Source organism: Pseudomonas sp. BT-42-2 (assembly GCF_025847435.2).
GTDB classification, from domain to species: Bacteria; Pseudomonadota; Gammaproteobacteria; order Pseudomonadales; family Pseudomonadaceae; genus Aquipseudomonas; species Aquipseudomonas urmiensis.
Window position 1 is genome coordinate 1 of record NZ_JAOYTM010000017.1, and the last position, 55,869, is coordinate 55,869.

60 protein-coding genes and 5 tRNA genes (1 of these 65 only partly in view) are annotated in these 55,869 nt (G+C 59.1%); 60 read left to right on the forward strand and 5 right to left on the reverse strand.

The window, feature by feature from the left end; all coding sequences use genetic code 11:
- Positions 1–353 precede the first annotated feature (353 nt).
- From birA to bfr, 50 genes are all read left to right on the forward strand, one after another.
- Complete coding sequence (birA, locus tag OIU19_RS20455) at positions 354–1,313, forward strand: bifunctional biotin--[acetyl-CoA-carboxylase] ligase/biotin operon repressor BirA (RefSeq protein ID WP_264236555.1); 960 nt, start codon at positions 354–356, stop codon at positions 1,311–1,313.
- Positions 1,303–2,052, forward strand: a complete 750-nt coding sequence (locus OIU19_RS20460; protein ID WP_264236556.1) for a pantothenate kinase — start codon at positions 1,303–1,305, stop codon at positions 2,050–2,052. Before birA ends, OIU19_RS20460 begins: the two co-directional genes overlap by 11 nt.
- 7 nt (positions 2,053–2,059) lie before the next feature.
- Positions 2,060–2,485, forward strand: coding sequence for a hypothetical protein (locus OIU19_RS20465; protein WP_264236557.1), 426 nt, complete (start codon positions 2,060–2,062; stop codon positions 2,483–2,485).
- A gap of 144 nt (positions 2,486–2,629) precedes the next feature.
- Positions 2,630–2,714, forward strand: a tRNA-Tyr gene (locus OIU19_RS20470).
- Between the two features lie 24 nt (positions 2,715–2,738).
- Positions 2,739–2,812 (forward strand) — tRNA-Gly (locus OIU19_RS20475).
- Between the two features lie 28 nt (positions 2,813–2,840).
- Positions 2,841–2,916: transfer RNA gene (locus OIU19_RS20480), tRNA-Thr, on the forward strand.
- Positions 2,917–2,996: 80 nt separating this feature from the next.
- Entirely contained in the window at positions 2,997–4,190 is a 1,194-nt protein-coding gene (tuf, locus tag OIU19_RS20485) for an elongation factor Tu (RefSeq protein WP_105642145.1), read from the forward strand.
- A gap of 55 nt (positions 4,191–4,245) precedes the next feature.
- A tRNA-Trp gene (locus tag OIU19_RS20490) sits at positions 4,246–4,321 on the forward strand.
- 44 nt (positions 4,322–4,365) lie between these two features.
- Positions 4,366–4,734: a preprotein translocase subunit SecE gene (gene secE, locus OIU19_RS20495; RefSeq protein ID WP_186557305.1), complete on the forward strand. Its 369-nt coding sequence runs from the start codon at positions 4,366–4,368 to the stop codon at positions 4,732–4,734.
- 9 nt (positions 4,735–4,743) lie between these two features.
- Positions 4,744–5,277 carry a transcription termination/antitermination protein NusG gene (nusG, locus tag OIU19_RS20500; RefSeq protein WP_186557306.1) on the forward strand — a complete coding sequence of 178 codons (534 nt, stop codon included), beginning with the start codon at positions 4,744–4,746 and terminating at the stop codon, positions 5,275–5,277.
- A gap of 119 nt (positions 5,278–5,396) precedes the next feature.
- Positions 5,397–5,828: a 50S ribosomal protein L11 gene (rplK, locus tag OIU19_RS20505; protein WP_115085065.1), complete on the forward strand. Its 432-nt coding sequence runs from the start codon at positions 5,397–5,399 to the stop codon at positions 5,826–5,828.
- The gene (gene rplA, locus OIU19_RS20510) at positions 5,828–6,523 is read left to right on the forward strand and encodes a 50S ribosomal protein L1 (RefSeq protein ID WP_186557307.1); all 696 of its coding nucleotides are present in this window, start codon (positions 5,828–5,830) and stop codon (positions 6,521–6,523) included. The genes rplK and rplA overlap by 1 nt, the downstream gene beginning before the upstream one ends.
- A gap of 197 nt (positions 6,524–6,720) precedes the next feature.
- The gene (gene rplJ, locus OIU19_RS20515; RefSeq protein ID WP_186557308.1) at positions 6,721–7,221 is read left to right on the forward strand and encodes a 50S ribosomal protein L10; all 501 of its coding nucleotides are present in this window, start codon (positions 6,721–6,723) and stop codon (positions 7,219–7,221) included.
- 77 nt (positions 7,222–7,298) lie between these two features.
- A complete protein-coding gene (rplL, locus tag OIU19_RS20520; protein ID WP_007957596.1) occupies positions 7,299–7,664 on the forward strand; it encodes a 50S ribosomal protein L7/L12 in 366 nt (121 codons plus the stop codon).
- Positions 7,665–7,883: 219 nt separating this feature from the next.
- On the forward strand, positions 7,884–11,957 hold the full coding sequence (rpoB, locus tag OIU19_RS20525; protein WP_186557309.1) for a DNA-directed RNA polymerase subunit beta: 4,074 nt from the start codon (positions 7,884–7,886) through the stop codon (positions 11,955–11,957).
- 64 nt (positions 11,958–12,021) lie between these two features.
- Positions 12,022–16,221 (forward strand): DNA-directed RNA polymerase subunit beta', encoded by a 4,200-nt coding sequence (rpoC, locus tag OIU19_RS20530; protein WP_264236558.1) that lies wholly within the window; start codon positions 12,022–12,024, stop codon positions 16,219–16,221.
- A 210-nt stretch (positions 16,222–16,431) separates the two neighbouring features.
- Positions 16,432–16,803 carry a 30S ribosomal protein S12 gene (gene rpsL, locus OIU19_RS20535; RefSeq protein WP_003257088.1) on the forward strand — a complete coding sequence of 124 codons (372 nt, stop codon included), beginning with the start codon at positions 16,432–16,434 and terminating at the stop codon, positions 16,801–16,803.
- A 106-nt stretch (positions 16,804–16,909) separates the two neighbouring features.
- The gene (rpsG, locus tag OIU19_RS20540) at positions 16,910–17,380 is read left to right on the forward strand and encodes a 30S ribosomal protein S7 (RefSeq protein WP_008089143.1); all 471 of its coding nucleotides are present in this window, start codon (positions 16,910–16,912) and stop codon (positions 17,378–17,380) included.
- A gap of 30 nt (positions 17,381–17,410) precedes the next feature.
- Positions 17,411–19,558 carry an elongation factor G gene (fusA, locus tag OIU19_RS20545; protein WP_264236559.1) on the forward strand — a complete coding sequence of 716 codons (2,148 nt, stop codon included), beginning with the start codon at positions 17,411–17,413 and terminating at the stop codon, positions 19,556–19,558.
- 31 nt (positions 19,559–19,589) lie between these two features.
- Positions 19,590–20,783: an elongation factor Tu gene (tuf, locus tag OIU19_RS20550; protein WP_105642145.1), complete on the forward strand. Its 1,194-nt coding sequence runs from the start codon at positions 19,590–19,592 to the stop codon at positions 20,781–20,783.
- Between the two features lie 141 nt (positions 20,784–20,924).
- Complete coding sequence (gene rpsJ, locus OIU19_RS20555; RefSeq protein ID WP_003186070.1) at positions 20,925–21,236, forward strand: 30S ribosomal protein S10; 312 nt, start codon at positions 20,925–20,927, stop codon at positions 21,234–21,236.
- A gap of 80 nt (positions 21,237–21,316) precedes the next feature.
- The gene (rplC, locus tag OIU19_RS20560; RefSeq protein WP_054893562.1) at positions 21,317–21,952 is read left to right on the forward strand and encodes a 50S ribosomal protein L3; all 636 of its coding nucleotides are present in this window, start codon (positions 21,317–21,319) and stop codon (positions 21,950–21,952) included.
- Positions 21,953–21,964: 12 nt separating this feature from the next.
- Positions 21,965–22,567 carry a 50S ribosomal protein L4 gene (gene rplD, locus OIU19_RS20565; RefSeq protein WP_186557312.1) on the forward strand — a complete coding sequence of 201 codons (603 nt, stop codon included), beginning with the start codon at positions 21,965–21,967 and terminating at the stop codon, positions 22,565–22,567.
- Positions 22,564–22,863, forward strand: coding sequence for a 50S ribosomal protein L23 (rplW, locus tag OIU19_RS20570; protein ID WP_010220306.1), 300 nt, complete (start codon positions 22,564–22,566; stop codon positions 22,861–22,863). The genes rplD and rplW overlap by 4 nt, the downstream gene beginning before the upstream one ends.
- A gap of 14 nt (positions 22,864–22,877) precedes the next feature.
- The gene (gene rplB, locus OIU19_RS20575) at positions 22,878–23,702 is read left to right on the forward strand and encodes a 50S ribosomal protein L2 (RefSeq protein ID WP_027915105.1); all 825 of its coding nucleotides are present in this window, start codon (positions 22,878–22,880) and stop codon (positions 23,700–23,702) included.
- A gap of 16 nt (positions 23,703–23,718) precedes the next feature.
- Complete coding sequence (gene rpsS, locus OIU19_RS20580; protein ID WP_119138201.1) at positions 23,719–23,994, forward strand: 30S ribosomal protein S19; 276 nt, start codon at positions 23,719–23,721, stop codon at positions 23,992–23,994.
- A gap of 11 nt (positions 23,995–24,005) precedes the next feature.
- On the forward strand, positions 24,006–24,338 hold the full coding sequence (gene rplV, locus OIU19_RS20585; protein WP_003103908.1) for a 50S ribosomal protein L22: 333 nt from the start codon (positions 24,006–24,008) through the stop codon (positions 24,336–24,338).
- 13 nt (positions 24,339–24,351) lie between these two features.
- A complete protein-coding gene (rpsC, locus tag OIU19_RS20590) occupies positions 24,352–25,038 on the forward strand; it encodes a 30S ribosomal protein S3 (protein ID WP_003255481.1) in 687 nt (228 codons plus the stop codon).
- 12 nt (positions 25,039–25,050) lie between these two features.
- A complete protein-coding gene (gene rplP / locus OIU19_RS20595; protein WP_009397508.1) occupies positions 25,051–25,464 on the forward strand; it encodes a 50S ribosomal protein L16 in 414 nt (137 codons plus the stop codon).
- Positions 25,464–25,655 carry a 50S ribosomal protein L29 gene (gene rpmC, locus OIU19_RS20600; protein WP_002555481.1) on the forward strand — a complete coding sequence of 64 codons (192 nt, stop codon included), beginning with the start codon at positions 25,464–25,466 and terminating at the stop codon, positions 25,653–25,655. The genes rplP and rpmC overlap by 1 nt, the downstream gene beginning before the upstream one ends.
- Before the next feature lie 2 nt (positions 25,656–25,657).
- A complete protein-coding gene (gene rpsQ, locus OIU19_RS20605; protein ID WP_003255478.1) occupies positions 25,658–25,924 on the forward strand; it encodes a 30S ribosomal protein S17 in 267 nt (88 codons plus the stop codon).
- Positions 25,925–25,947: 23 nt separating this feature from the next.
- Entirely contained in the window at positions 25,948–26,316 is a 369-nt protein-coding gene (gene rplN / locus OIU19_RS20610; RefSeq protein ID WP_008089810.1) for a 50S ribosomal protein L14, read from the forward strand.
- 11 nt (positions 26,317–26,327) lie between these two features.
- A complete protein-coding gene (gene rplX / locus OIU19_RS20615; protein WP_003255476.1) occupies positions 26,328–26,642 on the forward strand; it encodes a 50S ribosomal protein L24 in 315 nt (104 codons plus the stop codon).
- A gap of 20 nt (positions 26,643–26,662) precedes the next feature.
- Positions 26,663–27,202, forward strand: a complete 540-nt coding sequence (gene rplE / locus OIU19_RS20620) for a 50S ribosomal protein L5 (protein WP_186557313.1) — start codon at positions 26,663–26,665, stop codon at positions 27,200–27,202.
- A 13-nt stretch (positions 27,203–27,215) separates the two neighbouring features.
- Positions 27,216–27,521 (forward strand): 30S ribosomal protein S14, encoded by a 306-nt coding sequence (gene rpsN, locus OIU19_RS20625; RefSeq protein ID WP_009397499.1) that lies wholly within the window; start codon positions 27,216–27,218, stop codon positions 27,519–27,521.
- Positions 27,522–27,730: 209 nt separating this feature from the next.
- Entirely contained in the window at positions 27,731–28,123 is a 393-nt protein-coding gene (gene rpsH, locus OIU19_RS20630) for a 30S ribosomal protein S8 (protein WP_119138195.1), read from the forward strand.
- Positions 28,124–28,135: 12 nt separating this feature from the next.
- Positions 28,136–28,669: a 50S ribosomal protein L6 gene (gene rplF, locus OIU19_RS20635; protein WP_003255469.1), complete on the forward strand. Its 534-nt coding sequence runs from the start codon at positions 28,136–28,138 to the stop codon at positions 28,667–28,669.
- Positions 28,670–28,679: 10 nt separating this feature from the next.
- Positions 28,680–29,030 (forward strand): 50S ribosomal protein L18, encoded by a 351-nt coding sequence (gene rplR, locus OIU19_RS20640; protein WP_011531893.1) that lies wholly within the window; start codon positions 28,680–28,682, stop codon positions 29,028–29,030.
- A 3-nt stretch (positions 29,031–29,033) separates the two neighbouring features.
- Positions 29,034–29,534 (forward strand): 30S ribosomal protein S5, encoded by a 501-nt coding sequence (gene rpsE / locus OIU19_RS20645; RefSeq protein ID WP_003255465.1) that lies wholly within the window; start codon positions 29,034–29,036, stop codon positions 29,532–29,534.
- Positions 29,535–29,536: 2 nt separating this feature from the next.
- Complete coding sequence (gene rpmD / locus OIU19_RS20650) at positions 29,537–29,713, forward strand: 50S ribosomal protein L30 (RefSeq protein ID WP_264236560.1); 177 nt, start codon at positions 29,537–29,539, stop codon at positions 29,711–29,713.
- A 3-nt stretch (positions 29,714–29,716) separates the two neighbouring features.
- Entirely contained in the window at positions 29,717–30,151 is a 435-nt protein-coding gene (gene rplO, locus OIU19_RS20655) for a 50S ribosomal protein L15 (protein ID WP_010220318.1), read from the forward strand.
- Positions 30,152–31,483, forward strand: coding sequence for a preprotein translocase subunit SecY (secY, locus tag OIU19_RS20660; protein WP_186557314.1), 1,332 nt, complete (start codon positions 30,152–30,154; stop codon positions 31,481–31,483). It abuts the gene before it with no gap.
- 28 nt (positions 31,484–31,511) lie between these two features.
- Entirely contained in the window at positions 31,512–31,628 is a 117-nt protein-coding gene (gene rpmJ, locus OIU19_RS20665; RefSeq protein WP_011531897.1) for a 50S ribosomal protein L36, read from the forward strand.
- Positions 31,629–31,759: 131 nt separating this feature from the next.
- Positions 31,760–32,116, forward strand: coding sequence for a 30S ribosomal protein S13 (gene rpsM / locus OIU19_RS20670; protein WP_012316515.1), 357 nt, complete (start codon positions 31,760–31,762; stop codon positions 32,114–32,116).
- 18 nt (positions 32,117–32,134) lie between these two features.
- Positions 32,135–32,524, forward strand: coding sequence for a 30S ribosomal protein S11 (rpsK, locus tag OIU19_RS20675; protein ID WP_003255454.1), 390 nt, complete (start codon positions 32,135–32,137; stop codon positions 32,522–32,524).
- Positions 32,525–32,539: 15 nt separating this feature from the next.
- Complete coding sequence (rpsD, locus tag OIU19_RS20680) at positions 32,540–33,160, forward strand: 30S ribosomal protein S4 (RefSeq protein WP_101322335.1); 621 nt, start codon at positions 32,540–32,542, stop codon at positions 33,158–33,160.
- A gap of 22 nt (positions 33,161–33,182) precedes the next feature.
- The gene (gene rpoA / locus OIU19_RS20685) at positions 33,183–34,184 is read left to right on the forward strand and encodes a DNA-directed RNA polymerase subunit alpha (RefSeq protein ID WP_003255452.1); all 1,002 of its coding nucleotides are present in this window, start codon (positions 33,183–33,185) and stop codon (positions 34,182–34,184) included.
- Between the two features lie 42 nt (positions 34,185–34,226).
- Positions 34,227–34,613, forward strand: a complete 387-nt coding sequence (gene rplQ / locus OIU19_RS20690; protein WP_003255451.1) for a 50S ribosomal protein L17 — start codon at positions 34,227–34,229, stop codon at positions 34,611–34,613.
- Between the two features lie 172 nt (positions 34,614–34,785).
- Positions 34,786–36,225 (forward strand): catalase, encoded by a 1,440-nt coding sequence (locus OIU19_RS20695; RefSeq protein ID WP_264236561.1) that lies wholly within the window; start codon positions 34,786–34,788, stop codon positions 36,223–36,225.
- 163 nt (positions 36,226–36,388) lie between these two features.
- Positions 36,389–36,853: a bacterioferritin gene (gene bfr, locus OIU19_RS20700; RefSeq protein ID WP_264236562.1), complete on the forward strand. Its 465-nt coding sequence runs from the start codon at positions 36,389–36,391 to the stop codon at positions 36,851–36,853.
- A 61-nt stretch (positions 36,854–36,914) separates the two neighbouring features.
- On the opposite strand, the gene uvrA is transcribed toward bfr, so the two are convergent.
- Entirely contained in the window at positions 36,915–39,749 is a 2,835-nt protein-coding gene (gene uvrA / locus OIU19_RS20705) for an excinuclease ABC subunit UvrA (RefSeq protein ID WP_264236563.1), read from the reverse strand.
- Between the two features lie 129 nt (positions 39,750–39,878).
- Between uvrA and OIU19_RS20710 the strand changes: the two genes are divergently transcribed.
- From OIU19_RS20710 to OIU19_RS20750, 9 genes are all read left to right on the forward strand, one after another.
- Entirely contained in the window at positions 39,879–41,273 is a 1,395-nt protein-coding gene (locus OIU19_RS20710; RefSeq protein ID WP_264236564.1) for an MFS transporter, read from the forward strand.
- Positions 41,274–41,282: 9 nt separating this feature from the next.
- Positions 41,283–41,837 (forward strand): single-stranded DNA-binding protein, encoded by a 555-nt coding sequence (locus OIU19_RS20715; protein WP_264236565.1) that lies wholly within the window; start codon positions 41,283–41,285, stop codon positions 41,835–41,837.
- A 208-nt stretch (positions 41,838–42,045) separates the two neighbouring features.
- Positions 42,046–45,114, forward strand: coding sequence for a formate dehydrogenase-N subunit alpha (gene fdnG, locus OIU19_RS20720; protein WP_264236566.1), 3,069 nt, complete (start codon positions 42,046–42,048; stop codon positions 45,112–45,114).
- Positions 45,114–46,064, forward strand: a complete 951-nt coding sequence (gene fdxH / locus OIU19_RS20725) for a formate dehydrogenase subunit beta (protein ID WP_264236567.1) — start codon at positions 45,114–45,116, stop codon at positions 46,062–46,064. The genes fdnG and fdxH overlap by 1 nt, the downstream gene beginning before the upstream one ends.
- Entirely contained in the window at positions 46,061–46,723 is a 663-nt protein-coding gene (locus tag OIU19_RS20730; RefSeq protein ID WP_264236568.1) for a formate dehydrogenase subunit gamma, read from the forward strand. Before fdxH ends, OIU19_RS20730 begins: the two co-directional genes overlap by 4 nt.
- 4 nt (positions 46,724–46,727) lie before the next feature.
- Positions 46,728–47,654 (forward strand): formate dehydrogenase accessory protein FdhE, encoded by a 927-nt coding sequence (gene fdhE, locus OIU19_RS20735; RefSeq protein ID WP_264236569.1) that lies wholly within the window; start codon positions 46,728–46,730, stop codon positions 47,652–47,654.
- A gap of 189 nt (positions 47,655–47,843) precedes the next feature.
- Positions 47,844–49,271, forward strand: coding sequence for an L-seryl-tRNA(Sec) selenium transferase (gene selA, locus OIU19_RS20740; RefSeq protein ID WP_264236570.1), 1,428 nt, complete (start codon positions 47,844–47,846; stop codon positions 49,269–49,271).
- On the forward strand, positions 49,268–51,190 hold the full coding sequence (selB, locus tag OIU19_RS20745) for a selenocysteine-specific translation elongation factor (protein WP_264236669.1): 1,923 nt from the start codon (positions 49,268–49,270) through the stop codon (positions 51,188–51,190). Before selA ends, selB begins: the two co-directional genes overlap by 4 nt.
- 6 nt (positions 51,191–51,196) lie before the next feature.
- Positions 51,197–51,292, forward strand: a tRNA-Sec gene (locus OIU19_RS20750).
- 195 nt (positions 51,293–51,487) lie between these two features.
- Here the strand turns inward: OIU19_RS20750 and OIU19_RS20755 are convergent.
- Both OIU19_RS20755 and OIU19_RS20760 read right to left on the reverse strand, forming a co-directional pair.
- Positions 51,488–52,477 (reverse strand): asparaginase, encoded by a 990-nt coding sequence (locus tag OIU19_RS20755; protein ID WP_264236571.1) that lies wholly within the window; start codon positions 52,475–52,477, stop codon positions 51,488–51,490.
- Between the two features lie 71 nt (positions 52,478–52,548).
- Positions 52,549–53,991, reverse strand: coding sequence for a sodium:alanine symporter family protein (locus OIU19_RS20760; protein ID WP_264236572.1), 1,443 nt, complete (start codon positions 53,989–53,991; stop codon positions 52,549–52,551).
- A gap of 179 nt (positions 53,992–54,170) precedes the next feature.
- On the opposite strand from OIU19_RS20760, the gene OIU19_RS20765 reads away from it, so the two are divergent.
- Positions 54,171–54,980: a helix-turn-helix transcriptional regulator gene (locus tag OIU19_RS20765; protein ID WP_264236573.1), complete on the forward strand. Its 810-nt coding sequence runs from the start codon at positions 54,171–54,173 to the stop codon at positions 54,978–54,980.
- A gap of 6 nt (positions 54,981–54,986) precedes the next feature.
- Here the strand turns inward: OIU19_RS20765 and OIU19_RS20770 are convergent, their stop codons facing one another.
- Both OIU19_RS20770 and OIU19_RS20775 read right to left on the reverse strand, forming a co-directional pair.
- Complete coding sequence (locus OIU19_RS20770; RefSeq protein ID WP_264236574.1) at positions 54,987–55,826, reverse strand: alpha/beta hydrolase; 840 nt, start codon at positions 55,824–55,826, stop codon at positions 54,987–54,989.
- A gap of 18 nt (positions 55,827–55,844) precedes the next feature.
- A protein-coding gene (locus OIU19_RS20775) for a hypothetical protein (RefSeq protein ID WP_264236575.1) crosses the window boundary here: on the reverse strand, positions 55,845–55,869 show its end. The gene runs 1,022 nt beyond the window's last position; the window shows 25 of its 1,047 coding nt (coding positions 1,023–1,047); the start codon falls outside the window, past its right edge — the gene reads right to left on this strand; its stop codon occupies positions 55,845–55,847.

A 55,869-nucleotide genomic window follows, 5' to 3' on the forward strand; every position in this document is an offset into this window, starting at 1 on the left:
AGTAGTGAAACGATGCATCGCCGATGGTAGTGTGGGGTTTCCCCATGTGAGAGTAGGTCATCGTCAAGATTCATTTCGCAAAACCCCTATCTGCGCGAGCAGGTAGGGGTTTTGTCTTTTCCAGTCTGCTATATTGCCGCGCCCGATACCTGGCCTTGCCGCACCCCTTGAGGAGCGGGCTTGCCCGCGAAGAGGCCGCAACTGACAGCTCGCTCAACCCCTGGCACCCCCTCTCCCGCCTTTATCCCTCGAGCATCTCAGTTAGCCCCGGCCGAGTTCGGAATGCGCCCTTTTCCTATGCAAGCCTTCGGGCCATGGCTATCATTCCAGCCTTATTCCAAGTCGAGACTGGCATGCTGAAGTTGTTGAACCTCCTCAAGGATGGCCGGTTTCATTCCGGGCAGGCGCTCGGGGAAGCTCTCGGGGTGAGCCGCAGCGCCGTTTGGAAGCAGCTGCAGCACCTGGAAGCCGAATTGAACCTGACCATTCATAAGGTCCGAGGTCGTGGCTATCAATTAGCCGCGCCGCTGGCATTGCTTGAGTCGCAAGCGATTAGCGATCTCTGCGAAGGCGAGCAGTGGCCGTTGTTTATTCACGATGCGATCGATTCGACCAATGCCGAAGCTTTGCGTGGTATTGCGCAGGGTAGGGCGGCGCCATTTCTAGTATTGGCCGAACGCCAAAGTGCTGGGCGCGGTCGGCGGGGGCGACAATGGGTCAGCCCCTTCGCTGAGAATCTCTACTACAGCTTGGTGCTGCGTGTTGAGGGCGGCATGCGCCAGCTCGAGGGTTTAAGCCTGGTGGTTGGGCTGGCAGTCATGCGTACCCTGCAGACATTTGGCGTCAAGCAGGCGGGCCTTAAATGGCCAAATGATGTTCTGGTCGGTGATCAGAAGATCGCCGGGATCTTGCTGGAGCTTGTCGGTGATCCGGCTGACGTTTGCCATGTGGTGCTGGGGATTGGTATCAACGTAAACATGCAGCTCAACGACCAGGTCGACCAGCAATGGACCTCGATGAGACTGGAGGCGGGCGCCTCTATTGATCGTAATCTGCTGGTCGCCAGGCTCAATCAGCAACTGCAGCATGAGCTGGCCCGGCACCGTCGTTATGGCTTCGCCGCCTTCCAGGACGAATGGGAGCAAGCGCATCTGTGGCAGGGTCGCAAGGTATCGCTGATCGCCGGCAGCAGCCACACCGATGGCGTTGTTCTTGGCGTGGATGGACAGGGCGGATTGCGTCTTGAGGTTGAAGGTGTGGAAAAGAGCTTTAGTGGTGGTGAGCTCAGTTTGAGGTTGCGTGATGATTCTTGAGCTCGACTGCGGTAACAGCTTCATCAAGTGGCGGGTGATTCATGCTGCCGACGCGACAATTGTCGGTGGCGGCATTGTCGACTCGGATCAGGCGCTATTGGAGGCGGTCTCGGCCTTGCCGTCAGTACGCTTGAAGGGCTGTAGGATAGTCAGTGTCCGTAGCGAAGAAGAAACGGACGCACTGCGTGCCCTGTTGCATGCTGGCTTCGCTATCCAGGCGCAAGTCGCTCTGCCTGTGCAGGAAATGGCTGGAGTGCGTAATGGATATGATGACTATCAGCGCCTGGGCATGGATCGCTGGCTAGCTGCCTTGGGTGCCTACCACCTGGCAAAAGGTGCGTGCCTGGTAATCGACTTGGGTACTGCGGCCAAGGCTGACTTCGTCGCCGCCGATGGTGAGCACCTGGGTGGTTATATTTGTCCGGGTATGCCGCTGATGCGCAGTCAATTGCGTACCCATACCCGGCGAATTCGCTACGACGATGCATCGGCTGAGCGCGCTGTGAGCACGCTTGCGCCTGGTCGCTCGACAGTCGAGGCGGTGGAGCGCGGTTGTGTGCTGATGCTGCAAGGGTTTGCCCGCACACAGATCGAGCAGGCTCGAGCTTTGTGGGGTGAAAGTTTCACTGTGTTCCTGACTGGTGGCGATGCGCCGCTGGTGCGCGAAGCTGCGCCTCAGGCCCGCGTTGTGCCTGACCTGGTCTTCGTTGGCTTGGCGATGGCTTGTCCATTGGATTGAGGTGCCTATGCGTTGGTTGTTTCTGTTGTTGCTGGTGCTCAATGTCGTCTACTACGTCTGGCACCAGCAAGAGGCGCCGTTGAGGGTCAAAGAGGTCGCGCCGCTTTCTCTCTATAAAGGTAACCAGCAGGAGATCCGCCTGCTGCGTGAGACGGGAGCTGCAGCGCCGGCGCGACGTCGTGATGAGTGCCTGGTAATTGGTGGTCTGCCAGCTCGGGATCAGCTCGATGCGCTACGCCAGCGCCTACTTAGCCTGGATATCACCACCCTGGTAGTGTCCGGTCAGCTACCGGGCGCAGATGGTATGTGGCTGAAGGTAGCCCCAGAAAGCGAGCGTTTACTGGACCAAACCGTGCTAGCCACTCTTTCCAAGGATTTCAAAGACTTAAAACACAAAATTATTTTCTGCGGGGGTATTGCAACTGGCGAATAGCTTGATAGAATGGCGCCCGCTTCGCAGGGAACACCACTGAGGTGGTAGGATCGGAAGTTGTTGTCAAAGTAGCTAACTTCAAGATTTAATTGAAAAAAAGCTTGACAACGGGTCGGCAAGAGTTGAAAATGCCGCCCACGCTCAGGAGGGGTTCCCGAGCGGCCAAAGGGAGCAGACTGTAAATCTGCCGTCTTCGACTTCGAAGGTTCGAATCCTTCCCCCTCCACCATTTTTAGCGAGAGCTGCAAGCCTCGCGGGTATAGTTTAGTGGTAGAACCTCAGCCTTCCAAGCTGATGATGCGGGTTCGATTCCCGCTACCCGCTCCAAGTTTGCTGTTTTTGCACAATGTGTTTCGCTCTTGTAGCTCAGTTGGTAGAGCACACCCTTGGTAAGGGTGAGGTCAGCGGTTCAAGTCCGCTCAAGAGCTCCATATAACAAGGCAGATATGAAAATATCTGCCTTTGTTTTATCGGTAGTAGTGACTATTTTCTTCTGCGGAGGACTGTATCGATGGCTAAGGAAAAGTTTGATCGTTCCCTACCTCACGTTAACGTTGGCACTATCGGCCACGTTGACCATGGTAAAACCACTCTGACCGCAGCTCTGACTCGCGTCTGCTCCGAAGTTTTCGGTTCGGCAGTCGTTGAGTTCGACAAGATCGACTCGGCTCCAGAAGAGAAAGCGCGCGGTATCACCATCAACACCGCTCACGTCGAGTACAACTCGAACATTCGTCACTACGCTCACGTCGACTGCCCAGGTCACGCTGACTACGTGAAGAACATGATCACCGGTGCTGCCCAGATGGACGGCGCGATCCTGGTTTGCTCGGCCGCCGATGGTCCGATGCCACAAACCCGTGAGCACATCCTGCTGTCCCGTCAGGTTGGCGTTCCGTACATCGTGGTCTTCCTGAACAAGGCTGACCTGGTAGACGACGCTGAGCTGCTGGAACTGGTCGAGATGGAAGTTCGCGACCTGCTGTCCACCTACGACTTCCCAGGCGACGACACCCCGATCATCATCGGTTCGGCTCGTATGGCGCTGGAAGGCAAAGACGACAACGAAATGGGCACCACCGCTGTCAAGCGTCTGGTTGAAACTCTGGACAGCTACATCCCAGAGCCAGAGCGTGCTATCGACAAGCCGTTCCTGATGCCAATCGAAGACGTATTCTCGATCTCGGGTCGTGGTACCGTTGTTACCGGTCGTATCGAGCGTGGTATTGTCCGCGTTCAAGACGCCCTGGAAATCGTTGGTCTGCGTGACACCACCACCACCACCTGCACCGGTGTTGAGATGTTCCGCAAGCTGCTGGACGAAGGCCGTGCTGGCGAGAACTGCGGCGTTCTGCTGCGTGGTACCAAGCGTGACGACGTTGAGCGTGGCCAGGTTCTGGTCAAGCCAGGTTCGGTCAAGCCGCACACCAAGTTCACCGCAGAAGTCTACGTTCTGTCGAAAGAAGAAGGCGGTCGTCACACTCCGTTCTTCAAAGGCTACCGTCCTCAGTTCTACTTCCGTACCACTGACGTGACCGGTAACTGCGAACTGCCGGAAGGCGTTGAAATGGTAATGCCAGGTGACAACATTCAGATGACTGTTACCCTGATCAAGACCATCGCAATGGAAGACGGTCTGCGCTTCGCTATCCGTGAAGGCGGTCGTACCGTCGGCGCCGGCGTCGTAGCAAAAATTATTGAATAAGTAGTTGATTTCATAAGACCGGGCCGGCATAATGGCCGGCCTGGTACAGTGTTAAAGGTCAGTAGCTCAATTGGCAGAGCGACGGTCTCCAAAACCGTAGGTTGGGGGTTCGATTCCCTCCTGACCTGCCATTCACCTCGGTGTGATTGGCTTTCTTCTCACAGGATCCTCCTCGATGACTCCCAAAACTGAAGCCCAAGATTCGCGTTTTGATCTTTTCAAGTGGCTCGCTGTTGTTGCTCTGGTAGTCGTTGGCGTCGTAGGTAATCAATACTACTCCGCTTCTCCGATTCTGTACCGCGTGCTCGCTCTCCTTGCTCTGGCTGCTGTTGCAGGCTTCGTTGCCCTGCAGACCGCGAAGGGTAAGTCGTTCTTTGCGCTGGCGAAGGAAGCTCGTACCGAGATCCGTAAAGTCGTGTGGCCGACCCGCCAAGAAACCATGCAAACCACGCTTATCGTTGTGGTTGTCGTGCTGGTTATGGCGTTGCTGCTGTGGGGTCTTGATTCCCTGCTCGGCTGGGCGGTCTCCTTGATTGTTGGCTAAGGGTGTCCCGTGGCTAAGCGTTGGTACGTTGTGCATGCTTACTCGGGTTACGAGAAGCATGTAATGCGCTCTTTGATCGAGCGCGTGAAGCTGGCTGGCATGGAAGACGAATTCGGCGAGATCCTGGTCCCGACCGAAGAAGTCGTAGAAATGCGCAATGGCCAGAAGCGCAAAAGCGAGCGTAAGTTCTTCCCTGGCTATGTATTGGTCCAGATGGATATGAACGAAGGGACTTGGCACCTTGTCAAGGATACCCCTCGCGTAATGGGTTTCATTGGTGGTACAGCAGACAAGCCTGCGCCTATCACCGATAAAGAAGCCGAGGCTATTCTGCGTCGTGTTGCCGATGGTAGCGACAAGCCGAAGCCGAAAACGCTCTTTGAGCCGGGTGAAGTGGTTCGTGTCGTTGACGGTCCCTTTGCTGATTTCAACGGTACCGTTGAAGAAGTTAACTACGAAAAGAGCCGGCTCCAAGTGGCGGTGCTCATTTTCGGTCGCTCTACTCCGGTAGAGCTCGAGTTCGGCCAGGTCGAGAAGGTCTAGGCGAACGACGCATCCCATACCCCGCAGCCCTATGTGCTGCGGGGTTTTGTCGTCACTGGGATAAAACGCAAGTCATCCGGGGAGCCATTTGGCGTTCGTACCCGATATTGGAGTAGCTCATGGCTAAGAAGATTCAGGCTTACATCAAGCTGCAAGTAAAGGCCGGCCAGGCCAACCCAAGCCCACCCGTTGGTCCAGCACTGGGTCAACACGGTGTGAACATCATGGAATTCTGCAAGGCCTTCAACGCCCGTACTCAGGGTCAAGAAGCCGGTCTGCCGACTCCTGTGATCATCACTGTTTACAGTGACCGTAGCTTCACCTTCGAAACCAAAAGCACCCCAGCTTCGGTTCTGCTGAAGAAAGCTGCTGGCCTGACCAGCGGTTCTGCACGTCCGAATACCGTTAAAGTCGGTACCGTGACCCGTGCTCAGCTGGAAGAGATCGCCAAAACCAAACAGGCTGATCTGACTGCCGCTGACATGGATGCAGCCGTGCGTACCATCGCCGGTTCTGCTCGCAGCATGGGCCTCAACGTGGAGGGTGTGTAATGGCTAAGCTGACCAAGCGCCAAAAGGCCATTGCTTCGAAACTCGAAGCTGGCAAAGTTTACAACTTCGAAGAAGCAGCCGCGCTGCTGGCCGAACTGTCCACCGTGAAGTTCAGCGAATCCTTCGACGTTGCCGTTAACCTCGGCGTTGACCCACGTAAATCCGATCAGGTCGTTCGTAGCGCTACTGTGCTGCCACACGGCACTGGCAAGACCGTACGTGTTGCCGTCTTCACCCAGGGTCCAGCTGCTGAGGCCGCTCTGGCTGCCGGCGCTGACCGCGTTGGTATGGACGACCTGGCTGCCGAGATGAAAGCTGGCGACCTGAACTACGACGTAGTCATCGCATCCCCGGATGCCATGCGCGTTGTTGGTCAGCTGGGTCAGGTTCTGGGTCCTCGCGGCCTGATGCCTAACCCGAAAGTCGGTACCGTAACTCCAGACGTAGCCACCGCGGTTAAAAACGCCAAGGCTGGTCAAGTTCGCTACCGTACCGACAAAAACGGTATCATCCACACCTCCGTTGGCAAGGTCGGCTTCGAAGCCGGCAAGCTGAAGGAAAACGTTGAAGCCCTGATCGCTGATCTGAAGCGTATCAAGCCAGCTTCCTCGAAAGGTATCTACGTCAAGCGCGTTACCCTGAGCACCACTATGGGTCCAGGTCTGGTCATCGATCAGAGCTCGCTGAGCGCGTAAGACCTTGCCGGCGCGTGAAAGCGCGTCGGCAACAAAATTGGGGTCCCTGCCTGGCGGGGGCTATCCAAGACCGTAGGCGGCGCAAGCCTTAAACAACCAGCCTACGCAGATGGTGCTCCCGGTTCCTTACCGAATCAGACACCAAAACGACATCGGGCTTCGGCCAGATGAAACGGTAACAAGCAGGAGTTTTACCCGTGGCAATTAAACTCGAAGACAAGAAGGCCATCGTCGCTGAAGTCAACGAGGCTGCCAAAGTCGCTCTGTCCGCTGTCGTGGCTGATGCCCGTGGTGTGACTGTAGGCGCAATGACCGGACTCCGTAAAGAGGCTCGTGAAGCTGGCGTATACGTACGTGTCGTACGTAACACCCTGCTCAAGCGCGCTGTTGCTGACACTGAATTCAGTGTCCTCAACGACGCCTTCACTGGCCCGACCCTGATCGCGTTCTCCAACGAACACCCGGGCGCTGCTGCTCGCCTGTTCAAGGAATTCGCCAAGGGTCAGGACAAGTTCGAGATCAAGGCAGCTGCGTTTGACGGCAAGTTCATTGCAGCGAACCAGATCGACGTGTTGGCTACCCTGCCGACCCGCGACGAAGCCATCGCAAGGCTGATGAGCGTCATCCAAGGCGCTACCAGCAAGCTGGCTCGTACCCTGGCAGCCATTCGCGACCAGAAAGAAGCTACCGCAGCCTAAGGCCGCGAAGCACTTTCAAAATCATACGTTTAATTTGATGGCTGCGTAGGCCTTCACCCCAATACAGGATTTAAGTCATGTCCCTGACTAACGAGCAAATCATCGAAGCAATCGGCCAGAAAACCGTTCTGGAAGTTGTTGAGCTGATCAAAGCAATGGAAGAAACCTTCGGCGTTACCGCTGCTGTTGCCGCTGCTGGCCCAGCTGCTGCTGCTGCCGTTGTTGAAGAGCAAACCGAGTTCAACGTTGTTCTGGTTGAAGCCGGCGAGAAGAAAGTCAACGTGATCAAGGCCGTTCGTGAACTGACCGGTCTGGGCCTGAAAGAAGCCAAAGAGAAAGTTGACGGCGCTCCTCAAGTCGTAGCTGAAGGCGTTTCGAAAGAAGCCGCTGAAGACGCTAAGAAGAAGCTGGAAGAAGCAGGCGCTAAAGTCGAGCTGAAGTAATTTCGACTTTGCGACTCCAGCCGGAGCGTTGAGCTTAGGCTGATGGCTGGTGGCTTATGCCACCGGCCTTTTTCCGTTATTGGTGGCCGATCAGGTCGGCCCCGATGACAAGCTGCAAGACACCCACGTGGGTGGCGCAAACCAAGGGGTTTGCACGATTTTCTGGCTGCTCCCGCCGGGAGAAGCCAAACAAGCAGGTGACCAAGCTGGGGAACGCTGATGGCTTACTCATACACTGAGAAAAAACGTATCCGCAAGGACTTTAGCAAGTTGCCGGACGTGATGGATGTGCCTTACCTCCTGGCCATCCAGCTGGATTCGTATCGCGAATTCCTGCAAGCGGGAGCATCCAAGGATCAGTTCCGCGACGTCGGCCTGCACGCGGCCTTCAAATCGGTCTTCCCGATCATCAGCTACTCCGGCAACGCTGCCCTGGAGTACGTTGGCTATCGTCTGGGCGAGCCGGCTTTCGACGTCAAGGAATGCGTCCTGCGCGGCGTGACCTTCGCCGTGCCGCTGCGGGTGAAAGTCCGTCTGATCATCTTCGACAAAGAGTCGTCGAACAAAGCGATCAAGGACATCAAAGAGCAAGAAGTCTACATGGGTGAAATCCCCCTGATGACTGAGAACGGTACCTTCGTTATCAACGGTACCGAGCGTGTGATCGTTTCCCAGCTGCACCGTTCGCCGGGTGTGTTCTTCGACCACGATCGTGGCAAGACCCACAGCTCCGGCAAGCTGCTGTATTCGGCTCGCATCATTCCTTACCGCGGTTCCTGGTTGGACTTCGAGTTCGATCCTAAGGACTGCGTATTCGTCCGTATCGACCGTCGCCGCAAACTGCCGGCCTCGGTACTGCTGCGCGCCCTGGGTTACAGCACTGAAGAAGTGTTGAACACCTTCTACACCACCAACGTGTTCCACGTTTCCGGTGAGAAGTTGAGCCTGGAACTGGTGCCTCAGCGTCTGCGTGGCGAAGTTGCGGTCATGGACATCCATGACGAGACCGGCAAGGTCATCGTCGAGCAGGGTCGTCGCATCACTGCGCGCCACATCAATCAGCTCGAGAAGGCTGGCGTCAAGCAGCTGGACGTGCCGATGGAGTACGTGCTGGGCCGCACTACCGCCAAGGCGATCGTGCATCCGGCTACCGGCGAGATCCTGGCCGAGTGCAACACCGAGCTGACTACCGAGCTGCTGATCAAGGTCGCCAAGGCTCAGGTCGTTCGCATCGAAACCCTGTACACCAACGACATCGATTGCGGTCCGTTCATTTCGGACACCCTGAAGATCGACACCACCAGCAACCAACTGGAAGCGCTGGTCGAGATCTACCGCATGATGCGTCCAGGCGAGCCACCAACCAAGGATGCCGCCGAAACCCTGTTCAACAACCTGTTCTTCAGTGCCGAGCGTTACGACCTGTCCGCCGTAGGCCGCATGAAGTTCAACCGTCGTATCGGTCGTACCGAGATCGAAGGTTCGGGCGTGCTGAGCAAGGAAGACATCGTTGACGTGCTGAAGACCCTGGTCGACATCCGTAACGGTAAAGGCATCGTCGACGACATCGACCACCTGGGTAACCGTCGCGTACGTTGCGTCGGCGAGATGGCCGAGAACCAGTTCCGTGTTGGCCTGGTGCGCGTTGAGCGTGCGGTCAAAGAGCGTCTGTCGATGGCCGAAAGCGAAGGCCTGATGCCGCAAGACCTGATCAACGCCAAGCCGGTCGCGGCGGCGGTGAAAGAGTTCTTCGGTTCCAGCCAGCTCTCGCAGTTCATGGACCAGAACAACCCGCTCTCCGAGATCACCCACAAGCGTCGTGTCTCCGCACTCGGCCCTGGCGGTCTGACCCGTGAGCGTGCTGGCTTTGAAGTCCGTGACGTACACCCGACCCATTACGGTCGCGTGTGCCCGATCGAGACCCCTGAAGGTCCGAACATCGGTCTGATCAACTCCCTGGCAGCCTATGCCCGCACCAACCAGTACGGCTTCCTGGAAAGCCCGTACCGCGTGGTGAAAGAGGGTGTGGTTTCCGACGACATCGTGTTCCTGTCGGCGATCGAAGAAGCTGATCACGTCATCGCTCAGGCTTCGGCCACGATGAACGAGAAGAAGCAACTGGTCGACGAGCTGGTAGCTGTTCGTCACTTGAACGAATTCACCGTCAAGGCGCCGGAAGACGTCACCCTGATGGACGTTTCGCCCAAGCAGGTTGTTTCCGTCGCTGCCTCGCTGATTCCGTTCCTCGAGCACGACGACGCCAACCGTGCATTGATGGGTTCGAACATGCAGCGTCAGGCTGTACCTACCCTGCGTGCCGACAAGCCGCTGGTTGGTACCGGCATGGAGCGCAACGTTGCCCGTGACTCCGGCGTCTGCGTCGTGGCTCGTCGTGGCGGCGTGATCGATTCCGTCGACGCCAGCCGTATCGTGGTACGTGTTGCCGATGACGAAGTAGAAACCGGTGAAGCCGGTGTCGACATCTACAACCTGACCAAATACACCCGTTCCAACCAGAACACTTGCATCAACCAGCGTCCGCTGGTCAGCAAGGGTGATGTGGTCAAGCGTAGCGACATCATGGCCGATGGTCCGTCCACCGACATGGGTGAGCTGGCACTGGGTCAGAACATGCGCATCGCGTTCATGGCCTGGAACGGTTTCAACTTCGAAGACTCCATCTGTCTGTCGGAGCGCGTCGTTCAGGAAGACCGTTTCACCACGATCCACATCCAGGAACTGACCTGTGTGGCCCGTGACACCAAGCTTGGCCCAGAGGAAATCACCGCAGACATCCCGAACGTGGGTGAAGCTGCGCTGAACAAGCTGGACGAAGCCGGTATCGTATACGTAGGTGCTGAAGTCGGCGCTGGCGACATTCTGGTGGGTAAGGTCACTCCGAAAGGCGAGACCCAACTGACTCCAGAAGAGAAGCTGCTGCGCGCGATCTTCGGTGAGAAAGCCAGCGACGTTAAAGACACCTCCCTGCGCGTGCCAACCGGCACCAAAGGTACTGTCATTGACGTTCAGGTCTTCACGCGTGATGGCGTCGAGCGCGACAGCCGCGCCCTGGCCATCGAGAAGATGCAGCTGGACGAGATCCGCAAGGACCTCAACGAAGAGTTCCGCATCGTCGAAGGCGCGACCTTCGAGCGTCTGCGTTCCGCCCTGAACGGCCAAGTGGTCGACGGTGGTGCGGGCCTGAAGAAAGGCACCGTGATCAGCGACGAAGTACTGGACGGTCTAGAGCACGGCCAGTGGTTCAAACTGCGCATGGCCGAAGACGCGCTGAACGAACAGCTGGAAAAGGCTCAAGCCTACATCGTCGATCGCCGTCGTCTGCTGGACGACAAGTTCGAAGACAAGAAGCGCAAGCTGCAGCAGGGCGATGACCTGGCACCGGGCGTACTGAAGATCGTCAAGGTCTACCTGGCTATCCGTCGCCGCATTCAGCCGGGCGACAAGATGGCTGGCCGTCACGGTAACAAAGGTGTGGTCTCGGTGATCATGCCGGTCGAAGACATGCCGCACGACGCCAACGGTACTCCGGTCGACGTCGTACTGAACCCACTGGGCGTACCTTCGCGTATGAACGTTGGTCAGATCCTTGAAACCCACCTGGGCCTCGCGGCCAAAGGTCTGGGCGAGAAGATCGACCGGATGATCGAAGAGCAGCGCAAAGCCGCTGAGCTGCGTGGCTTCCTGACCGAGATCTACAACGAGATCGGCGGTCGCCAGGAAAGCCTGGAAGAGTTCACCGACGCAGAGATCCTCGCCCTGGCGCACAACCTGAAGAAGGGCGTGCCGATGGCTACCCCGGTCTTCGACGGTGCCAAGGAAAGCGAGATCAAGGCCATGCTGAAACTGGCAGACATGCCAGAAAGCGGCCAGATGGTGCTGTTCGACGGCCGTACCGGCAACAAGTTCGAGCGTCCTGTGACCGTTGGTTACATGTACATGCTCAAGCTGAACCACTTGGTGGACGACAAGATGCACGCGCGTTCCACTGGTTCCTATAGCCTGGTTACCCAGCAGCCGCTGGGTGGTAAGGCGCAGTTCGGTGGTCAGCGTTTCGGGGAGATGGAGGTGTGGGCGCTGGAAGCATACGGCGCGGCATACACCCTGCAAGAAATGCTCACAGTGAAGTCGGACGACGTGAACGGCCGTACCAAGATGTACAAAAACATCGTGGATGGCGATCACCGTATGGAGCCGGGCATGCCCGAGTCCTTCAACGTGTTGATCAAAGAGATCCGTTCGCTCGGTATCGATATCGATCTGGAAACCGAATAACACGTGACGCGAAGGGGGGCGGGGCTGTAATAGCTCGCTCCCTGCTCCGCCAGGAGGAAAGGCCTTGAAAGACCTACTGAATTTGCTGAAAAACCAGGGTCAAGTCGAAGAGTTCGACGCCATCCGTATCGGTCTGGCGTCACCTGAGATGATCCGTTCGTGGTCGTTCGGTGAAGTTAAAAAACCGGAAACCATCAACTACCGTACGTTCAAACCTGAGCGTGACGGCCTGTTCTGCGCCAAGATCTTTGGCCCAGTCAAGGACTACGAGTGCCTGTGCGGTAAGTACAAGCGCCTGAAGCACCGCGGTGTGATCTGCGAGAAGTGCGGCGTCGAAGTCGCGTTGGCCAAGGTTCGTCGTGAGCGCATGGCGCACATCGAACTGGCTTCGCCGGTCGCCCACATCTGGTTCCTGAAGTCGCTGCCGTCCCGTATCGGCCTGCTGATGGACATGACCCTGCGTGATATCGAACGCGTTCTCTACTTCGAGAGCTACGTCGTTATCGATCCAGGCATGACCACCCTCGAGAAGGGTCAGCTGCTCAACGACGAGCAGTACTTCGAAGCGCTGGAAGAGTTCGGCGACGACTTCGACGCCCGCATGGGTGCCGAGGCTGTCCGTGAGCTGCTGCACGCTATCGACCTGGAGCACGAGATCGGTCGCCTGCGCGAAGAGATTCCGCAGACCAACTCGGAAACCAAGATCAAGAAGCTGTCCAAGCGCCTGAAGCTGATGGAAGCTTTCCAGGGCTCGGGCAACCTGCCTGAGTGGATGGTCCTGACCGTTCTGCCAGTACTGCCGCCGGACCTGCGTCCGCTGGTGCCGCTGGATGGCGGCCGCTTCGCGACCTCCGACCTGAACGACCTGTATCGTCGGGTGATCAACCGTAACAACCGCCTCAAGCGCCTGCTCGATCTGTCGGCGCCAGACATCATCGTGCGCAACGAAAAGCGCATGCTGCAGGAAGCGGTCGACGCCCTGCTCGACAACGGCCGTCGCGGTCGCGCCATCACTGGCTCGAACAAGCGTCCGCTGAAGTCCCTGGCTGACATGATCAAAGGTAAGCAAGGTCGTTTCCGTCAGAACTTGCTCGGTAAGCGTGTGGACTACTCCGGTCGTTCGGTAATTACCGTAGGCCCGACCCTGCGTCTGCACCAGTGCGGTCTGCCGAAGAAGATGGCTCTCGAGCTGTTCAAACCGTTCATTTTCGGCAAGCTGGAAATGCGTGGTCTGGCGACCACCATCAAGGCTGCCAAGAAGATGGTCGAGCGCGAGTTGCCAGAGGTGTGGGACGTTCTCGCTGAAGTGATTCGCGAACACCCCGTGCTGCTCAACCGTGCACCGACCCTTCACCGTCTGGGTATCCAAGCCTTTGAACCGGTGCTGATCGAAGGTAAGGCTATCCAGCTGCACCCGCTGGTCTGTGCTGCGTACAACGCCGACTTCGACGGTGACCAAATGGCCGTTCACGTGCCGCTGACGCTGGAAGCCCAGCTCGAAGCGCGCGCGCTGATGATGTCGACCAACAACATTCTGTCGCCAGCCAACGGTGAGCCAATCATCGTTCCGTCGCAGGACGTTGTACTGGGTCTGTACTACATGACCCGTGAAGCCATCAACGCCAAGGGCGAAGGTCGCGTATTCGCTGACCTGCAGGAAGTCGACCGGGTATTCCGCGCCGGCGAAGCTGCCCTGCACGCCAAGATCAAGGTTCGTATCAACGAAACCGTGAACGATCGTGATGGCGGCAGCGTCAAGAACACCCGTATCGTCGACACCACTGTCGGCCGTGCGCTGCTGTTCCAGGTTGTACCACCAGGTCTGTCGTACGACGTGGTCAACCAGCCGATGAAGAAGAAGGCGATCTCCAAGTTGATCAACCAGTGCTACCGCGTGGTTGGTCTGAAAGAGACCGTGATCTTCGCTGACCAGCTGATGTACACCGGCTTTGCCTACTCGACCATTTCCGGCGTTTCGATCGGTGTTAACGACTTCGTTATCCCGGACGAGAAAGCCCGCATCATCGGTGCTGCCACCGACGAAGTGAAGGAAATCGAGAGCCAGTACGCTTCCGGCCTGGTAACTCAGGGCGAGAAGTACAACAAGGTCATCGACTTGTGGTCCAAGGCGAACGACGAAGTATCCAAGGCGATGATGGCCAACCTCTCGAAAGAGAAAGTCATCGACCGCAATGGCGACGAAGTCGAGCAAGAGTCCTTCAACTCGATGTACATGATGGCTGACTCCGGTGCCCGGGGTTCGGCTGCTCAGATTCGTCAGTTGGCTGGTATGCGTGGCCTGATGGCCAAGCCGGACGGCTCGATCATCGAGACGCCGATCACCGCGAACTTCCGTGAGGGTCTGAGCGTACTTCAATACTTCATCTCGACTCACGGTGCTCGTAAGGGTCTGGCGGATACCGCACTGAAGACCGCGAACTCGGGTTACCTGACCCGTCGTCTGGTCGACGTTGCGCAAGATCTGGTAGTGACCGAGATCGATTGCGGCACCGACCACGGCCTGCTGATGACTCCGCACATCGAAGGCGGTGACGTGGTCGAGCCGCTGGGTGAGCGCGTACTGGGTCGAGTGATCGCCCGTGACGTGTTCAAGCCTGGCACCGAAGACGTCATCGTTCCGGCTGGTACCCTGGTCGACGAGAAGTGGGTTGAGTTCATCGAGCTGAACAGTATCGACGAAGTTATCGTGCGTTCGCCGATCAGCTGTGAAACTCGCTTCGGCATCTGCGCCAAGTGCTACGGTCGTGACCTGGCTCGCGGTCACCAGGTGAACATCGGTGAAGCGGTTGGCGTTATCGCTGCCCAGTCCATCGGTGAGCCGGGTACCCAGCTGACCATGCGTACGTTCCACATCGGTGGTGCTGCAAGCCGGACCTCGGCTGCCGACAGCGTCCAGGTGAAAAACGGCGGTATGGTGCGTCTGCACAACCTGAAGCAGGTTGAGCGTGCTGACGGCAACCTGGTTGCGGTATCGCGTTCCGGCGAGTTGGCCATTGCCGACGAATTCGGTCGTGAGCGTGAGCGGTACAAGCTGCCTTACGGTGCGGTGATTTCGGTCAAGGAAGGTGACAAGGTCGAAGCTGGCGCAATCGTCGCCAAGTGGGACCCGCACACCCACCCGATCGTTACCGAGCTGAAAGGTACCGTGACCTTCGTGGGCATGGAAGAAAACATCACCATCAAGCGTCAGACTGACGAGTTGACTGGTTTGACCAACATTGAAGTCCTGGACGTCAAGGATCGCCCTGCCGCTGGCAAGGAAATCCGTCCGGCAATCAAGATGGTCGACGCCAATGGCAAGGATCTGATGCTGCCAGGTACCGACGTACCTGCTCAGTACTTCCTGCCAGCCAACGCCTTGGTAGGTGTGGCCGACGGTGCACAGATCGGTGTTGGTGACGTTATCGCGCGTATCCCGCAAGAAACGTCGAAGACCCGTGACATCACCGGTGGTCTGCCGCGCGTTGCCGACCTGTTCGAAGCCCGTCGTCCGAAGGAAGCTTCGATTCTGGCGGAAGTCAGCGGCACCATCGCGTTCGGTAAAGAGACCAAAGGTAAGCGCCGTCTGGTGATTACCCCGACCGATGGCAGCGATCCGTACGAAGAGCTGATTCCGAAGTGGCGCCACTTGAACGTCTTCGAAGGCGAACAGGTAAACCGCGGCGAAGTCATCTCCGACGGTCCAAGCGATCCGCACGACATCCTGCGTCTGCTGGGTGTCAGCGCGCTGGCCAAGTACATCGTAAACGAGATCCAGGACGTTTACCGTCTGCAAGGCGTTAAGATCAACGATAAGCACATCGAGACCATCCTGCGTCAGATGCTGCGTAAAGTTGAGATCGCCGAATCGGGTGACTCCAGCTTCATCAAGGGCGACCAGATGGAACTGACTCAGGTGCTGGTCGAGAACGAGCGTCTCGCTGCCGAAGACAAGTTCGTCTCGAAGTACACCCGCGTGCTGCTGGGTATCACCAAGGCGTCGTTGTCGACCGAATCGTTCATCTCGGCGGCTTCCTTCCAGGAAACCACTCGAGTCCTGACCGAGGCGGCGGTAACCGGCAAGCGCGACTACCTGCGCGGCCTGAAAGAGAACGTGGTCGTGGGTCGTCTGATCCCGGCTGGTACTGGTCTGGCCTACCACAGCGAGCGTAAGCGTCGCCGTGATGCCGACAAACCGCTGCGCGTAAGTGCCAGTGAGGTGGAAGCCGCACTGACCGAAGCGCTGAATTCCAGCGGTAACTAAGTACAGGGTGGGGCCCCGGCCCCTCTCCGTGGTGACCGGTGACATGCAATGCTACCGATCACCGGGCGGGGAGGGCCGGGGCCTCGTCTTGACTGGGTGCAAGAACCTCTTTAGACTTTTGTACCCTTAAATTTGGTGAGGCTCCGTCTCGCCAATTTTTGGCTTTCTTGCAAGACAATAGCGTCGCAAGACAATCAGTGGAGCTAGTAGATGGCAACTATCAACCAGCTGGTACGTCAGCCGCGTAAGCGTACCGTCGAGAAATCCGACGTACCTGCGCTGCAGAACTGCCCGCAACGTCGTGGCGTGTGCACCCGTGTGTACACCACCACGCCGAAAAAACCTAACTCGGCACTGCGTAAAGTATGCCGTGTGCGTCTGACCAACGGTTTCGAGGTTTCCTCGTACATCGGCGGTGAAGGCCACAACCTGCAAGAGCACAGCGTCGTCCTGATCCGTGGCGGCCGTGTAAAAGACTTGCCAGGTGTTCGTTACCACACCGTTCGCGGCTCTCTGGATACTTCCGGCGTTAAAGGCCGTAACCAGGGTCGTTCGAAGTACGGTACCAAGCGTCCGAAGTAATCGGCCGTTTGCAGACATTCAATTTTTTCAGTCGATAAGAGTAAGGTCGGGCAGGGGTCGAAGACCCACGTCCCGGGCTAACCTGAAGACCGTTTGAGGGCTTATCATGCCAAGACGTCGTGTAGCAGCAAAACGTGAGATCCTGGACGATCCAAAATACGGATCCCAGATCCTCGCCAAGTTCATGAACCACGTGATGGAAAGCGGCAAGAAGGCCGTTGCCGAGCGTATCGTTTACGGTGCGCTGGACAAGGTCAAAGAACGCAAGAACAGCGATCCCCTGGAAATCTTCGAGAAAGCTCTCGACGCCATCGCTCCGCTGGTCGAAGTAAAGTCCCGCCGTGTTGGCGGTGCCACTTACCAGGTCCCGGTCGAAGTTCGCCCATCCCGTCGTAACGCGCTGGCAATGCGCTGGCTTGTAGACTACGCCCGCAAGCGCGGCGAGAAGTCCATGGCCCTGCGTTTGGCTGGTGAGCTGCTGGATGCTGCTGAAGGCAAAGGTGCTGCAGTCAAGAAGCGTGAAGACGTGCACCGTATGGCTGAAGCCAACAAGGCATTCTCGCACTACCGCTTCTAATTCAAGCATCAATCTATTTGCGAGGGCTTTATGGCTCGTACTACAGCAATCAACCGCTACCGTAACATTGGTATTTGCGCGCACGTTGACGCGGGCAAAACTACCACTACCGAGCGGATCCTGTTCTACACAGGTCTGAGCCACAAAATGGGCGAGGTGCATGACGGCGCCGCGACCACCGACTGGATGGTGCAGGAGCAGGAGCGGGGTATCACCATTACCTCCGCTGCCGTTACTACCTTCTGGAAAGGCTCCAAAGGTCAGTATGACAACTACCGCGTAAACGTCATCGATACTCCCGGCCACGTTGACTTCACCATTGAAGTAGAGCGTTCGCTGCGTGTACTCGACGGCGCGGTCGTTGTGTTCTGCGGTACTTCCGGTGTTGAGCCACAGTCCGAAACCGTATGGCGTCAGGCCAACAAGTACGGTGTTCCACGTGTTGTCTACGTGAACAAGATGGACCGCGCCGGTGCCAACTTCCTGCGCGTTATCGGTCAGATCAAGAACCGTCTGGGTCACACCCCGGTCCCGGTTCAGCTGGCCATCGGTTCGGAAGATAACTTCCAGGGTCAGGTCGACCTGATCAAGATGAAGGCTATCTACTGGAACGAAGACGACAAAGGCACCACCTATCGCGAGGAAGAAATTCCTGCCGATATGCTGGAGCTGGCTGAAGAGTGGCGCTCCAACATGGTTGAAGCCGCTGCCGAATCCAGCGAAGAGCTGATGAACAAGTACCTGGAAGGCGAAGAGCTGACCGTCGAAGAGATCAAAGCCGGTCTGCGTGCGCGCACCCTGGCCAGCGAGATCGTTCCGGCCGTCTGCGGTTCGTCGTTCAAGAACAAGGGCGTTCCCCTGGTTCTCGACGCCGTCATCGACTTCCTGCCTGCTCCGACCGAGATCCCGGCGATCAAGGGTATCCACCCTGACCTGATCGATGTGCCGAAGGACGAAGTCAAGCCAGAACAGTACGACGAGCGTCATGCCGACGACAACGAGCCGTTCTCGGCTCTGGCGTTCAAGATTGCCACCGACCCGTTCGTTGGTACTCTGACCTTCGTCCGCGTTTACTCGGGTATGCTGCAGTCCGGCGACTCCGTGATCAACTCGGTCAAGGGCAAGAAAGAGCGCGTTGGTCGTATGGTGCAAATGCACGCCAACCAGCGTGAAGAGATCAAAGAAGTACTGGCAGGCGACATCGCTGCTCTGATCGGCATGAAGGACGTCACCACCGGTGACACCCTGTGCAACGCCGACAAGCCGATCATCCTCGAGCGTATGGACTTCCCGGAGCCTGTGATCTCGGTAGCTGTTGAGCCGAAGACCAAGCAAGACCAGGAAAAGATGGGCATCGCACTGGGCAAGCTCGCTCAGGAAGACCCGTCGTTCCGCGTCAAGACCGACGAAGAAACCGGCCAGACCATCATCTCCGGTATGGGTGAGCTGCACCTGGACATCCTCGTTGACCGCATGAAGCGCGAGTTCAACGTCGAAGCCAACATCGGCAAGCCGCAGGTTTCGTACCGCGAGAAGATCACCAAGTCCAACGTCGAGATCGAAGGCAAGTTCGTTCGTCAGTCGGGCGGTCGTGGTCAGTTCGGTCACTGCTGGATCCGTTTCTCGGAGCCGGACGTGGACGACAAAGGCAACATCACCGAGGGTCTGGTGTTCTCCAACGAAGTTGTTGGCGGTGTGATTCCTAAGGAGTACATCCCGGCGATCCAGAAGGGTATCGAAGAGCAGATGAAGAACGGCGTCGTTGCCGGCTATCCGCTGATCGGCCTGAAGGCATCGGTATTCGACGGTTCGTACCACGACGTCGACTCCAACGAGATGGCGTTCAAGATCGCAGCTTCCATGGCGACCAAGCAGCTGGCCCAGAAGGGTGGCGGTGTTGTGCTTGAGCCGATCATGAAGGTTGAAGTTGTAACCCCAGAAGACTACATGGGTGACGTGATGGGTGACCTGAACCGTCGTCGTGGTCTGATCCAGGGTATGGAAGATTCGGTCTCCGGCAAAGTTGTCCGTGCTGAAGTTCCGCTCGGGGAAATGTTCGGTTACGCGACCGACGTTCGTTCCATGTCTCAGGGTCGCGCGAGCTACTCCATGGAATTCTCCAAATACTCCGAAGCTCCGTCGAACATCGTCGAAGCTCTCGTTAAAAAACAAGGCTGATTCAGCCCCTTTAGGCTAGGAGTTCACTGTCGTGGCTAAAGAAAAATTTGATCGTTCCCTCCCGCACGTTAACGTTGGCACCATCGGCCACGTTGACCACGGTAAAACCACTCTGACCGCAGCTCTGACTCGCGTCTGCTCCGAAGTTTTCGGTTCGGCAGTCGTTGAGTTCGACAAGATCGACTCGGCTCCAGAAGAGAAAGCGCGCGGTATCACCATCAACACCGCTCACGTCGAGTACAACTCGAACATTCGTCACTACGCTCACGTCGACTGCCCAGGTCACGCTGACTACGTGAAGAACATGATCACCGGTGCTGCCCAGATGGACGGCGCGATCCTGGTTTGCTCGGCCGCCGATGGTCCGATGCCACAAACCCGTGAGCACATCCTGCTGTCCCGTCAGGTTGGCGTTCCGTACATCGTGGTCTTCCTGAACAAGGCTGACCTGGTAGACGACGCTGAGCTGCTGGAACTGGTCGAGATGGAAGTTCGCGACCTGCTGTCCACCTACGACTTCCCAGGCGACGACACCCCGATCATCATCGGTTCGGCTCGTATGGCGCTGGAAGGCAAAGACGACAACGAAATGGGCACCACCGCTGTCAAGCGTCTGGTTGAAACTCTGGACAGCTACATCCCAGAGCCAGAGCGTGCTATCGACAAGCCGTTCCTGATGCCAATCGAAGACGTATTCTCGATCTCGGGTCGTGGTACCGTTGTTACCGGTCGTATCGAGCGTGGTATTGTCCGCGTTCAAGACGCCCTGGAAATCGTTGGTCTGCGTGACACCACCACCACCACCTGCACCGGTGTTGAGATGTTCCGCAAGCTGCTGGACGAAGGCCGTGCTGGCGAGAACTGCGGCGTTCTGCTGCGTGGTACCAAGCGTGACGACGTTGAGCGTGGCCAGGTTCTGGTCAAGCCAGGTTCGGTCAAGCCGCACACCAAGTTCACCGCAGAAGTCTACGTTCTGTCGAAAGAAGAAGGCGGTCGTCACACTCCGTTCTTCAAAGGCTACCGTCCTCAGTTCTACTTCCGTACCACTGACGTGACCGGTAACTGCGAACTGCCGGAAGGCGTTGAAATGGTAATGCCAGGTGACAACATTCAGATGACTGTTACCCTGATCAAGACCATCGCAATGGAAGACGGTCTGCGCTTCGCTATCCGTGAAGGCGGTCGTACCGTCGGCGCCGGCGTCGTAGCCAAAATCATCGAGTAATCACTCGATCGGTTGAAAAAACCCCCGCTCAGCGGGGGTTTTTTTTATTGGGTTGACACTAATTTAGGGCGTCTATAGAATCACGCCTCCTTTTAGCGGGCGTAGTGCGTCCGTTGGGAACAGCCTGGAGTCTGAAATCCAATGCAAAATCAGCAAATCCGAATCAGGTTGAAGGCTTTCGACCATCGCCTGATCGACCAATCCACCCAGGAAATCGTGGAAACCGCGAAACGTACTGGTGCACAAGTGCGTGGTCCAATTCCACTGCCTACCCGCAAAGAGCGGTTCACCGTTCTGGTCTCCCCGCACGTCAACAAAGACGCGCGTGACCAGTACGAGATCCGTACTCATAAGCGCGTTCTGGACATCGTCCAGCCAACGGATAAAACCGTTGATGCGCTGATGAAGCTCGATCTCGCGGCAGGCGTGGAAGTGCAGATCAGCCTCGGCTAAGACTTCGGTCTGGTCGTGTAACGCTCTGAAATGGGCGGCCATAGCGGGTGAAAGCCCCGTACACTCATGAGGTTTACAACATGACTATTGGTGTAGTCGGTCGTAAATGCGGTATGACCCGTATTTTCACCGAAGAAGGTGTCTCCATTCCGGTCACGGTCATTGAGATCGAGCCGAATCGCGTCACCCAGTTCAAAACCGAAGAAACCGATGGCTACCGTGCAGTGCAAGTCACTGTCGGCGAGCGTCGTGCTTCGCGTGTGACTGCTGCTCAAGCGGGTCACTTCGCTAAAGCGAACGTTGCCGCTGGTCGCGGTGTTTGGGAGTTCCGCCTTGAAGAAGGCGATTTCCAGGCTGGCGATCTGATCAAAGCTGAACTCTTCACTGCAGGCCAGCTGGTAGACGTAACCGGTCAGTCCAAGGGTAAAGGCTTCGCCGGTACCATCAAGCGCTGGAATTTCCGTGGCCAAGATAACACCCACGGTAACTCCGTATCGCACCGTGTTCCGGGTTCCATCGGCCAGTGCCAGACTCCTGGTCGTGTGTTCAAGGGCAAGAAAATGTCCGGTCACATGGGCGCCGAGCGCGTTACTGTGCAGTCCCTGGAAGTAGTTCGCGTAGACGCTGAACGCAACCTGCTGCTGATCAAGGGTGCCGTTCCTGGCGCTACTGGCGGCGACGTGGTTGTACGTCCAGCTGTCAAGGCTCGCGGTTAAGGGGAAACTGACATGCAACTTAATGTAAATGACGCTCAGGCGATCGAAGTTTCCGAACTGACTTTCGGTGGCGAATTCAACGAGACGCTGGTACACCAAGCAGTCGTGGCCTACATGGCCGGCGGCCGTCAGGGCACCAAGCAGCAGAAGACCCGTTCCGACGTAGCTGGTGGCGGTAAGCGCCCATGGCGTCAGAAGGGTACTGGCCGCGCTCGTGCTGGTACTACTCGTGGTCCAATCTGGCGTGGCGGTGGTGTTACCTTCGCAGCTCGTCCTCAGGATCACTCGCAGAAGCTCAACAAGAAGATGTACCGCGCAGCAATGCGTTCCATCCTCGCTGAGCTGGTGCGTAGCGACCGTCTGGTCGTGGTTCAGGACTTCGCTGTCGAAGCTCCAAAAACCAAAGACCTGCTGAACAAGCTGAACGGCATGGGTCTGAGCGACGTACTGATCGTTTCGGACGCTGTTGATCAGAACCTGTACCTGGCTGCACGTAACCTGCCGCACGTCGACGTACGTGACGTTCAAGGTTCCGATCCGGTCAGTCTGATCGCATACGAGAAAGTGTTGATCACTGTCTCGGCCGTGAAGAAATTCGAGGAGCTGCTGGGATGAACCAGGAACGCGTATTTAAAGTCCTCCTTGGCCCGCACGTTTCCGAGAAGGCTACCGTTCTGGCTGAGAAGAAAGGCCAGTTCGTATTCAAGGTTGCTACTGACGCAACCAAGCTGGAAATCAAGAAAGCTGTCGAAGGCCTGTTCGGCGTAAAAGTCGAAAACGTGTCGACTGTTAACGTTCTGGGTAAAACCAAGCGTACCGCACGTGGTCTGGGCAAGCGCAATGACTGGAAGAAGGCGATCGTCTCCCTTCAGCCAGGCCAAGATCTCGATTTCAGCAGCAGTGCTGAGTAAGGAAGGGGTGCATCATGGCAATCGTTAAATGCAAACCGACTTCCCCTGGCCGCCGTTTCGTGGTCAAGGTGGTCAACAAGGAGCTGCACAAAGGCGCTCCTCACGCACCGCTGCTCGAGAAGAAATCGAAGTCTGGTGGTCGTAACAACAATGGCCGCATTACCACGCGTCACGTTGGTGGTGGTCATAAGCAGCATTACCGTCTGGTCGACTTCCGTCGCAACGACAAAGATGGCATTCCAGCCACTGTCGAGCGTATCGAATACGATCCAAACCGTACTGCTCACATCGCCCTGCTGTGCTACGCAGACGGTGAGCGTCGCTACATCATCGCGCCTAAAGGCGTGAGCGCTGGCGACCAGCTGATCGCAGGTGCCCTGGCCCCAATCAAGGCCGGTAACTCCCTGCAGCTGCGCAACATCCCAGTAGGTAGCACCATTCACGGCATCGAACTGAAGCCGGGTAAAGGTGCACAGATCGCTCGTTCCGCTGGTGCTTCGGCTCAGCTGATCGCTCGCGAAGGTGTCTACGTGACCCTGCGTCTGCGCTCTGGTGAAATGCGTAAAGTCCTGGCTGAGTGCCGTGCGACCCTGGGCGAAGTCTCGAACTCCGAGCACAGCCTGCGTTCGCTGGGTAAAGCTGGTGCCAAACGCTGGCGTGGCGTTCGCCCAACCGTTCGTGGTGTTGCCATGAACCCGGTTGACCACCCGCATGGTGGTGGTGAAGGTCGTACCTCCGGTGGTCGTCATCCGGTATCGCCATGGGGCTTCCCAACCAAGGGTGCGAAGACTCGTGGTAATAAGCGTACCGACAACATGATCGTCCGTCGTCGCAAGTAAATAGAGGGATACGACAGTGCCACGTTCTCTGAAAAAAGGTCCTTTTATCGATCTTCACCTACTGAAGAAGATCGAAGTGGCGACGGAGAAGAACGATCGCAAGCCAGTTAAAACCTGGTCGCGCCGTTCGATGATCCTGCCACAAATGGTCGGTCTGACCATCGCGGTACACAACGGTCGTCAACATGTCCCAGTTCTCGTGAACGAAGACATGGTCGGCCACAAACTGGGCGAGTTCGCCGGTACCCGCACCTATCGCGGGCACGTGGCTGACAAGAAAGCCAAGCGTTAAGGGGTTAGGAAATGGAAGTAGCCGCTAAGTTGTCGGGCGCTCGAATCTCCGCCCAGAAAGCCCGCTTGGTCGCCGACCAGATCCGCGGGAAGAAGGTGGGCGAAGCGCTCAACCTGTTGGCCTTCAGTAGCAAAAAAGCCGCTGAAATCATGAAGAAAGTCCTCGAGTCGGCCGTTGCCAACGCCGAACACAACGAAGGCGCAGACGTTGATGACCTGAAGGTCTCCACCGTCTTCGTCAACGAAGGGCGTTCGCTGAAGCGCATCATGCCGCGTGCCAAAGGCCGCGCTGATCGCATCGTCAAGCGGTCTTGCCATATCACTGTCAAGGTTGCGGACAAGTAACGGAGTCGATCAGATGGGTCAGAAAGTACATCCCACTGGCATTCGCCTGGGAATCGTCAAGGAGCACACCTCCGTCTGGTACGCAGACGGTGCTACTTACGCAGATTACCTGTTGAAGGATCTGAAAACGCGTGAGTACCTCCAAGACAAACTAAAAAGCGCGTCCGTAAGCCGTATCGATATTCATCGTCCGGCTCAAACTGCACGCATCACCATCCACACCGCTCGTCCAGGTATCGTTATCGGGAAGAAGGGTGAGGACGTTGAGAAGCTGCGTCAGGACCTGACCAAGCAGATGGGTGTGCCTGTGCACATCAACATCGAAGAGATCCGCAAGCCGGAACTCGACGCTATGCTGGTTGCGCAAAGCGTAGCTCAGCAGCTGGAACGCCGCGTAATGTTCCGTCGCGCCATGAAGCGCGCCGTACAGAACGCCATGCGTATTGGTGCCAAGGGCATCAAGATCCAGGTGAGCGGTCGTCTCGGCGGCGCTGAGATTGCTCGTACCGAGTGGTATCGCGAAGGTCGTGTGCCTCTGCACACCCTGCGTGCCGATATCGACTACAACACCTACGAAGCTCACACCACCTACGGTGTGATCGGTGTGAAGGTTTGGATCTTCAAAGGCGAAGTAATTGGTGGTCGCCAAGAAGAGCTGAAGCCTCAAGCACCAGCGCCTCGTAAAAAAGCTGCTAAGTAAGGGGTACGCCAAATGTTGCAACCAAAGCGTACAAAATTCCGCAAGCAGATGACCGGCCACAACCGTGGTCTGGCACTGCGCGGTAGCAAGGTCAGCTTCGGCGAATTCGCCCTGAAAGCTGTCGCCCGCGGTCGCCTCACCGCTCGCCAGATCGAGTCGGCACGTCGTGCCCTGACCCGTCACGTAAAACGTGGCGGTAAGATCTGGATCCGTGTGTTCCCGGACAAGCCGGTCACCAAGAAGCCTCTCGAAGTGCGGATGGGTAAAGGTAAGGGTTCCGTGGAATACTGGGTTGCCCAGATCCAGCCAGGCAAAGTCCTGTACGAGATCGAGGGTGTTTCTGAAGAGCTGGCGCGCGAAGCTTTCGCCCTGGCTGCTGCAAAGCTGCCTCTCGCCACCTCCTTTGTTAAGCGGACGGTGATGTGATGAAAGCGAATGAACTTCGTGAAAAATCGGCACAGCAGCTGAACGAGCAACTGCTCGGCCTGCTGCGCGACCAGTTCAATCTGCGTATGCAGAAAGCAACTGGCCAGTTGGGGCAGTCGCACCTGCTCTCGCAAGTTAAGCGTGACATCGCTCGCGTGAAAACTGTGCTCAACCAGCAGGCAGGTAAGTGATCATGGCTGAAGCTGAAAAAACCGTCCGTACGCTGACTGGCCGTGTCGTCAGCGACAAAATGGACAAGACCATCACCGTTCTGATCGAGCGTCGCGTAAAGCACCCGATCTACGGTAAATACGTTAAGCGTTCGACTAAGCTGCACGCGCACGACGAAGCCAACCAGTGCAAAATCGGCGACAAGGTTTCCATTCGCGAAACCCGTCCGCTGGCCAAGACTAAGTCCTGGGCACTGGTTGAAGTCCTCGAACGCGCTGTTGAAGTCTAAGGGCTAAGGGTCGGAGAAATTTTATGATTCAGACTCAATCCATGCTCGATGTGGCCGATAACAGCGGCGCTCGTCGCGTCATGTGCATCAAGGTGCTCGGCGGTTCCCACCGTCGTTACGCCGGTATCGGTGACATCATCAAAGTAACCGTCAAGGAAGCAATTCCGCGCGGTAAGGTCAAAAAAGGCCAGGTGATGACCGCTGTTGTCGTCCGTACCCGTCACGGTGTACGTCGCGCTGACGGTTCCATCATTCGTTTCGACGGCAACGCTGCTGTTCTGCTGAACACCAAGCAAGAGCCGATCGGCACTCGCATCTTCGGGCCAGTGACCCGTGAACTTCGTACTGAGAAGTTCATGAAGATCGTCTCGCTCGCCCCTGAAGTGCTCTAAGGAGATCCGACATGCAAAAGATTCGTCGTGACGACGAGATCATCGTGATCGCCGGCAAAGACAAAGGTAAGCGCGGTAAGGTGCTGAAGGTTCTCGCTGATGACCGTCTGGTCATCGGTGGCGTGAACCTGGTCAAGCGTCATACCAAGCCTAACCCGATGGCGGGCGTACAGGGCGGTATCGTCGAGAAAGAAGCGCCTCTGCACGCTTCCAACGTTGCCATTTTCAATGGTGAAACCAACAAGGCTGACCGCGTTGGCTTCAAGGTTGAAGACGGCAAGAAAATTCGTGTCTTCAAGTCGACCCAGAAAGCGGTTGATGCTTGAACACTGCTAGGTAGAAGACAATGGCACGACTCAAAGAGATTTACCGGAACGAAATCGCTCCCAAGCTTAAGGAAGAACTTAAGCTCGCGAACGTGATGGAAGTTCCTCGCGTAACCAAGATCACCCTGAACATGGGTCTGGGCGAAGCGGTCGGTGACAAGAAAGTCATCGAAAACGCCGTTGCCGACCTGGAAAAGATCACCGGCCAAAAAGCCGTTGTGACTTTCGCTCGCAAGTCGATTGCGGGTTTCAAGGTTCGTGAAGGTTGGCCGATCGGCGTTAAAGTTACTCTGCGCCGTGACCGTATGTACGAGTTCCTGGACCGCCTGCTGGCGATCTCCCTGCCTCGGGTTCGCGACTTCCGCGGCCTGAATGCCAAGTCCTTCGATGGTCGTGGCAACTACAGCATGGGCGTGAAAGAGCAGATCATTTTCCCGGAAATCGACTACGACAAGATCGATGCTCTGCGCGGTCTGGACATTACCCTGACCACCACTGCTCGTTCGGATGACGAAGGTCGCGCCCTGCTGCGTGCTTTCAAATTCCCGTTCCGCAACTGATTGGAGTAGGAAAATGGCCAAGAAGAGCATGAAAAACCGCGAGCTGAAGCGTCAGCTCACGGTAGCCAAGTACGCCAAAAAGCGTGCCGAGCTGAAAGCGACCATCGTCAACCTGAACGCTTCGCCTGAAGAGCGTTTCGCCGCCGTCGTTGCACTGCAGAAGCAGCCGCGCGACGCCAGCGCCGCTCGTCTGCGCAACCGTTGCCGCCTGACCGGCCGTCCTCACGGTGTATACCGTAAGTTCGGTCTGGGCCGTAACATGCTGCGCCAGGCTGCAATGCGCGGTGATGTTCCAGGTCTGGTCAAGGCCAGCTGGTAATCACGGTTGGTGTGATCCCGGCGCGAGGGGAGCAATCTTCCGACCGCCGGTGACATCGCAACGAAACAAGCCCCTATATGGGGCTTGTTTCGTTTCTGGCTTGTGTCTAGAATGACCGGCTCACCTGAGCCTGGGTTTTTTGACCTGTCCGCTCAGGTGGTTGTGATAGCCGCAAGGCTAATAATTCTTGTATCAGGAGCATCTAGCCCATGAGTATGCAGGACCCGTTAGCGGACATGCTAACTCGCATCCGTAATGCCCAGATGGCTGAAAAGTCCGTCGTAAGCATGCCTTCTTCGACTCTGAAGGTAGCGGTTGCCAAAGTTCTGAAGGACGAAGGTTACATCGCTGGCTATCAGGTAAGCAGCGAAGTCAAACCCTCCCTGTCGATCGAGCTGAAGTACTTCGAAGGCCGTCCGGTCATCGAAGAGCTGAAGCGCGCTAGCCGTCCTGGCCTGCGTCAGTACAAGGCCGTTACAGATCTGCCGAAAGTTCGTGGCGGTCTGGGCGTGTCTATCGTCTCCACCAACAAAGGTGTGATGACTGATCGTGCTGCACGTGCTGCCGGTGTTGGTGGCGAAGTTCTGTGCACAGTGTTCTAAGGGGGGATAAGCATGTCTCGCGTCGCTAAGAACCCCGTTAAGCTGCCATCTGGCGTCGAAGTCAAATTCGCCGGTCAGCAGCTTTCGGTGAAGGGTGCCAAGGGCACTCTCGAACTGAACGTTCACTCGTCTGTTGAAGTTACCGAAGAGTCTGGTGAGCTGCGTTTTGTCGCTCGCAACGGTGACCAGCAAGCTCGCGCCATGGCCGGTACTACCCGCGCTCTGGTGAACAACATGGTCCAAGGCGTAAGCCAAGGCTTCGAGCGCAAGCTCCAGCTGGTCGGTGTTGGTTACAAGGCACAGGCTAAAGGCACCGTCCTGAACCTGGCCCTGGGCTTCTCTCACCCAGTGGACTACGAACTGCCAGCCGGTATCACCGCTGAAACACCTAGCCAGACCGACATCCTGATCAAGGGTATCGACAAGCAGCTGGTAGGTCAGGTGGCCGCTGAAATCCGCGACTTCCGTCCGCCAGAGCCTTACAAAGGTAAAGGTGTGCGTTACGCGGACGAAGTAGTCCGTCGTAAAGAAGCCAAGAAGAAGTAGGGCCTAGCAAATGACCGACAAAAAAGTTACTCGACTGCGTCGCGCTCGCAAAGCACGCCTGAAAATGCACGAGCTCGAAGCCGTGCGTCTGTGCGTGTTCCGCTCCTCGCAGCACATTTATGCCCAGGTCATCTCGGCCGACGGCAGCAAGGTTTTGGCAAGCGCCTCGACCTTGGACAAAGAACTGCGTGATGGCGCCACCGGCAACATCGACGCGGCCACTAAGGTTGGCAAGCTGGTAGCTGAGCGTGCGAAAGCCGCCGGTGTATCTCAAGTTGCCTTTGACCGTTCCGGCTTCAAGTACCATGGCCGCGTCAAAGCGCTGGCTGATGCTGCTCGTGAAGGCGGGCTGGAGTTCTAAGTTATGGCAAATAACGATCAAAAGCGCGACGAAGGCTACATCGAGAAGCTGGTTCAAGTTAACCGCGTAGCCAAAACCGTTAAAGGCGGCCGTATCTTCACCTTCACCGCGTTGACCGTGGTGGGTGATGGCAAGGGTCGCGTTGGTTTCGGCCGTGGCAAATCGCGCGAAGTACCTGCTGCGATTCAAAAAGCCATGGAAGCTGCTCGTCGCAACATGATTCAGGTTGACCTGAAGGGCACCACCCTGCAGTACGCCACCAAGGCCGCCCACGGCGCCTCGAAGGTTTACATGCAGCCTGCCTCGGAAGGTACCGGTATCATCGCTGGCGGCGCAATGCGTGCTGTCCTGGAAGTTGCTGGTGTTCAGAACGTTCTGGCCAAGTGCTACGGTTCGACCAACCCAGTGAACGTGGTTTATGCCACCTTCAAGGGTCTGAAAGCCATGCAATCTCCAGAATCCATTGCTGCCAAGCGCGGCAAGAGCGTCGAGGAGATCTTCTGATCATGGCTACCGTTAAAGTAACGCTGATCAAAAGCACCGCCGGCCGTCTCCCTAACCACAAACTGTGCGTTAAGGGTCTGGGTCTGCGCCGCATCGGTCACACTGTAGAAGTCCAAGATACTCCCGAGAATCGCGGGATGATCAACAAGGCTTACTACATGCTGCACGTCGAGGGTTAATCGATGAAACTCAATGATCTGAGTCCAGCGCCGGGTTCCCGTCGCGAGAAGCATCGTCCGGGTCGTGGTATCGGTAGCGGTTTGGGTAAGACTGGTGGCCGTGGTCACAAAGGTCAGACCTCCCGTTCCGGCGGCACCATCGCTCCTGGCTTCGAAGGCGGTCAACAACCGCTGCACCGTCGTCTGCCGAAGTTCGGCTTCGTTTCTCTGAAAGCCATGGATCGCGCCGAAGTGCGTCTGTCCGAGCTGGCTAAAGTGGAAGGCGACGTTGTCACCGTGCAATCCTTGAAGGATGCCAACGTGATCAACCAGAACGTACAGCGTGTGAAAATCATGCTGTCTGGCGAAGTCACTCGCGCAGTCACCATCAAGGGTATCGCAGCCACCAAAGGTGCGCGTGCGGCTATCGAAGCAGCTGGCGGCAAGTTCGAGGAATAAATGGCTAAGCAAGGTGCTCTCTCTTCGCTCGGTAAGGGCGGGATGTCGGAACTCTGGGCTCGTCTGCGCTTTCTGTTCATGGCGATCATCGTCTATCGGATAGGTGCGCACATCCCGGTGCCCGGTATTAACCCGGACCGTTTGGCGGATCTGTTTCGACAGAATGAGGGGACCATTCTTAGCTTGTTCAACATGTTTTCCGGTGGTGCGCTGGAGCGCATGAGCATCTTTGCACTGGGGATCATGCCGTACATTTCGGCATCGATCATCATGCAGCTCATGACCGCTGTCAGCCCACAGCTGGAGCAGTTGAAGAAGGAAGGTGAAGCTGGCCGTCGCAAGATCAGCCAGTACACCCGCTACGGCACCGTTATCCTGGCGCTGGTTCAAGCCATTGGCATGTCCATTGGCCTGGCCAACCAGGGCGTGGCGTTTTCTGCGGGTCTGGGCTTCCATGTCGTTGCGGTCTCCACCTTCGTGGCGGGCGCGATGTTCATGATGTGGCTCGGCGAGCAGATCACCGAGCGCGGTGTGGGCAACGGTATCTCGATGTTGATCTTCGCAGGTATCGTTGCCGGTCTTCCGAGAGCAATCGGGCAGTCTTTCGAGTCTGCACGCACAGGCGATATAAACATTTTCGCCCTGGTCGCAATCGGGTTGCTGGCAGTAGCGATTATCGGTTTCGTGGTGTTCATTGAGCGTGGTCAGCGTCGTATCGCCGTTCACTACGCCAAGCGTCAGCAGGGCCGCAAGGTCTTCGCTGCGCAGACCAGCCACTTGCCGCTCAAGGTGAACATGGCGGGCGTAATCCCGGCCATTTTCGCCAGCAGCATTCTGCTGTTCCCGGCTTCGCTGGGTGCCTGGTTCGGTCAGTCCGAAGGTATGGGCTGGCTGCAGGACATCTCGCAGTCGATCGCTCCTGGTCAGCCGTTGAACATTCTGCTGTTTAGTGCAGGGATTATTTTCTTCTGCTTCTTCTACACAGCTCTGATGTTCAACCCGAAAGACGTAGCGGAAAACCTGAAGAAGTCCGGTGCCTTTATTCCGGGTATCCGTCCTGGTGAACAGTCGGCGCGCTACATTGATGGCGTTCTGACCCGTCTGACCATGTTCGGTGCTCTTTACATGATGGCCGTCTGCCTTCTGCCCCAGTTCCTGGTGGTGGCAGCAAATGTGCCGTTCTACCTTGGCGGGACCTCGTTGCTGATTGTGGTAGTGGTTGTGATGGACTTCATGTCCCAAGTACAATCGCACCTCGTTTCGCACCAGTACGAATCCCTGATGAAGAAAGCCAACCTGAAAGGCTATGGCGGCAGCAGTCTGCTGCGCTGATAGACCCCTAAGGTTCGAGGAGTTGGTGATGAAAGTTCGTGCATCGGTGAAAAAGCTGTGCCGTAACTGCAAGATTATTCGCCGCGAAGGCATCGTGCGAGTAATTTGCAGCGCGGAACCGCGTCACAAACAGCGCCAAGGCTGAGTGTGATCCGCGCTACAAGCCCAGCAGCTAGTGCGCTGCTGGGTTGATTAATTGTTTCTACAGCGATATTATCTCGCGCCCTATTTCTTGGCTTCCGGGGCGTAGGTAGCTGTCAATTGGAGTCCCACTGAATGGCCCGTATTGCAGGCGTCAACATTCCAGATAACAAGCATACTGTTATCTCGCTGACCTACATCTATGGTGTCGGTCGCACAACTGCACAGAAGATCTGTGCAGACGCTGGTGTAAACCCAGCCGCTAAGATCAAGGATCTGAGCGACGAGCAAATCGAAACCCTGCGTGGCGAAGTTGCGAAGTTCACCACTGAAGGTGACCTGCGTCGTGACGTCAACATGAAGATCAAACGCTTGATGGACCTGGGCTGCTACCGCGGTCTGCGCCATCGTAAAGGTCTGCCGGTTCGCGGTCAGCGCACCAAGACCAACGCACGCACCCGTAAGGGCCCGCGTAAGCCGATCCGCAAGTAATCGCCCAGGAATATAGACATGGCAAAACCTGCTGCTCGTCCTCGTAAGAAAGTCAAAAAGACAGTGGTTGATGGCATCGCCCACATCCATGCGTCTTTCAACAACACCATCGTGACCATCACCGACCGTCAGGGCAATGCTTTGTCCTGGGCGACCTCCGGTGGTTCGGGTTTCCGTGGTTCGCGCAAATCCACTCCGTTCGCAGCTCAGATCGCTGCTGAGCGTGCTGGTCAAGCTGCGCTGGAATACGGTCTGAAGAACCTCGACGTTAACGTCAAGGGTCCAGGTCCAGGTCGTGAGTCCGCCGTTCGTGCTTTGAACAGCTGCGGCTACAAGATCGCCAGCATCACCGACGTGACGCCAATCCCGCATAACGGGTGCCGTCCGCCGAAGAAGCGTCGCGTGTAATCAGGAGACAGATAAATGGCACGTTACATTGGTCCAAAATGCAAACTGTCTCGCCGTGAAGGCACTGACCTGTTCCTGAAGAGCGGCGTTCGCGCTCTGGAATCGAAGTGCAACATCGAAGCAGCCCCAGGTATCCACGGCCAGCGCCGTGGCCGTCAGTCCGACTACGGTACCCAGCTGCGCGAGAAACAAAAAGTCCGTCGTATCTACGGTGTTCTGGAGCGTCAGTTCCGCGGTTACTACCAAGCTGCTGCCTCGAAAAAAGGCGCAACTGGTGAGAACCTGCTGCAACTGCTCGAGTGCCGTCTGGATAACGTCGTTTACCGTATGGGCTTCGGCTCGACTCGTTCCGAGTCCCGTCAGCTGGTTTCGCACAAAGCGATCAGCGTCAACGGTAAGACTGTAAACATTCCATCCTACCAAGTTCGTCCGGGTGACGTGGTCTCGGTTCGTGAGAAGTCGCTGAACCAGCTGCGCATTGTTCAAGCCCTTGAACTGTGCTCTCAGCGTGGCCGCGTTGAGTGGGTAGACGTGGATGCTGCTAAAAAGTCGGGCGTTTTCAAGAACGTTCCTGCTCGCAGCGATCTGTCCGCCGACATCAACGAAAACCTGATTGTCGAGCTCTACTCCAAGTAAGGGCTAGAAAATAGGTGCATCCATGCAGATTTCGGTAAATGAGTTCCTGACGCCCCGCCACATTGATGTGCAGGTCGTCAGTCCGACCCGCGCCAAGATTACGCTCGAGCCTCTCGAGCGTGGTTTCGGCCATACCCTGGGCAACGCGCTGCGCCGCATCCTGTTGTCCTCCATGCCTGGCTGTGCAGTAGTCGAGGCCGAGATCGATGGCGTACTCCATGAGTACTCCGCGATCGAAGGTGTACAGGAAGACGTAATTGAAATCCTGTTGAACCTGAAAGGCCTGGCTATCAAGCTGCACGGTCGTGACGAAGTTACGCTGACCTTGTCGAAAAAGGGTTCGGGGGTGGTTACCGCTGCCGATATTCAGCTGGATCACGATGTCGAGATCGTCAACCCCGATCACGTAATCGCGAACTTGGCGTCCAACGGCGCCTTGAACATGAAGCTCACTGTAGCTCGTGGTCGCGGTTACGAGCCGGCCGACTCTCGTCAGACTGACGAAGATGAAAGCCGCAGCATTGGCCGTCTTCAGCTGGACGCCTCGTTCAGCCCGGTGCGTCGTATCGCCTATGTGGTCGAAAACGCCCGTGTTGAGCAGCGTACCAACCTGGACAAGCTGGTCATTGATCTGGAAACCAACGGTACTCTGGATCCTGAAGAGGCTATCCGTCGTGCCGCGACCATCCTGCAACAGCAGCTGGCCGCGTTCGTCGACCTCAAGGGTGACAGTGAGCCGGTTGTGGTCGAGCAGGAAGACGAGATCGATCCGATCCTGCTGCGTCCGGTTGACGACCTGGAACTGACTGTACGTTCGGCCAACTGCCTGAAGGCGGAGAACATCTACTACATCGGCGACCTGATTCAGCGTACCGAAGTAGAACTGTTGAAAACTCCTAACCTCGGCAAGAAGTCCCTGACTGAAATCAAGGACGTCCTGGCTTCCCGTGGTCTGTCCCTCGGCATGCGCCTCGACAACTGGCCGCCTGCAAGTCTTAAGAAGGACGACAAGGCGACTGCCTGATCGTCGTAATCACCGAACGTAGTGTTTGGTAAGGAATGAATCATGCGTCATCGTAAAAGTGGACGTCACCTGAGCCGTACCAGCTCTCACCGCAAGGCTATGTTCCAGAACATGGCAGTGTCGTTGATCGAGCACGAGCTGATCAAAACCACCCTGCCGAAAGCCAAGGAACTGCGCCGCGTTGCCGAGCCGCTGATCACCCTGGCCAAGGAAGATAGCGTCGCCAACCGTCGTCTGGCTTTCGATCGTACCCGTTCGAAATCCGCTGTTGGCAAGCTGTTCAACGATCTGGGCAAGCGCTATGCCACCCGTCAAGGCGGCTACCTGCGTATCCTGAAGTGCGGTTTCCGCGCTGGCGACAACGCGCCTATGGCGTACGTCGAGCTGGTTGATCGTCCAGTCGGTGGTGCTGTAGAAGCTGCCGAGTAAGACGTTCTGTCTGCTGCAAAGAGCCGGGCCTAGTGCCCGGTTTTTTGTGTCTATCTATATTGTTAATTTCTATCGATCCAAATAGATCAATGAATTAGTTCTTGCAACATATCTCCCCGATACTTCTTGGCAAGCCGATTAGCCGGCCATTGAAGACCGATAAGGAGAGCCCATGAGCAAGATTCTCACCACCGCCAGCGGTGCACCCGTAGCTGATAACCAGAATTCTCGTTCGGCAGGCCCGCGTGGCCCGCTGTTGCTCGACGACTTCCATCTGATCGAGAAACTCGCCCACTTCAACCGCGAGAACATCCCTGAGCGCCGCGTGCACGCCAAGGGCTCGGGCGCTTACGGTACCTTCACGGTCACCCGCGATATCACTCACTACACCAGTGCCAAGTTGTTCGACACAGTCGGTAAGAAGACTGAGACATTCCTGCGTTTCTCCACCGTGGGTGGCGAGCGCGGCTCAGCGGATACCGAGCGCGATCCGCGTGGCTTTGCCCTGAAGTTCTACACCGAGGAAGGCAACTGGGACATCGTCGGCAATAACACCCCGGTGTTCTTCATTCGCGATCCACTCAAGTTCCCCGACTTTATCCACACGCAGAAACGCCATCCGCAGAGCAACCTGAAGAACGCGCAGATGATGTGGGATTTCTGGTCGCACTCACCGGAGGCGCTGCACCAGGTCACCATCCTCTTCTCCGACCGTGGCATACCTGACGGTTACCGCCACATGCATGGCTTCGGCAGCCACACTTACAGCCTGATCAACGCCAAGGGCGAGCGCACCTGGGTCAAATGGCACTACAAGACCCAACAGGGCATCAAGAATCTCTCGCCGGCTGATGCCGCACGTCTGGCAGGCACTGATCCAGATTACGCCCAGCGCGATCTGTTCGAGGCGATCGAGCGCGGTGACTATCCACGCTGGACGGTGTGCATCCAGGTGATGAGTGAGCAAGAGGCGGCCCACCGTCAGGAGAACCCCTTCGACGTGACCAAGACCTGGTCGCAGAAGGACTATCCATTGATCGAGGTTGGCGTGCTGGAGCTCAATCGCAATCCGCTCAACTACTTCGCGGAGGTCGAGCAGGCGACCTTCGGGCCGAGCAACATGGTCCCGGGCGTGGGGCTGTCGCCGGACCGCATGCTGCAAGGCCGAGTGTTCGCATATGCCGATGCTCACCGCTACCGTGTCGGCACCAATCACCAGCAGTTGCCGGTGAACGCCCCTCGTAGCGCGGTCAACACCTATCAGCGTGACGGCGCCATGGCCTACGGCGCTTACGGCAGTGCGCCGAACTACGAGCCCAACAGCTACGGCGATGCCCCGAAGCAATCGCCTCAGCACGCTGAGCCAGCCCTTTCACTCAACGGCGCGGCCGATCGTTACGATCATCGCGAGGACGGCGATTACTACAGCCATGCAGGTGCGCTGTTCCGTTTGATGAACGCTGAACAGCAGGCATTGTTGATCAGCAATATCGCCGGGACCATGGCGGGGGTCAGTGAGGATGTCGTGCAGCGTCAGCTGCAGCACTTCTTCAAGGCCGATCCGGCGTATGCTGAAGGCGTCGCCAAGGCATTGGGCGTGGATCTCGCCTGAGTCGGAATGATAAGTAGAACCGCCCTCATTTGGGCGGTTTTTCAATGAATATCACTACTGTTTGCCGGTTTTTTTGCATGTTATTGCGCGTTTTTCAGTGACCTCTCGACCTTCCTGGTTCACACTATGCCGTATTGATGTTTTCACAGGGAGAAGCAGGGCGATGCAAGGTCACCCGGACGTAATCGATTACCTCAACACGTTGCTGACGGGCGAACTGGCGGCGCGTGACCAATATTTCATCCACTCGCGGATGTACGAGGATTGGGGCTTGAGCAAGCTCTATGAGCGTATCAATCATGAGATGGAAGAAGAGGCGCAGCACGCCGATGCCCTGATGCGCCGGATCCTCATGCTTGAAGGTACGCCGCGCATGCGCCCAGACGATCTCGATGTAGGCGCTACCGTGCCAGAGATGATCGCCGCCGACCTGCGCCTGGAGTACAAGGTACGCGCCGCGCTGTGCAAAGGCATCGAGTTGTGCGAGCTGCACAAGGATTACATCAGCCGCGATATCCTGCGCGCGCAACTGGCCGATACCGAAGAAGATCACACCTACTGGCTGGAGAAACAGCAGGGGCTGATCAAGTCCATCGGTCTGCAGAACTACCTGCAATCGCAGATGTAAGCGTGTTCAGATAATAAAAAAACCCTGTCACTCGCGTGACAGGGTTTTTTATTGCCCGTCTTTAGGCCCGATCCCGCTCCAACAGCGGCTTGAGGTAATGCCCGGTATATGACTGCTTCATCTTCGACAGTTCTTCCGGTGTGCCCGAGGCAATGATCTGCCCCCCCTTGGAACCACCCTCAGGCCCCAAGTCCACCAGCCAGTCAGCCGTCTTGATCACGTCCAGGTTGTGTTCGATCACCACCACGGTGTTGCCGTGGTCACGCAGGCGGTGCAGGACGTCCAGCAACTGCTGGATATCGGCAAAGTGCAGGCCGGTGGTCGGCTCGTCGAGGATGTACAAGGTCTTGCCGGTATCGCGCTTGGACAGCTCGCGTGACAGCTTGACCCGCTGCGCCTCGCCACCCGACAGGGTCGTTGCCGACTGCCCCAGCTTGATGTAGGAAAGCCCCACATCGACCAGCGTTTGCAGCTTGCGCGCCAGTGCCGGCACCGCGTCGAAGAACTCGCGGGCATCCTCGATGGTCATTTCCAGCACCTCGTGGATGTTCTTGCCCTTGTACTTGATCTCCAGGGTTTCGCGGTTGTAGCGCTTGCTCTTGCACACATCGCACGGCACATAGATGTCCGGCAGGAAGTGCATCTCGACCTTGATCAGGCCGTCGCCCTGGCACGCCTCGCAGCGGCCACCCTTGACGTTGAAGGAGAAACGCCCTGGGCCATAGCCCCGCGCACGCGACTCCGGCACACCAGCGAACAGCTCGCGCACCGGGGTGAAGATACCGGTGTAGGTCGCAGGGTTCGAGCGTGGGGTGCGGCCAATCGGGCTCTGGTCGATATCGACCACCTTGTCCAGGTGCTGCAGGCCGTCCATGCTGCTGTGCGCCGCCGCTTCATGGCTGGTAGCACCGTTGAGCGCGCTAGCTGCGAGCGGGAACAGGGTATTGTTGATCAGCGTCGACTTGCCCGAGCCGGAAACACCGGTCACGCAGGTCAGCAGGCCAATGGGAATTTCCAAGTCGACGTTTTGCAGGTTGTTGCCACGCGCGCCCTTGAGCTTGAGCGAGAGCTTTTTGTTGCGCGGTGTGCGCTTGGCCGGGACTGCAATCTTCTTGCGGCCGGACAGGTACTTGCCGGTCAGCGAGTCAGGGTGGTCCATGACCTCCTGAGGCGTACCCTCGGCAACGATCTGCCCGCCATGCACGCCAGCACCCGGGCCGATGTCGACCACATAGTCGGCCAGGCGAATGGCGTCCTCGTCGTGCTCGACCACAATCACGGTGTTGCCCAGATCACGCAGGTGATTGAGGGTGCCCAGCAGACGGTCGTTGTCGCGCTGATGCAGGCCGATCGACGGCTCGTCGAGGATGTACATCACCCCCACCAGGCCGGCCCCGATCTGGCTGGCCAGGCGGATGCGCTGGGCCTCACCGCCAGACAGGGTTTCGGCGCTGCGGTCCAGGGTCAGGTAATCCAGGCCGACGTTGACCAGGAACTGCAGGCGCTCGCAGATTTCCTTTAGGATCTTCGCCGCGATCTCACCGCGTCGACCGGTCAGGGTCAGGTCGCTGAAATACTCACTGGCGTCACCGATCGGCAGGTTGGTAACCGCCGGCAGGGTTTTCTCGCCCACCCATACGTGCCGCGCTTCACGGCGCAGACGCGTGCCGCGGCAGTCAGGGCAGGGCTGGGTACCGAGAAACTTCGCCAGCTCCTCGCGCACAGTCGCCGACTCGGTCTCGCGGTAGCGCCGCTCAAGGTTCGGCACGATGCCTTCGAACGGGTGCGAACGCTTGACGATATCGCCACGGTCGTTGAGGTACTTGAAGTCGACGTTCTGCTTGCCGCTGCCGTGCAGGATGACTTTCTGGTCTTCGGCGGATAGCTCGGCAAACGGAACTTCCAGGCTGAAGCCGTACTGCGCGGCCAGTGAACCGAGCATCTGGAAGTAGTACACGTTACGCCGGTCCCAGCCGCGGATAGCGCCCTCGGCCAGGGTCAACTCAGTGTTGACCAGGCGCTTGGTGTCGAAGTACTGCTTGACCCCCAGGCCATCGCACGTCGGGCAGGCGCCAGCCGGGTTGTTGAAGGAGAACAGCTTGGGTTCCAGCTCGCTGATGGCATGCCCACAGATCGGGCAGGCGAAGCGTGCGGAGAAGATCATCTCTTCACCCGGCTCGTCGTCCATCGGCGCCACCAGGGCGATACCGTCGGCCAGCTTCAGCGCCGTCTCGAACGATTCGGCCAGGCGCTGCTGCAGGTCGCTGCGCACCTTGAAGCGGTCTACCACCACATCGATGCTGTGCTTTTTTTGCTTATCGAGCTTGGGCAACTCATCGAGCTCATACAGCTTGCCGTTGACCCGGGCACGGACGAAACCCTGCGCACGCAGCTCGTCGAACACCGCCAAGTGCTCACCCTTGCGCTCGCGAATCACCGGCGCTAGCAGCATCAGCTTGCTGCCCTCTGGTTGATCGAGCACCAGGTCGACCATCTGGCTGACGGTTTGCGCCTCCAGCGGAATATCGTGATCCGGGCAGCGCGGTGTACCCACGCGAGCGTACAGCAAGCGCAGGTAGTCGTAGATCTCGGTGATGGTGCCCACCGTCGAGCGCGGGTTGTGCGAGGTCGACTTCTGCTCGATGGAGATGGCCGGGGAGAGGCCCTCGATGGTGTCGACGTCAGGCTTTTCCATCATCGACAGGAATTGCCGGGCGTAAGCCGACAGCGATTCCACGTAGCGGCGCTGACCCTCGGCGTAGAGTGTGTCGAACGCCAGGGACGACTTGCCGGAACCGGACAGGCCGGTGATCACGATCAGCTTGTCCCGAGGTAGGGTCAGGTCGATGTTCTTCAGGTTGTGGGTACGTGCCCCACGAATCAGGATCTTGTCCACTACGGCCTCGCTCGGCGGGCATAAACAAGGAAGTATACGGCGCGCTGCCATTACGCGGCAAAGCGTCGCGTATATGCCGTCAAGGCGTCGGACTGATAGAATCGCCGCCGGTTCACACGAGGTTAATCCATGCACGACACCCACAACGAGCGCATGAGTGGTAGCGAGACCCGCGCCGCCAGTGGCCTGGCCCTGGTGTTTGCCTTTCGTATGCTGGGCATGTTCATGGTCCTGCCGGTGCTTGCCACCTACGGTATGGACCTGGCCGGTGCCACGCCTGCGCTGATCGGCCTGGCCATTGGTGCCTATGGCCTGACCCAGGCGCTGCTGCAAATTCCGTTCGGGGTGATTTCCGACCGCATCGGGCGTCTTCCGGTGATCTACCTGGGGCTGGTGATCTTCGCCCTGGGCAGCGTGCTGGCCGCGCAGGCCGACTCGATCTGGGGCGTGATCGCCGGGCGGGTTCTACAAGGCGCCGGAGCGATCTCCGCGGCGGTCATGGCGCTGCTGTCCGATCTGACCCGTGAACAGCACCGGACCAAGGCCATGGCCATGATCGGCATGAGCATCGGCTTGTCGTTCGCGGTGGCCATGGTGGTCGGGCCGTTGCTGACTCGGGCATTTGGCCTGTCAGGATTGTTCCTCGCCACCGCAGGACTTGCCGTCATCGGCATCGCCCTGGTGGCCTTCGTCGTGCCTAGCGCGCACAGCGCTTTGCAGCACCGCGAATCGGGCGTGGCGCGTCAGGCCCTCGGCCCGACCCTGCGCCATCCGGACCTTCTGCGCCTGGACGTGGGTATCTTCGTGCTGCACGCGATCCTCATGGCCAGCTTCGTCGCCTTGCCGCTGGCGTTCGTCGAGCGCGGCGGCTTGCCCAAGGAAGAACACTGGTGGGTGTACCTGACCGCCTTGCTGGTTTCATTTTTTGCAATGGTGCCGTTCATCATCTACGGCGAAAAAAAGCGCAAGATGAAACGCGTGTTGCTTGGCGCGGTCAGTGTCCTGCTGGTGATCGAGGTGTTCTTCTGGCAGTGGGCTGACAGTTTGCGCGGACTGGTGATCGGCACCGTGATATTCTTTACTGCCTTCAACCTGCTGGAGGCATCGTTGCCTTCGCTGGTCAGCAAGGTGTCGCCCGCCGGCGGCAAGGGAACAGCAATGGGGGTTTACTCCACCAGCCAGTTCCTCGGTGCCGCCTTGGGAGGAATCATCGGTGGCTGGTTGTTCCAGCACGGTGGCCTGGGCATGGTGTTCTTGGGCTGTGCAGTGCTGTGTGCCGTATGGCTGGTCGTTGCGTTGAGCATGAACGAGCCGCCTTATGTGACCAGCCTGCGTATGCCGCTGACGCCTGAGGCAGTCCGGGAAGCCGGACTGACCGAGCGCCTGATGGCAGTGCCGGGTGTGACCGACGCCGTGGTGGTGGCAGAAGAAGCCGCCATCTACATCAAACTGGATACGAAAATTTTGGACCGTACGACCCTCGAGCGCCTGGTGAACCCAGCCTCTTCGGCGTGCGAAGCCTAGGAGAACGTTATGGCCCGTGGGGTTAACAAAGTCATTCTGGTCGGCACCTGCGGCCAGGATCCCGAAGTCCGCTACCTGCCCAACGGTAACGCCGTGACCAACCTGAGCCTGGCTACCAGCGAGCAGTGGACCGACAAGCAGTCCGGTCAGAAGGTCGAGCGTACCGAATGGCACCGTGTGTCGATGTTCGGCAAGGTCGCCGAGATCGCCGGCGAATACCTGCGCAAGGGTTCCCAGGTCTACATCGAGGGCAAGCTGCAGACCCGCGAGTGGGAAAAAGACGGCATCAAGCGCTACACCACTGAAATCATCGTCGACATGCAGGGCACCATGCAGCTGCTCGGCGGCCGCCCGCAGAACCAGCAGCAGGGCGGTAGTGATCAGTACAACCAAGGTGGTGGTAACAACTACAACCAAGGTGGCCAGCAGCAACAGTACAACCAGCAGGCGCCGCGTCAGCAGGCTCCACGCCCACAGCAGGCCCCGCAGCGCCCAGCGCCCCAGCAGCCCGCTCCGCAGCCGGCGGCTGACTTCGACAGCTTTGATGACGATATTCCGTTCTGACGAGCCGTAGCGTTGTTCTAGTCTCACAAGAAAGCCCCGCGTTGCGGGGCTTTCTTGTTTCTGCACCGCCACGTAGTGGTAGACGGTCATCGCAGCTTGCCGATTCTTGACTAGGCTTATCCATTGACGGCCTTCAACAAGCCATCACCGTGAAGTCTAGAGGCGCCGACTCCACAACAGGCGCCCGAACCCTGATCAGGAGTGCACGATGGATCTCAACCGTCGGCAGTTTTTCAAGGTCGCCGCCGTCGGCCTTGGAGGCTCGAGCCTCGCGGCGTTGGGCATGGCCCCGACACCGGCGTTCGCCGAGCAGGTGCGTCACTTCAAGCTGGCGCACACCAAAGAGACGCGCAATACCTGCCCCTACTGCTCGGTCGGCTGCGGCCTGATCCTGTACAGCCAGGGTGATGCAGGCAAGAACGTCAAACAGAACATCATCCACATCGAGGGCGACGCCGATCATCCGGTCAACCGCGGCACCCTGTGCCCGAAAGGCGCTGGGTTGCTGGACTTTATCCACAGCCCCAACCGCCTGAAGTATCCCGAGGTGCGCAAGCCGGGCAGTAATGAGTGGACGCGGGTCAGCTGGGACGAAGCGCTCGATCGGGTGGCGGGGCTGATGAAGGCCGACCGCGACGCCAACTTCATCGAGAAAAATGCCCAGGGCCAGACCGTCAACCGCTGGATCACCACGGGTTTTCTCGCCGCTTCTGCTGCCTCCAGCGAAGCCGGCTACCTGACCCACAAGGTCGTTCGCTCACTGGGCATGCTGGGGTTCGATAACCAAGCGCGTGTCTGACATGGCCCGACGGTGGCAAGTCTTGCCCCGACGTACGGCCGTGGCGCCATGACCAACCATTGGTCGGATATCGCCAACGCGAATCTGATCCTGGTAATGGGCGGCAACGCAGCAGAAGCCCACCCTTGTGGCTTCAAATGGGTGACCGAAGCCAAGGCGCACAACCAGGCCCGGCTGATCGTGGTCGACCCACGTTTCACCCGTACCGCCTCGGTGGCTGATTACTACGCGCCGATCCGCACCGGTAGCGATATCGCCTTCATGGGCGGGCTGATCAACTACCTGCTGAGTCAAGACAAGATCCAGCACGAGTACGTGCGCAACTACACCGATGTGTCGTTCATCGTCAAAGCCAACTATGGCTTCGAAGATGGCCTGTTCAGTGGTTACGACGCCGAAAAACGGGTGTACGCCGACAAGTCCGGCTGGGGCTATGAGCTCGGCACGGATGGCTTTGCCGTGGTCGATCCGACCCTGCAGCACCCACGTTGCGTGTACCAATTGATGAAGCAGCACTACAGCCGCTATACCCCGGAGCTGGCCAGCATGACCTGCGGCATGCCGCAGGAGGCGATGATGAAGATCTGGGAAGAGATCGCCACCTGCTCGGTGCCGGGCAAGACCATGACCATCCTCTACGCGCTCGGCTGGACTCAGCATTCGATCGGCGCGCAGATCATCCGCAGTGCGGCGATGGTGCAGTTGCTGCTGGGCAACGTCGGTATGCCGGGTGGTGGGGTCAATGCCTTGCGCGGCCACTCCAATATCCAGGGCCTGACCGACCTGGGGCTGTTGTCCAACTCGCTGCCAGGCTACCTGACGCTGGCTGGCGATGCCGAGCAGGACTACGCCGCCTTCATTGACAAACGGGCGATGAAACCGCTGCGTCCGGGGCAGCTTTCCTATTGGCAGAACTACGGCAAGTTCCACGTCAGCCTGATGAAAGCCTGGTATGGCGCCAACGCCACGTTGGAAAACAACTGGGGCTACGACTGGCTGCCCAAGCTCGACGTGGGCTCCTACGACGTATTGCGCATGTTCGAGATGATGAGCCAGGGCAAGGTCAACGGCTACCTGTGCCAGGGCTTCAACCCGATCGCCGCGCTGCCGGACAAGAACCGCGTTACAGCCGCCTTGGCCAAGCTCAAGTGGCTGGTGATCATGGACCCGTTGGCCACCGAGACCTCGGAGTTCTGGCGCAACGCCGGGCCGTTCAACGATGTCGACACGGCCAACATCCAGACCGAGGTGATCCGCCTGCCGACCACTTGCTTCGCCGAGGAGGATGGCTCGCTGGTCAACAGTAGTCGCTGGCTGCAGTGGCACTGGAAGGGCGCCGATGGCCCTGGCGAAACGCGCACTGACGTGCAGATCATGAGCGAGCTGTTCCTGCGTCTGCGTCAGCGTTACCAGAGCGAGGGCGGCGCTTATCCTGATCCGCTGCTGAACATCAGTTGGCCGTACAAGATTGCCGATGAGCCTTCGCCTGAAGAGCTGGCCAAGGAGATGAACGGTTGGGCGATCACCGATCAGACTGATGCGACCGGGACGCTGGTCAAGGCAGGCCAGCAGTTGGCCGGATTTGGCCTGCTCAAGGATGATGGCAGCACCGCTTCTGGTTGCTGGATCTTCAGCGGTAGCTGGACCGAGCAGGGCAACCAGATGGCTCGGCGCGACAACAGTGATCCGTTCGGCATGCATCAGGCTCAAGGCTGGGCCTGGGCCTGGCCGGCCAACCGGCGGATTCTCTACAACCGCGCCTCCAGCGACCCGCAAGGCAAACCGTGGGACCCAGAGAAAAAACGCCTGGTGTGGTGGAACGGTAGTGCTTGGACTGGCACCGATGTGCCGGACTTCGCAGTGGCCTCGCCTCCAGAGGCCGGGATGAACCCGTTCATCATGAACCCCGAAGGGGTGGCGCGTTTCTTTGCCATCGACAAGATGGCCGAGGGGCCATTCCCCGAGCACTACGAACCGTTCGAGACGCCGATCGGCATCAACCCGCTGCACCCGCAGAACAAGAAGGCCACCAGCAACCCGGCGGGGCGCATCTTCGATTCGGTGTGGGACACCCTGGGTACTCATCAGCAGTTCCCGTATGCGGCGACCACCTACCGGCTGACCGAGCACTTCCACTTCTGGAGCAAGCACTGCCGGCTCAATGCCATTGCCCAGCCCGAGCAGTTCGTCGAGATCGGCGAGGTGCTGGCCAATGAGAAGGGCATCAAGGCTGGCGATCGGGTGCGGGTGTCGAGCAAGCGTGGGCATATCGAGGCGGTGGCGGTGGTGACCAAGCGGATTCGTCCGCTCAAGGTCAACAACCAGACCGTGCACCAGATCGGCATCCCGTTGCACTGGGGCTTCACCGGCACCACCCGCCACGGCTACCTGACCAATACCCTGGTGCCGTTCCTCGGTGATGGCAACACCCAGACGCCGGAGTCCAAGTCGTTCCTCGTCAACGTGGAGAAAGTCTGATGGCCAGCCAAGACATCATCGCCCGCTCGGCCACCACCACCGCGCCGTCTTCGATTCGCCAGCTGGAAGAAGTCGCCAAGCTTATCGACACCACCAAGTGCATCGGCTGCAAGGCCTGCCAGGTGGCGTGTTCGGAGTGGAACGAACTGCGTGACGAGGTCGGCCACAACCACGGCACCTACGACAACCCACAAGACCTGAGCGCTGAAACCTGGACCCTGATGCGCTTCACCGAGCACGAGCGTGACGACGGCAACCTGGAGTGGCTGATCCGCAAGGATGGCTGCATGCACTGCGCCGATCCCGGCTGCCTGAAGGCCTGCCCCAGCCCGGGGGCGATCATCAAGCACGCCAATGGCATCGTCGACTTCAACCAGGACCACTGCATCGGCTGCGGCTATTGCATCACCGGCTGCCCGTTCAACATCCCGCGCATTTCGCAGAAAGACCACAAGGCCTATAAGTGCACCTTGTGCTCCGACCGCGTCAGCGTGGGCCTGGAGCCGGCCTGCGTGAAAACCTGTCCGACCGGAGCGATCGTGTTCGGCAGCAAGGATGAGATGAAGGTGCATGCCGCCGAGCGCATCGTCGACCTCAAGTCACGTGGCTTCGACAATGCTGGGTTGTACGACCCCGATGGCGTGGGTGGCACCCATGTGATGTACGTGCTGCACCACGCCGACACGCCACGGCTGTATGCCGGTTTGCCGGATCAGCCAGTGATCAGCCCGCTGGTCGGGCTGTGGAAGGGCATCAGCAAGCCCCTGGCGCTGCTGGCCATGGGCGCGGCTGTGCTGGCGGGCTTCTTTCACTACGTGCGGGTCGGCCCGCAGCGGGTCGAGGAGGATGAGCATCCCGCGCCTGTGGATAACAGTGTCCAGCAGGTAGACCCGGCGGTACATGTGTATGACCCGACCAAGCCCGGCGGACCAGGGGAGCAGCGGCCATGAACCAGCGCGAGCACAAACCAATCCTGCGCTACAACGCCAACGAACGGACCAACCACTGGATCGTCGCGATGCTGTTCTTCATGGCGGGGCTGTCGGGGCTGGCGCTGTTTCATCCGGCGCTGTTCTGGCTCAGTCATCTGTTCGGTGGCGGACCGTGGACACGCATCCTGCACCCGTTCATGGGCGTGGCGATGTTCGTGTTCTTCCTCGGCCTGGTGGTGCGCTTCTGGCGCGCCAACTTCATCACCGCCAATGACCGCCTGTGGCTGCGGCGTATCGACCGGGTGATGCTCAACAAAGAAGAAGGGGTGCCCCCGATTGGCAAGTACAACGCCGGACAGAAGCTACTGTTCTGGACCTTGCTGCTGTGCATGCTGGTATTGCTGCTCAGTGGCGTGGTGATCTGGCGTGCGTATTTCAGCCACTTCTTCGACATTGGTGCGATTCGCCTGGCGAGCCTGGCCCATGCCTTTGCCGGTTTTGTGCTGATACTAAGCATCATCGTGCACATCTACGCCGGCATCTGGATCAAGGGCTCGGTCGGCGCCATGCTGCATGGCTGGGTCAGCCGCGCCTGGGCACGCAAGCATCATGAACTGTGGTATCGGGAGGTGACCGGCGACAAGCCGCCACCTGCGCCCGGCAGAAAAGAAGGATGAGCGCTTGAGCACGATACTTGAACCTGGGCAGATCGAGGCGGCGGCGACCACCCCGCCATTTATCCACCTGCCCTCTGCCGACGTCTTCAGCGTACGCGCGGCGCGCCTGGAGCAGTTGGCTGAAGGGCATGCCTTGGGCGATTACCTGCGCTTGATCGCTCGGCTGTGTCGGATTCAGCAACAGCTGCTGCTGGCTCCGCCAAGCGGCCTGCCGCTGGCCGAGGAGCGTCAGCGCCTGTGCATAAGTCATGGGCTGCCGCCGCTGGCGGCGGACAGCCTGGTGCGCGAAGGGCCTTGGCTGGTGTGGCTGCCGGCCTTGCTTGAGCGCTTCGACGAGCAGGGCAGTGGCCCGCTGGCAGATGCGTTGAAGGCGCTACGCTTGAGCGATCAGCCCAAGCTCAAAAGCTGGGGCGTTGCCTTGCTGGGTGGTCAGTACGACCTGGTGCCAGCAGCGCTGGTGCCGTTCATAGGCGCGGCGCTGCAGGCGGCATGGACGTATTGGTTGCTGAACCTGCCTAGCCACGAGCTCAAGCCCGCAGACAGCCTCGGCCAATGCCCGGCCTGTGGCTCGCCGGCGATGGCGGGAGTTGTGCGTAACCGCGGCCGGCATAACGGCCTGCGCTATCTGGCCTGCTCGCTGTGTGCCTGCGAATGGCATGTGGTGCGGGTCAAGTGTGTGTACTGCGACTCAAGCAAGGATCTGCGTTACAGCAGCCTGGAAGATGACCGCCATGCCCCCGGCAAGGCGCCGCTGCGGGCGGAGTGCTGTCCGGGCTGTAATGTCTATTTGAAACAGTGCTACCTGGAAAATGACGCTGTTGCTGAGCCCTTGGCCGATGATCTGGCCAGCTTGGCGCTGGACATGCGCCTGGACGATGAAGGCTTCCGGCGGCTGGCGCCGAACCTGCTGCTGGCGCCGGGTCGAGGGTGAGTGTCTACACTGCAAGATCGGGTCGCCTCATTCGCGGGCAAGCCCGCTCCCACAGGGGCCTGTGCTGATTTTGAATACATCAGGGTGCCCCCAGGGCTTCTGCTGATTTTGAGTACAGCGCAGGGCCTGTGGGAGCGGGCTTGCCCCGCGACAGGGCCAGAACAGACACCGCTCAAGCAAGGTCCTCGCATGCCTGTCAGCTTCGCCGCAAACACCCTGCGCTTACCCTCCGTCGATACGCTGTTGCGCCATCCAGCCTGTCACCCACTGATCGAGCGCCACGGCCGAGACGCTACCCTGGCCACCTTGCGCCATCTGCTCGACGACCTACGCGAACCCGCCCAGCTAAACCAACTCAGCCCGGCGGAGCTGTCCGCTGAAGTGCTCCTGGGCCGCGCAGGCGAGCGTCTGATCACCCAGCAACAAAGCCGGGTTCGCCGTGTGTTCAACCTCACCGGCACCGTCCTGCACACCAACCTCGGCCGCGCGCTGCTACCCGAGGAGGCCATCGAGGCCATGCAAGCCGCCGCCCGCTACCCGCTCAACCTCGAATTCGACCTGGCCAGCGGCAAGCGCGGCGACCGCGACGAGCTGATCGAAGGCTTGATCCGCGAGCTCACCGGCGCCGAAGCGGTCACCGTGGTCAACAACAATGCCGCCGCCGTGCTGCTGGCGCTCAACAGCCTCGGCGCGCGCAAAGAAGGGATTATTTCCCGTGGCGAGTTGATCGAAATTGGCGGCGCCTTCCGCATCCCCGACATCATGGCCCGCGCCAACGTGCGCCTGCACGAAGTCGGCACCACCAACCGCACCCACGCCCGCGACTACGAGGCGGCGATCAACCCACGCACCGGCCTGTTGATGCGCGTGCATTGCAGCAACTACAGCATCCAGGGCTTCACCACTCAGGTGCCTACCGCACAGCTGGCGCAGATCGCCCAGCAACACGGCCTGCCGCTGCTCGAAGACCTTGGCAGCGGCAGCCTGCTCGACCTGACCCGCTGGGGGCTGCCCGCCGAGCCGACCGTGCGCCAGGCCCTGGCCGATGGCGCCGATATCGTCACCTTCAGTGGCGACAAGCTGCTCGGCGGCCCGCAGGCCGGCATCATCGTCGGCCGCCAGGCGTTGATCGCCAAGATCAAGAAGAACCCGCTCAAGCGCGCCCTGCGTGTCGACAAGATCACCCTGGCAGCACTGGAAGCAGTGCTGGCGCTGTACCGCAACCCTGATCGCCTGGCCGAACGCCTGCCCAGCCTGCGCCTGCTGACCCGTCCGCAGGGCGAAATCCATGCCCAAGCCGAGCGCCTGGCACCGGCACTCGCGACTCAGTTAGGCGCGCAATGGACGGTAACTGTGCAAGCGACGCTGGGCATGATCGGCAGTGGCAGCCAGCCCGTGGCGCGGCTGCCCAGTGCGGCGTTATGCCTGCGCCCACAAACCTCGAAGAAGCTCCGCGGACGCAGCCTGCACAGTCTCGAGCGGGCCCTGCGGAGCTTGCCGGTACCGGTGCTTGGACGCATCGACGACGACGCGCTGTGGCTCGACCTGCGCCAGTTGGACGACGAACAGCAATGGTTGGCGCAACTGCCGGCCTTGCAACCAGGGCCGCTGCAGTGATCGTCGGCACCGCCGGGCATATCGACCACGGCAAGACCGCGCTGCTCCAAGCCCTGACCGGGCAGGCGGGTGATCAGCGCCAGGAGGAGCGCGCCCGTGGCATGACCATCGATCTCGGTTACCGTTACGCGGCGTTGGCCGACGGTGCGCCACTGACCGGCTTCATCGATGTGCCGGGGCATGAGCGATTTATCCACAATATGCTCGCCGGGGCCCAGGGCATCGACCTGGTGTTGCTGGTGGTCGCTGCCGACGATGGGGTCATGCCACAGACCCGAGAGCACCTGGCGATCATCGAACTGCTCGGCATTCCCCAGGCGCTGGTGGCAATTACCAAATGTGATCGGGTCCAACCACAGCGGGTGCACGAGGTACAGGCACAGGTGGCAGCGCTGCTGGCGCTGGGGCCATATGCCCAAGCGCAGCAGTTTGTCGTCTCCAGCATCAGCGGCACAGGCATCGCCGAATTGCGCCAGGCCCTGCAAGCGGCGCAGGCAAGGGTCAGCCAACGCAGTATCCAGGGCGGTTTTCGCTTGGCGGTGGACCGGGCGTTCTCCATTGCCGGGGCCGGGATCGTGGTGACCGGCACGGCGCTGGCGGGGCGGGTCAATGCGGGCGATACCCTGTTGCTCGGCAAGTCGGCCAAAGCGGTACGGGTGCGTGGCCTGCATGCGCAGAATCAGCCAGCGTTGGTTGCCGAGGCTGGCCAGCGGGTGGCGTTGAACATCGCTGGCGAGCGTCTGGCCCTGGAGCAGATCCATCGTGGCGACTGGCTGGTGGCCGACTGGCTGCATGCACCGAGCGCACGGGTGGATATCGAGCTTTTCCTGCTCCCGGGGGAGACGCGGCCGTTCGAGCATTTCAGCCCGGTGCATGTGTACCTCGGCACCCAGGACGTCACTGCGCGGGTGGCCTTGCTGGAGGGCGAGCAGCTACGGCCTGGGCAGCGCATGTTCGCCCAGTTACAGCTCAATGCGCCGTTGCAGGCGGTGCAGGGTGATCGTCTGGTACTGCGCGACCAGCGTGCGCAGCGGACTCTTGGCGGGGGCCGCGTGCTCGATCCTTTCGCGCCGAGCCGGCAGCGGCGCAGTGAGCTACGCCTGCGTCAGCTGGCCGTGTTGCGCGATGCCGAGGGCTTGGAGCAAGCCTTGCCGGCGTTGCTCGATGCAGCGCCCGCAGGCCTCGATCCCCAGCGGCTGGAACGCCAGTTCAATCGTCGACGTGACAGCTGGCGCTTGCCCGAGGCGGTGCAGGTGATCGCTACCCGGCAAGGGCCACTGCTATTCGCCACGGCCCAGTGGCAAGCATTGAAACATTACGTGCGGGAGCAGTTGGCGCGGTTTCATGAGCAAGAGCCCGATCAACTGGGGCCAGACCGGGATCGCCTGCGCCGTTTCGTCGCCTTGCCGTTGGAGCGACCGGCCTTCGTCAGTCTGCTTGAAGAGTTGTTGGGCGAGGGTGCCATCGCCAGCAGTGGACCGTGGCTGCACTTGCCGGATCATCAGGTGCAACTGAGCGCGGCGGATGCGGCGTTGTGGGCGCAACTAGAGCCGCTGTTGCTCAACGGTGAGTTCGATCCGCCTTGGGTCAGGACGCTGGCGCAAGCCGAGCAGCGTGAAGAGACCGAGGTGCGCTTGCTATTGCGCAAGCTGGCGAGGTTGGGCCTGGTACATCAGGTGGTGCGCGATCTGTTCTATCCTCAGGCGACGCTGCGGCGCATGGCCGACCTGCTGTTGCAGCATTCGGCGGGGAATCCTATTGTGCAGGTGGCAGCGTTTCGCGACAGGTTGGGTATTGGTCGCAAGCGCAGTGTGCAGATACTGGAATATTTCGATCGGATTGGCCTGACCCGCCGGGTTGGCGATCAGCGCCAGATTCGTCTCGATAGCGGCTTGGCCCAGCAGCAGAACGGGCACTGAGTTCAAGGAAGGCAATCGCGCCCGGTGGCGCGGCCGGGCTTCAAACCCGGTTGGGGACGGCAGCCGTTCCCGGGCAGGTTCGACTCCCGCTGCCTTCCGCCATTTCAATTGTCCGCAGAGATTGGTGCGGGCTTGCCTGGGCCCACAGTGGCGTTGGCAAAGGCGCTATCGCGGGGCAAGCCCGCTCCCACGATAGGCTAGTACCACTTCAGGGGCTTAAGCCCGCTCCCACGATGGTTCATACCACTTCAGGTGCTCAAGCCCGCCGCCGCGATAGGTGCACGCTACTGCAGGTGCTCAAGCCCGCTCGCCGCACAGGTCCAGGGCAAACCAGTGCTCCGCCGCCTGCACATCCAAGCCGGCCCCGAGCAGCCCGAACAACTTGCCCAGCGCCGCCTCGCGGGTCATGCCGCCACCGCTGACCAAGCCGGTATCACGCAGCCGGCTTCCGGCTGCATAGGTATCGAACACCACCGAGCCAATCGGACACTGGCTGATTGCAACGATCATCACCCCGCCCTGACGTGCATCATGCAGCGCATCGAGCAACGCCTGATCATCCGAAGGCCCGGTGCCACTGCCATAGCACTCCAGCACCAGCCCCTGCACGCCGCTGTCGAGCAGCCCCCGCAGATGCTCGGCCTGCAACCCCGGAAACACCGGCAGCACGGCCAGCTTCACCGGCTGGCGCGGCTGGCGATAATCCAGCACGGACGGAGTCGCCTCGGCACGCTCGCCATCACGATGACGGGGCAGGGCGGCAAACGCATCGAACGCTTCGCTGCGCAGCTTGGAGGCGCGGCAGCCATGGAGCAACTGACCGTGGAAGTACAGCTGCACGCCATCTTCCAGGCCGCTTTCAAACAGCCGCAGCGCGCCGATCAGGTTGTCCCAGGCATCGCTGTCGGGAGCGCCAGCAGGCAGCATCGAGCCGGTCAGCAGCACCGGCGTTGGCAGGCCAAGCAACAAAAACGACAGCGCCGCCGCGCTATAGGCCAGGGTGTCGGTGCCGTGCAGCACCAGCACGCCGTCATGACCATTGCGCTCCACCGCCTCGACGATGGCGTCGCGCATTGCCAGCCAGTTGGCTTGCTGCATGTTGGCGCTGTCGAGCAGCGGGTTCATTTCACGCAGGGTCCACTGCAACTGCGGCGCATCGCTGCGCTGGGCCAGATGCTCACGCATCCGCGCCTCGAAACCACCAGCAGGGGCCAGGCCCTCGGCGGTCTCGAGCATGCCGATGGTGCCACCGGTGTAGAGGACCAGAAGATTCTTGACTGCACGCATGGGAGCATTCCGTAGCGGTGAGCTGGGCAGGAGCAGCCGCCCGCGAACGGGGCGGCTGGCAGGGGAGGATATCAGTGCTGAGTCTGCGCTTGGCCGACTGCGTTGTCAGCGGTTGTTTCAGCCTGGCCGGGTATAGGCCAGGCGGCGCGATCCAGGTCCAGGTCGGGGAACTTGCTGGAGTCGAACACCGGCTGCTTGATCCCGGCCTTGCGCTGGGCGTCGTAGTCGCGCATCACCCGCAGGCCGATCTTGAACAGCAGGGCCAGGGCGATCAGGTTGACGAAGGCCAGGCAGGTCATGGTGATGTCGGCGAAGGCGAATACGGTCGACAAGTCCTGCATCGAACCCCACACCACCAACGCCAGAACCAGGCCACGGAAGCCCAGCAGCACAACGCGATTGCGGCTGAGGAACTGCAGGCTGTTCTCACCCAGGTAGTAGTTGTAGAGGATGCAGGTGAAGACGAACAGCGACAGCGCGACGCTGACGAACAGGCGGCCCCAGTCACCGACCACGGCGGCCAGCGAGTTCTGGGTCAGGACGATGCCGTCACCTTCGAAACCCGGGGTGTAGAAGCCCGACAGCAGGATCAGCAGTGCGGTGCAGGTGCAGATCACGAAGGTGTCGAGGAACACGCTGAAGGCCTGGACCACGCCTTGCGCGCCAGGGTGCTTCACGGCAGCGACGGCCGCCACGTTAGGTGCGCTGCCCAAGCCCGCTTCGTTGGCGAATACGCCACGCTTCACGCCCATGACGATTGCGCTGCCGAGCAGGCCGGCAAACGCAGGATCAAGGCCGAAGGCGCTCTTGAAGATGGTTTCCAGCATGGCCGGCACGTGTTCGATCTGGGTGCCGATCACGTACAGGGTTACGCCGATGTAGGCCAGGGTCTTGATCGGTACCAGCAAGTCCGACACCGCGGCGATGCGCTTGATGCCGCCGATGAAGGTCAGGGCCAGCAGCACGGCGAGGACGATACCGGTGTGTTTCGGATCGAAGGCAAAGGCGTTCTGCAGCGAGTGGGTCACGGTGTACGACTGCAGGCCGATGAAGGCGAAGCCGTAGGTGACCAGCAGCAGGATCGAAAACACGATGGCCATGTTCTTGCGCTTCAGGCCGTGCAAGATGTAGTACGCCGGGCCGCCGCGGTACAGGCCATCGCCATCGGCGCGCTTGTAGACCTGGGCCAGGGTGCACTCGAAGAAGCTGCTGGACATGCCCACCAGCGCGGTCACCCACATCCAGAACACCGCACCTGGGCCGCCGAGGGTCACCGCGATGCCGACACCGGCGATGTTACCGGCGCCAACGCGACCGGCGAGGCTCAGCATCAGCGCCTGGAACGAGCTCAGTTGCCCAGCCTGGCCGCGCAGGGATTCCTTGAACACACCGAACATGTGACCGAAGTGGCGGAACTGGACGAACCGCGAACGGATGGTGAAGTAGCTACCGAGCCCGACGATCAGGACGATGAGCAGTTTCCCGGACAGGAAATCGTTAAGTGCTTCGAGCATTGGCAAATGACCTCGATTCTTATTCTTCGCGTGGAAAGACACGGGCGGCAACGACGTACCGCTTTTCGTTGGGGCGCATGGTTGGCCATGACAAGAGTGGTTACAATTTCGCGGGTTGCTCTGACTTGATGCGACTTGATGCTAAACTTGCATCACTCGCATCAGCTGGAACTCGATTCATGAGCGATCATTTCGCTAACAACCTCAAATTGGCCTGCAGTCACTACCGCTCTATTTCGGAGGTTTGCCGGCAGCTGTCGATCAACCGCGCGCAGTTCAACAAGTACCTGAGTGGGCAGAGCCGTCCGACGGCTTACAACCTCAAGCGCATTGGCGATTTCTTCGGGGTTGAGGATTACGAGCTGAATTTGCCCCCCGAGCAGTTCGCCCGGCTGATCGGTGCGCGCATTCCGTCGGAGCACAGCGACCAGCACGACCCGATCAGCGAGCTGTTCAAGCCGCTGCATGAGCATGCCGGCAACCTGTCGCGGTACTGCGGCTATTACTTCGAATACTCCAACTGCATGTCGGTGCCTGGCCTGATCCTGGTTTCGCTGGTGCACTTACGTGAAGAGCGCGGCAGCTTCTTGTTCGAGCGCCAGGAGCGCCAAGAGCGCAGCAGTGCCACTGACGTGCACGCCGAAGTACGCTGCCGCTACCTGGGGGCGGCGTTTCAACTACAGGACCGGGTATTTCTCATCGACTACGAGTCGCTGACCCTCAACGAGATGAGCCAGACCATCCTCATCCCCAGCTTCAAGAGCCGCATCACCCGCCTCAATGGGCTCAAGACCGGGGTTTCCAGTGGCGACCGACGTAACCCCGCCTGTACCCGGGTGGTATGGGAGTTCCTCGGCGAGGAGATCAACCGCATCAACGCCTATCGCCAGGTCAAACTGTATCGCCCGGATGACCCACGGATCGACGACGACGTGCGCGAGCGGCTCAGCGTCGGGCCATTGAGCAATGGCTTGTTCGAGATCGAGTGAGCGTGCTCAATCGCGAATGAACGTCGCTACCACCTCGGCGACTTGATCGGCCACCTGCGGCGCATCGCGCAGATGCGCGGCGATGCCATGGTCGCAGTCGGTCAGTAGCAGGCACTCCACGTGCGGCGCCGGCACCGAGCGCACCAGCGCGTGGGTGACTTCCTCCGGGATCGGGCTGTAGCGCTGCACCCCAGACAACCAGCGGGTGCCTGCCGACGTGCCTGGGCCTTGGCCGAAGGCCTTGGAGTTGAGCCCGTCGTACTCACCGATCACCAGCAGTACCCGGCCCTGGAACCGGCGCAGGAACCCATAGCTGTCGCAATCGAGGAAGGCGTAGGGCTGGCGGATCGCGGCGCTGAACGCCGGGCCGAAGGGCGCCTGGTGCGCGGCGTCCGGATACACCGCAGGACAGATCAGCACCAGCTTGCGCACTGCGGGCAACTGCGCTGCCATCTTCAGGGCAATCGCCGCGCCCAGGCTGTGCCCAATCAAACTGTCGCACTGCTCGGCGATATGCCGATGAAAGCGCAACGCCTCGGCCAGGTTGATGGCCAGTGAAGGTGCCAAGGCGCCTGGTTCGCTGGCCCGGCTATGGCCGGACAGGTTGCCGGTCAGCGAGCCGATACCCTGCTGCTGCAAGCGGTACAGCAACGGATTGAGCCGGGTGAAGTCTGAGCGGGCACCGCCGACCACGAAAACTGACGGCGCCGGTTCGGCATCCGCGAGCAGCATTCGCGCCTGCTGGCGGTAGCCGTCGAATGCCTCTTCGATGAACCGTTCCTCACCGGGGGCAGGCTCGTCGTATTGCCAGCAAGCGCGTTGTTCTGCGTTGGCTGTGAGATCCATCCCTCTCTCCTACAGGTTTCAGCCGCGTACCAGCAGCGGATCT

What these genes read in the sequence shown, in the direction of transcription:
- birA (WP_264236555.1), top strand. Translation starts at nt 354, where the DNA reads ATGCTGAAGTTGTTGAACCTCCTCAAGGATGGCCGGTTTCATTCCGGG.
- OIU19_RS20460 (WP_264236556.1), top strand. Translation starts at nt 1,303, where the DNA reads ATGATTCTTGAGCTCGACTGCGGTAACAGCTTCATCAAGTGGCGGGTG.
- OIU19_RS20465 (WP_264236557.1), top strand. Translation starts at nt 2,060, where the DNA reads ATGCGTTGGTTGTTTCTGTTGTTGCTGGTGCTCAATGTCGTCTACTAC.
- tuf (WP_105642145.1), top strand. Translation starts at nt 2,997, where the DNA reads ATGGCTAAGGAAAAGTTTGATCGTTCCCTACCTCACGTTAACGTTGGC.
- secE (WP_186557305.1), top strand. Translation starts at nt 4,366, where the DNA reads ATGACTCCCAAAACTGAAGCCCAAGATTCGCGTTTTGATCTTTTCAAG.
- rplK (WP_115085065.1), top strand. Translation starts at nt 5,397, where the DNA reads ATGGCTAAGAAGATTCAGGCTTACATCAAGCTGCAAGTAAAGGCCGGC.
- rplA (WP_186557307.1), top strand. Translation starts at nt 5,828, where the DNA reads ATGGCTAAGCTGACCAAGCGCCAAAAGGCCATTGCTTCGAAACTCGAA.
- rplL (WP_007957596.1), top strand. Translation starts at nt 7,299, where the DNA reads ATGTCCCTGACTAACGAGCAAATCATCGAAGCAATCGGCCAGAAAACC.
- rpoB (WP_186557309.1), top strand. Translation starts at nt 7,884, where the DNA reads ATGGCTTACTCATACACTGAGAAAAAACGTATCCGCAAGGACTTTAGC.
- rpsL (WP_003257088.1), top strand. Translation starts at nt 16,432, where the DNA reads ATGGCAACTATCAACCAGCTGGTACGTCAGCCGCGTAAGCGTACCGTC.
- rpsG (WP_008089143.1), top strand. Translation starts at nt 16,910, where the DNA reads ATGCCAAGACGTCGTGTAGCAGCAAAACGTGAGATCCTGGACGATCCA.
- fusA (WP_264236559.1), top strand. Translation starts at nt 17,411, where the DNA reads ATGGCTCGTACTACAGCAATCAACCGCTACCGTAACATTGGTATTTGC.
- rpsJ (WP_003186070.1), top strand. Translation starts at nt 20,925, where the DNA reads ATGCAAAATCAGCAAATCCGAATCAGGTTGAAGGCTTTCGACCATCGC.
- rplC (WP_054893562.1), top strand. Translation starts at nt 21,317, where the DNA reads ATGACTATTGGTGTAGTCGGTCGTAAATGCGGTATGACCCGTATTTTC.
- rplD (WP_186557312.1), top strand. Translation starts at nt 21,965, where the DNA reads ATGCAACTTAATGTAAATGACGCTCAGGCGATCGAAGTTTCCGAACTG.
- rplW (WP_010220306.1), top strand. Translation starts at nt 22,564, where the DNA reads ATGAACCAGGAACGCGTATTTAAAGTCCTCCTTGGCCCGCACGTTTCC.
- rplB (WP_027915105.1), top strand. Translation starts at nt 22,878, where the DNA reads ATGGCAATCGTTAAATGCAAACCGACTTCCCCTGGCCGCCGTTTCGTG.
- rplV (WP_003103908.1), top strand. Translation starts at nt 24,006, where the DNA reads ATGGAAGTAGCCGCTAAGTTGTCGGGCGCTCGAATCTCCGCCCAGAAA.
- rpsC (WP_003255481.1), top strand. Translation starts at nt 24,352, where the DNA reads ATGGGTCAGAAAGTACATCCCACTGGCATTCGCCTGGGAATCGTCAAG.
- rplP (WP_009397508.1), top strand. Translation starts at nt 25,051, where the DNA reads ATGTTGCAACCAAAGCGTACAAAATTCCGCAAGCAGATGACCGGCCAC.
- rpmC (WP_002555481.1), top strand. Translation starts at nt 25,464, where the DNA reads ATGAAAGCGAATGAACTTCGTGAAAAATCGGCACAGCAGCTGAACGAG.
- rpsQ (WP_003255478.1), top strand. Translation starts at nt 25,658, where the DNA reads ATGGCTGAAGCTGAAAAAACCGTCCGTACGCTGACTGGCCGTGTCGTC.
- rplN (WP_008089810.1), top strand. Translation starts at nt 25,948, where the DNA reads ATGATTCAGACTCAATCCATGCTCGATGTGGCCGATAACAGCGGCGCT.
- rplX (WP_003255476.1), top strand. Translation starts at nt 26,328, where the DNA reads ATGCAAAAGATTCGTCGTGACGACGAGATCATCGTGATCGCCGGCAAA.
- rplE (WP_186557313.1), top strand. Translation starts at nt 26,663, where the DNA reads ATGGCACGACTCAAAGAGATTTACCGGAACGAAATCGCTCCCAAGCTT.
- rpsN (WP_009397499.1), top strand. Translation starts at nt 27,216, where the DNA reads ATGGCCAAGAAGAGCATGAAAAACCGCGAGCTGAAGCGTCAGCTCACG.
- rpsH (WP_119138195.1), top strand. Translation starts at nt 27,731, where the DNA reads ATGAGTATGCAGGACCCGTTAGCGGACATGCTAACTCGCATCCGTAAT.
- rplF (WP_003255469.1), top strand. Translation starts at nt 28,136, where the DNA reads ATGTCTCGCGTCGCTAAGAACCCCGTTAAGCTGCCATCTGGCGTCGAA.
- rplR (WP_011531893.1), top strand. Translation starts at nt 28,680, where the DNA reads ATGACCGACAAAAAAGTTACTCGACTGCGTCGCGCTCGCAAAGCACGC.
- rpsE (WP_003255465.1), top strand. Translation starts at nt 29,034, where the DNA reads ATGGCAAATAACGATCAAAAGCGCGACGAAGGCTACATCGAGAAGCTG.
- rpmD (WP_264236560.1), top strand. Translation starts at nt 29,537, where the DNA reads ATGGCTACCGTTAAAGTAACGCTGATCAAAAGCACCGCCGGCCGTCTC.
- rplO (WP_010220318.1), top strand. Translation starts at nt 29,717, where the DNA reads ATGAAACTCAATGATCTGAGTCCAGCGCCGGGTTCCCGTCGCGAGAAG.
- secY (WP_186557314.1), top strand. Translation starts at nt 30,152, where the DNA reads ATGGCTAAGCAAGGTGCTCTCTCTTCGCTCGGTAAGGGCGGGATGTCG.
- rpmJ (WP_011531897.1), top strand. Translation starts at nt 31,512, where the DNA reads ATGAAAGTTCGTGCATCGGTGAAAAAGCTGTGCCGTAACTGCAAGATT.
- rpsM (WP_012316515.1), top strand. Translation starts at nt 31,760, where the DNA reads ATGGCCCGTATTGCAGGCGTCAACATTCCAGATAACAAGCATACTGTT.
- rpsK (WP_003255454.1), top strand. Translation starts at nt 32,135, where the DNA reads ATGGCAAAACCTGCTGCTCGTCCTCGTAAGAAAGTCAAAAAGACAGTG.
- rpsD (WP_101322335.1), top strand. Translation starts at nt 32,540, where the DNA reads ATGGCACGTTACATTGGTCCAAAATGCAAACTGTCTCGCCGTGAAGGC.
- rpoA (WP_003255452.1), top strand. Translation starts at nt 33,183, where the DNA reads ATGCAGATTTCGGTAAATGAGTTCCTGACGCCCCGCCACATTGATGTG.
- rplQ (WP_003255451.1), top strand. Translation starts at nt 34,227, where the DNA reads ATGCGTCATCGTAAAAGTGGACGTCACCTGAGCCGTACCAGCTCTCAC.
- OIU19_RS20695 (WP_264236561.1), top strand. Translation starts at nt 34,786, where the DNA reads ATGAGCAAGATTCTCACCACCGCCAGCGGTGCACCCGTAGCTGATAAC.
- bfr (WP_264236562.1), top strand. Translation starts at nt 36,389, where the DNA reads ATGCAAGGTCACCCGGACGTAATCGATTACCTCAACACGTTGCTGACG.
- OIU19_RS20710 (WP_264236564.1), top strand. Translation starts at nt 39,879, where the DNA reads ATGCACGACACCCACAACGAGCGCATGAGTGGTAGCGAGACCCGCGCC.
- OIU19_RS20715 (WP_264236565.1), top strand. Translation starts at nt 41,283, where the DNA reads ATGGCCCGTGGGGTTAACAAAGTCATTCTGGTCGGCACCTGCGGCCAG.
- fdxH (WP_264236567.1), top strand. Translation starts at nt 45,114, where the DNA reads ATGGCCAGCCAAGACATCATCGCCCGCTCGGCCACCACCACCGCGCCG.
- OIU19_RS20730 (WP_264236568.1), top strand. Translation starts at nt 46,061, where the DNA reads ATGAACCAGCGCGAGCACAAACCAATCCTGCGCTACAACGCCAACGAA.
- selA (WP_264236570.1), top strand. Translation starts at nt 47,844, where the DNA reads ATGCCTGTCAGCTTCGCCGCAAACACCCTGCGCTTACCCTCCGTCGAT.
- OIU19_RS20755 (WP_264236571.1), bottom strand. Translation starts at nt 52,477, where the DNA reads ATGCGTGCAGTCAAGAATCTTCTGGTCCTCTACACCGGTGGCACCATC.
- OIU19_RS20760 (WP_264236572.1), bottom strand. Translation starts at nt 53,991, where the DNA reads ATGCTCGAAGCACTTAACGATTTCCTGTCCGGGAAACTGCTCATCGTC.
- OIU19_RS20765 (WP_264236573.1), top strand. Translation starts at nt 54,171, where the DNA reads ATGAGCGATCATTTCGCTAACAACCTCAAATTGGCCTGCAGTCACTAC.
- OIU19_RS20770 (WP_264236574.1), bottom strand. Translation starts at nt 55,826, where the DNA reads ATGGATCTCACAGCCAACGCAGAACAACGCGCTTGCTGGCAATACGAC.